At 62.3% G+C, this 46,273-nt stretch carries 40 protein-coding genes; 14 read left to right on the top strand and 26 right to left on the bottom strand.

Features of this window, described 5'->3' with window-relative positions; translation table 11 throughout:
• Positions 1-270 precede the first annotated feature (270 nt).
• From lapB to gyrA, 10 genes are all read right to left on the bottom strand, one after another.
• Positions 271-1,440, bottom strand: coding sequence for a lipopolysaccharide assembly protein LapB (lapB, locus tag A11A3_RS13610; RefSeq protein WP_008929894.1), 1,170 nt, complete (start codon positions 1,438-1,440; stop codon positions 271-273).
• Positions 1,437-1,667, bottom strand: coding sequence for a lipopolysaccharide assembly protein LapA domain-containing protein (locus A11A3_RS13605; protein WP_008929893.1), 231 nt, complete (start codon positions 1,665-1,667; stop codon positions 1,437-1,439). Before A11A3_RS13605 ends, lapB begins: the two co-directional genes overlap by 4 nt.
• A 44-nt stretch (positions 1,668-1,711) precedes the next feature.
• Positions 1,712-2,047, bottom strand: a complete 336-nt coding sequence (gene ihfB, locus A11A3_RS13600; RefSeq protein WP_051011831.1) for an integration host factor subunit beta — start codon at positions 2,045-2,047, stop codon at positions 1,712-1,714.
• Between the two features lie 72 nt (positions 2,048-2,119).
• The gene (gene rpsA / locus A11A3_RS13595) at positions 2,120-3,802 is read right to left on the bottom strand and encodes a 30S ribosomal protein S1 (RefSeq protein WP_008929891.1); all 1,683 of its coding nucleotides are present in this window, start codon (positions 3,800-3,802) and stop codon (positions 2,120-2,122) included.
• A 144-nt stretch (positions 3,803-3,946) separates the two neighbouring features.
• Complete coding sequence (gene cmk, locus A11A3_RS13590) at positions 3,947-4,624, bottom strand: (d)CMP kinase (protein ID WP_008929890.1); 678 nt, start codon at positions 4,622-4,624, stop codon at positions 3,947-3,949.
• Positions 4,621-6,876, bottom strand: coding sequence for a bifunctional prephenate dehydrogenase/3-phosphoshikimate 1-carboxyvinyltransferase (locus A11A3_RS13585; RefSeq protein WP_008929889.1), 2,256 nt, complete (start codon positions 6,874-6,876; stop codon positions 4,621-4,623). Before A11A3_RS13585 ends, cmk begins: the two co-directional genes overlap by 4 nt.
• A gap of 134 nt (positions 6,877-7,010) precedes the next feature.
• A complete protein-coding gene (gene hisC, locus A11A3_RS13580) occupies positions 7,011-8,117 on the bottom strand; it encodes a histidinol-phosphate transaminase (RefSeq protein WP_008929888.1) in 1,107 nt (368 codons plus the stop codon).
• A gap of 138 nt (positions 8,118-8,255) precedes the next feature.
• Entirely contained in the window at positions 8,256-9,338 is a 1,083-nt protein-coding gene (pheA, locus tag A11A3_RS13575; protein ID WP_008929887.1) for a prephenate dehydratase, read from the bottom strand.
• 8 nt (positions 9,339-9,346) lie between these two features.
• Positions 9,347-10,429 (bottom strand): 3-phosphoserine/phosphohydroxythreonine transaminase, encoded by a 1,083-nt coding sequence (gene serC, locus A11A3_RS13570; RefSeq protein ID WP_008929886.1) that lies wholly within the window; start codon positions 10,427-10,429, stop codon positions 9,347-9,349.
• Between the two features lie 118 nt (positions 10,430-10,547).
• On the bottom strand, positions 10,548-13,319 hold the full coding sequence (gyrA, locus tag A11A3_RS13565) for a DNA gyrase subunit A (RefSeq protein WP_008929885.1): 2,772 nt from the start codon (positions 13,317-13,319) through the stop codon (positions 10,548-10,550).
• Positions 13,320-13,574: 255 nt separating this feature from the next.
• Between gyrA and A11A3_RS13560 the strand changes: the two genes are divergently transcribed.
• From A11A3_RS13560 to A11A3_RS13530, 7 genes are all read left to right on the top strand, one after another.
• The gene (locus tag A11A3_RS13560; RefSeq protein ID WP_008929884.1) at positions 13,575-14,909 is read left to right on the top strand and encodes a TRZ/ATZ family hydrolase; all 1,335 of its coding nucleotides are present in this window, start codon (positions 13,575-13,577) and stop codon (positions 14,907-14,909) included.
• Positions 14,860-15,627, top strand: a complete 768-nt coding sequence (gene ubiG, locus A11A3_RS13555; protein WP_051011829.1) for a bifunctional 2-polyprenyl-6-hydroxyphenol methylase/3-demethylubiquinol 3-O-methyltransferase UbiG — start codon at positions 14,860-14,862, stop codon at positions 15,625-15,627. The genes A11A3_RS13560 and ubiG overlap by 50 nt, the downstream gene beginning before the upstream one ends.
• Positions 15,628-15,734: 107 nt before the next feature.
• A complete protein-coding gene (locus A11A3_RS13550) occupies positions 15,735-16,403 on the top strand; it encodes an HAD-IA family hydrolase (RefSeq protein WP_008929882.1) in 669 nt (222 codons plus the stop codon).
• 135 nt (positions 16,404-16,538) lie between these two features.
• On the top strand, positions 16,539-17,306 hold the full coding sequence (locus A11A3_RS13545; protein WP_008929881.1) for a YciK family oxidoreductase: 768 nt from the start codon (positions 16,539-16,541) through the stop codon (positions 17,304-17,306).
• A gap of 169 nt (positions 17,307-17,475) precedes the next feature.
• The gene (locus tag A11A3_RS13540) at positions 17,476-18,645 is read left to right on the top strand and encodes a putative solute-binding protein (protein WP_008929880.1); all 1,170 of its coding nucleotides are present in this window, start codon (positions 17,476-17,478) and stop codon (positions 18,643-18,645) included.
• A 119-nt stretch (positions 18,646-18,764) separates the two neighbouring features.
• On the top strand, positions 18,765-19,841 hold the full coding sequence (locus tag A11A3_RS13535; protein WP_008929879.1) for a putative solute-binding protein: 1,077 nt from the start codon (positions 18,765-18,767) through the stop codon (positions 19,839-19,841).
• A gap of 118 nt (positions 19,842-19,959) precedes the next feature.
• Positions 19,960-21,135, top strand: a complete 1,176-nt coding sequence (locus A11A3_RS13530; RefSeq protein ID WP_008929878.1) for a putative solute-binding protein — start codon at positions 19,960-19,962, stop codon at positions 21,133-21,135.
• Positions 21,136-21,354: 219 nt separating this feature from the next.
• Here the strand turns inward: A11A3_RS13530 and A11A3_RS13525 are convergent, their stop codons facing one another.
• Entirely contained in the window at positions 21,355-22,716 is a 1,362-nt protein-coding gene (locus A11A3_RS13525) for an ABC1 kinase family protein (protein WP_008929877.1), read from the bottom strand.
• A gap of 171 nt (positions 22,717-22,887) precedes the next feature.
• Between A11A3_RS13525 and A11A3_RS13520 the strand changes: the two genes are divergently transcribed.
• The 4 genes from A11A3_RS13520 (at position 22,888) to A11A3_RS13505 (ending at position 28,185) form a co-directional block, all read left to right on the top strand.
• Entirely contained in the window at positions 22,888-23,916 is a 1,029-nt protein-coding gene (locus A11A3_RS13520) for a hypothetical protein (protein WP_008929876.1), read from the top strand.
• Between the two features lie 69 nt (positions 23,917-23,985).
• The gene (locus A11A3_RS13515; RefSeq protein WP_008929875.1) at positions 23,986-24,999 is read left to right on the top strand and encodes a putative solute-binding protein; all 1,014 of its coding nucleotides are present in this window, start codon (positions 23,986-23,988) and stop codon (positions 24,997-24,999) included.
• 207 nt (positions 25,000-25,206) lie between these two features.
• The gene (locus A11A3_RS13510) at positions 25,207-27,534 is read left to right on the top strand and encodes a TRAP transporter large permease subunit (protein ID WP_040297217.1); all 2,328 of its coding nucleotides are present in this window, start codon (positions 25,207-25,209) and stop codon (positions 27,532-27,534) included.
• Positions 27,535-27,822: 288 nt separating this feature from the next.
• Complete coding sequence (locus A11A3_RS13505; RefSeq protein WP_008929873.1) at positions 27,823-28,185, top strand: PilZ domain-containing protein; 363 nt, start codon at positions 27,823-27,825, stop codon at positions 28,183-28,185.
• A 249-nt stretch (positions 28,186-28,434) separates the two neighbouring features.
• Here the strand turns inward: A11A3_RS13505 and A11A3_RS13500 are convergent, their stop codons facing one another.
• Genes A11A3_RS13500 through rnd form a run of 5 tightly spaced genes read right to left on the bottom strand, consistent with a single transcriptional unit; the run spans position 28,435 to position 31,074 of the window.
• The gene (locus A11A3_RS13500; RefSeq protein WP_008929872.1) at positions 28,435-28,884 is read right to left on the bottom strand and encodes an HIT family protein; all 450 of its coding nucleotides are present in this window, start codon (positions 28,882-28,884) and stop codon (positions 28,435-28,437) included.
• Complete coding sequence (locus A11A3_RS13495) at positions 28,877-29,221, bottom strand: hypothetical protein (protein WP_237738868.1); 345 nt, start codon at positions 29,219-29,221, stop codon at positions 28,877-28,879. The genes A11A3_RS13500 and A11A3_RS13495 overlap by 8 nt, the downstream gene beginning before the upstream one ends.
• Positions 29,222-29,252: 31 nt before the next feature.
• Positions 29,253-29,690 (bottom strand): YcgN family cysteine cluster protein, encoded by a 438-nt coding sequence (locus tag A11A3_RS13490; protein WP_008929870.1) that lies wholly within the window; start codon positions 29,688-29,690, stop codon positions 29,253-29,255.
• Positions 29,691-29,694: 4 nt separating this feature from the next.
• Positions 29,695-30,000 carry a YcgL domain-containing protein gene (locus A11A3_RS13485; RefSeq protein WP_008929869.1) on the bottom strand — a complete coding sequence of 102 codons (306 nt, stop codon included), beginning with the start codon at positions 29,998-30,000 and terminating at the stop codon, positions 29,695-29,697.
• Entirely contained in the window at positions 30,001-31,074 is a 1,074-nt protein-coding gene (rnd, locus tag A11A3_RS13480; RefSeq protein ID WP_008929868.1) for a ribonuclease D, read from the bottom strand.
• Between the two features lie 177 nt (positions 31,075-31,251).
• Here rnd and gpmA point away from each other — a divergent pair, with 177 nt between their 5' ends.
• Positions 31,252-31,998 carry a 2,3-diphosphoglycerate-dependent phosphoglycerate mutase gene (gene gpmA / locus A11A3_RS13475; RefSeq protein WP_008929867.1) on the top strand — a complete coding sequence of 249 codons (747 nt, stop codon included), beginning with the start codon at positions 31,252-31,254 and terminating at the stop codon, positions 31,996-31,998.
• 94 nt (positions 31,999-32,092) lie between these two features.
• Here the strand turns inward: gpmA and A11A3_RS13470 are convergent, their stop codons facing one another.
• The 6 genes from A11A3_RS13470 to A11A3_RS13445 are packed head-to-tail and all read right to left on the bottom strand — an operon-like array spanning position 32,093 to position 40,996.
• On the bottom strand, positions 32,093-35,368 hold the full coding sequence (locus A11A3_RS13470) for an efflux RND transporter permease subunit (RefSeq protein WP_008929866.1): 3,276 nt from the start codon (positions 35,366-35,368) through the stop codon (positions 32,093-32,095).
• Complete coding sequence (locus tag A11A3_RS13465) at positions 35,365-36,522, bottom strand: efflux RND transporter periplasmic adaptor subunit (RefSeq protein ID WP_157375709.1); 1,158 nt, start codon at positions 36,520-36,522, stop codon at positions 35,365-35,367. The genes A11A3_RS13470 and A11A3_RS13465 overlap by 4 nt, the downstream gene beginning before the upstream one ends.
• Positions 36,519-37,472 carry a hypothetical protein gene (locus A11A3_RS13460; protein WP_008929864.1) on the bottom strand — a complete coding sequence of 318 codons (954 nt, stop codon included), beginning with the start codon at positions 37,470-37,472 and terminating at the stop codon, positions 36,519-36,521. Before A11A3_RS13460 ends, A11A3_RS13465 begins: the two co-directional genes overlap by 4 nt.
• The gene (locus tag A11A3_RS13455) at positions 37,472-38,572 is read right to left on the bottom strand and encodes a GNAT family N-acetyltransferase (RefSeq protein ID WP_008929863.1); all 1,101 of its coding nucleotides are present in this window, start codon (positions 38,570-38,572) and stop codon (positions 37,472-37,474) included. The genes A11A3_RS13460 and A11A3_RS13455 overlap by 1 nt, the downstream gene beginning before the upstream one ends.
• Positions 38,572-40,194, bottom strand: a complete 1,623-nt coding sequence (locus tag A11A3_RS13450; RefSeq protein WP_008929862.1) for a GH3 family acyl-acid amido synthetase — start codon at positions 40,192-40,194, stop codon at positions 38,572-38,574. The genes A11A3_RS13455 and A11A3_RS13450 overlap by 1 nt, the downstream gene beginning before the upstream one ends.
• Before the next feature lie 25 nt (positions 40,195-40,219).
• On the bottom strand, positions 40,220-40,996 hold the full coding sequence (locus A11A3_RS13445) for a hypothetical protein (protein WP_040297215.1): 777 nt from the start codon (positions 40,994-40,996) through the stop codon (positions 40,220-40,222).
• 222 nt (positions 40,997-41,218) lie between these two features.
• On the opposite strand from A11A3_RS13445, the gene A11A3_RS13440 reads away from it, so the two are divergent.
• Both A11A3_RS13440 and A11A3_RS13435 read left to right on the top strand, forming a co-directional pair.
• Positions 41,219-42,223 (top strand): helix-turn-helix domain-containing protein, encoded by a 1,005-nt coding sequence (locus tag A11A3_RS13440; protein ID WP_237738867.1) that lies wholly within the window; start codon positions 41,219-41,221, stop codon positions 42,221-42,223.
• Positions 42,224-42,420: 197 nt separating this feature from the next.
• Entirely contained in the window at positions 42,421-43,416 is a 996-nt protein-coding gene (locus A11A3_RS13435) for a putative solute-binding protein (RefSeq protein ID WP_008929859.1), read from the top strand.
• A gap of 102 nt (positions 43,417-43,518) precedes the next feature.
• On the opposite strand, the gene A11A3_RS13430 is transcribed toward A11A3_RS13435, so the two are convergent.
• The 4 genes from A11A3_RS13430 to A11A3_RS13415 form a co-directional block, all read right to left on the bottom strand.
• Positions 43,519-44,661, bottom strand: coding sequence for an acyl-CoA dehydrogenase family protein (locus A11A3_RS13430; protein ID WP_008929858.1), 1,143 nt, complete (start codon positions 44,659-44,661; stop codon positions 43,519-43,521).
• A 211-nt stretch (positions 44,662-44,872) separates the two neighbouring features.
• Positions 44,873-45,475 (bottom strand): recombination mediator RecR, encoded by a 603-nt coding sequence (gene recR / locus A11A3_RS13425; RefSeq protein WP_008929857.1) that lies wholly within the window; start codon positions 45,473-45,475, stop codon positions 44,873-44,875.
• On the bottom strand, positions 45,472-45,789 hold the full coding sequence (locus A11A3_RS13420) for a YbaB/EbfC family nucleoid-associated protein (RefSeq protein WP_008929856.1): 318 nt from the start codon (positions 45,787-45,789) through the stop codon (positions 45,472-45,474). Before A11A3_RS13420 ends, recR begins: the two co-directional genes overlap by 4 nt.
• Positions 45,779-46,273, bottom strand: a 495-nt coding sequence (locus A11A3_RS13415; RefSeq protein ID WP_008929855.1) for a DNA polymerase III subunit gamma/tau C-terminal domain-containing protein, incomplete at its 5' end; no start/stop codon positions are given. The genes A11A3_RS13420 and A11A3_RS13415, both read right to left, overlap by 11 nt.

Here is a 46,273-nt window from a genome sequence, read left to right as displayed (position 1 = left end):
CCCTCTGGCTCCCCCTCATTGAGGGGGAGGAACTGGGCTCCCTCCCCCGCCAAGGGGAGGGTTGGGGTGGGGTCGGGTGTTTGAGCGGCCGGGGTGGCCACCCCCTCTAACTCCCCCTCATTGAGGGGGAGGACTTGGACTCCGTCCCCTGCCAAGGGGAGGGTTGGGGTGGGGTTGGGTGTTTGAGTGGCCGGGGTGGCCACCCCCTCTGGCTCCCCCTCATTGAGGGAGAGGACTTGGCTCCTTCCCCTGCCAAGGGGAGGGTTAGAGTCAGGCCTCTTTGGGAACCGGCTTGATGGTGCTCCAGCGCTTGCAGCTGGGGCAGCGCCATTGCATCAGCGGGGTTTCAAAGCCGCAGCGGCGGCATTTGTAGAGGGTCTTGTCGTTGAGCAGCTGCTCGGAGAGCTGCTTGAGCATGCCCAGGTGTTCGCGGGTTTCCCCTTCCGCGGTGCCGGCCAGGCTCATGTCGATGATACGGTTGAGACCACGCACGGAGGGGTTGGCCTTCATGTAATCACTGATGAAGTCCGCGGCTTCCTTGTCGCCATAGCGCTGTTTGAGCGCTTCGGAGAGCAGCAGGATGCGGCTGGTGCTGGGCTTTTCGGCACTGACGTCGGCCAGCATCTGGATGAAGTCGCCTTCCCGTTCTTCCGCCTGGTAACACTCGCGCAATTTGTCGAGTACCTCGTCGAAGAAATCGCTGTCCTGGTTCCAGATGCGCTGGTAAGCCTCGATGGCCGCCGGCCAGTGCTGTTCGCGCATTTCCAGCTGACCTTCCAGCACGCTGGCGCGCACGCAGTTTTCATCAAAATTGAGTGCCCGGCGAACCATGCGGCGGGCCGGGTTGATGTCGCCGTCGCGCAGCTGGCTTTCGGCCTGCTCGCAGCAGTACTGGGCAACGATGGGCGCCAGGTTGGGGCGTGGTTTGATCAGGCGCTCACCCATGTTGATGGCACTGGTCCAGTCGCGCTCCTGCTCGTAGAGGCTCATGAGCTGGAAGGTGACTTCTTCCTTCGCCTGGCAATCCTGATCGAGCATTTCCAGCAGGACCTGTTCGGCCAGGTCGAAAATGCCGCTGGCCAGGTAGTCCTGGGCCAGCTCCAGCTGGATTTCCTCCTGCTGGGTACGGGTAAATTCACCATGCTCTAGCAGGTGGGTGTGCAGTTGGGCGGCGCGGTCGAATTCACCGCGCTTGCGGAACAGCTTGCCCAGTGCCAGGTGGGTATCGAGCCCCTCTTCGCTCACATCCAGCCCCTTTAGCAGGGCCTCGATGCCCTTGTCGGGCTCTTCGTTGAGGAAGAAGTTGATGCCGGCCACGTAGTCCCGCGACAGGGACGCCATGCGACGGCGCTGGCGGCGTTTGCTTTCACGACGGCCGAGGAAGAAACCGGCACCAATGGCGACAAAGAAGAAGGGAATCAGCCAAAGGGATTCGTTCATGCAAAGAGGCCCTTGAGACCGCGCCAACCGAGGCCGGCCAGCAGACCGAGAAACAGGCCGATGGCCAGTACGCCAACCACCAGCACGCCCAGTGACACCTGCCACTGCCAGTCATAGAGCAGCATATCCAGCACCACCAGGTCGCGGTTGCTGGTCACGAAGATGAATGCCAGGAAGAAGATGGCCGCCAACACCAGCAGCACCAGTATCCGGTACAGGTTTCGCATGGCTCAGTCCTTTTTGTTTACTGCTTCGGGCTCCCGGTGAGCCATCAACCGGCTTCGACCCGGGTATCCTTGTTGTCAGCGTCACCCTCGCCTTCATAGAGCGCTTCGTTGACGCGCTCGCGCAGCTCTTTGCCGGGCTTGAAGTGGGGAACGTGTTTACCGTGCAGCTCGACGCTGGCACCGGTCTTGGGATTGCGACCCACGCGCGGGGCGCGGAAATGGAGGGAGAAACTACCGAAGCCACGGATTTCGATGCGGCCCCCGTTGGCCAGTGAATCGGCCATCTGCTCGATCAGGGTTTTTACCGCCAGCTCCACGTCCTTGGGCGACAGTTGCGACTGCCGGGTAGCGATACGATCGATCAGTTCAGATTTGGTCAACGCCATTACAGCTTGCTCCCTGGGCTCCCTGCCCAGCGGGGCCGGCTTGCGCCGGCCCCCGGGAGGAGCCGTTTATGACTCGTTACTGTTTTCCATCTGCTGCTTGATCAGGTCACCAATGGTTTTCGGTGCATTGGCGTCTTGCTGATCCTGCAGGCTGTCCAGCGCTTCGCGCTCTTCGGCCTGATCCTTCGCCTTGATGGACAGACTCAGTACGCGGTTCTTGCGGTCAATGTTGGTGATCTTGGCTTCCACCTCGTCACCTTCCTTCAGAACCTCGGACGCATCGTTCACCCGATCACGGCTGATTTCGCTGGCACGCAGGGTGCCTTCCACGTTCTCGGCCAGCTCGATGGTGGCTGCTTTGGCGTCAACCGCCTTCACCACACCCTTGACGATAGTGCCCTTGTCGTTAGCTGCAACATACTGAGCAAACGGATCATCTGTCAACTGCTTGATACCCAAGGAAATTCTCTCGCGCTCTGCATCGATGGAGAGAACCACGGTTTCCAGCTCGTCGCCCTTGTTGAAGTTGCGCACGGCATCTTCGCCCTGCTCTTCCCAGGAGATGTCGGACAGGTGCACCAGACCGTCGATACCGCCTTCCAGGCCAATGAAGATACCGAAGTCAGTGATGGACTTGATCTTGCCGGAAATACGGTCGCCTTTCTGGTATTTCTGCTCGAAGGCATCCCACGGGTTGGCCATGCACTGCTTGATGCCCAGGGAGATACGACGACGGTCTTCGTCGATGTCCAGGATCATCACTTCCACTTCGTCGCCGATCTCTACAACCTTGGACGGGTGGATGTTCTTGTTGGTCCAGTCCATTTCGGAAACGTGAACCAGGCCTTCCACACCTTCTTCGATCTCGGCGAAACAGCCGTAGTCGGTCAGGTTGGTGACCTTGGCTTTCACGCGGGCACCTTCCGGGTATTTGCCCACGATGTCGTGCCACGGATCTTCGCCCAGTTGCTTGAGACCCAGGGAAACACGCATTTTCTCGCGGTCGAACTTGAGAACCTTGACGTCGATTTCCTGGCCCACTTCGACGATTTCGCTCGGATGCTTGATGCGCTTCCAGGCCATGTCGGTGATGTGCAGCAGGCCGTCGATGCCGCCCAGGTCCACGAAGGCACCGTAGTCGGTCAGGTTCTTCACGATACCCTTGACTTCCATGCCTTCCTGCAGGGATTCGAGCAGCTGCTCACGCTCGGCGCTGTGCTCGGCTTCCATCACCGCACGACGGGAAACCACCACGTTGTTGCGCTTGGGATCGAGTTTGATGACCTTGAAGTCCAGGTCCTTGCCTTCCAGGTGAGCGACGTCGCGCACCGGACGGATGTCTACCAGGGAGCCCGGCAGGAACGCACGGATCGGACCGATATCGACAGTGAAGCCACCCTTCACCTTGCCGGAAATCTGACCTTTCACGATCTCGTCTTTGTCGAAAGCTTCTTCCAGCTCACCCCAGACTTCGGCGCGCTTGGCTTTTTCACGGGACAGGCGAGTGAAGCCCATGCCATCGTCGATGGCGTCTACGGCTACATCCACTTCATCGCCTTCGGCGATTTCCAGTTCACCTGCCTCGTTGATGAATTCGTCACGGGCAATGATGCCTTCGGACTTCAGGCCCGCGTTAACGGTTACCCAGTCGCTGTCGATGGCAACGATGGTGCCCTTGATGATGGACCCACGGGCAACGTCCAGGTCCTTGAGGCTTTCTTCAAAAAGATCAGCAAAAGATTCAGTCATAATTCACTCGGGTTTTCACATGCCAACCAGCAGACATGGGTTAGTCAAAAAATGAGACCCGCCCTCCCCCAGCTGGCTTACTTTTTCAGGGTTGAGCAGATCGGCCGCTTTTACACAGAATCAATCAGATGGTGTGTGCCACCGTCAGGCCAGTTGGCGAGCGGCGGCCTCATCAAGAATCCGGTCAACCACGTCATCAACCGTCAGGGTCGTGGAGTCGATCACCACGGCATCGTCTGCCGGGCGCAGCGGCGCCACATCACGGTTCATGTCACGGTCATCCCGGGTGCGGATGTCCTCGACGAGGGTCGCGAGGGTAGCACCAAAGCCCTTTTGCTTCAACTGCTCAAAGCGCCGTCTGGCGCGCTCTTCAGCGCTGGCGGTCAGGTAAATCTTGAGGGGGGCGTCGGTGAATACCACGGTGCCCATGTCACGGCCGTCGGCGACCAGCCCGGGGGCCTCGGCAAAGGCCCGCTGGCGGGCCAGCAGGGCATCGCGCACCGGCTGCAATACCGCCACCTGGCTGGCCAGCTCACCGACGCTTTCCTGACGGATGATGTTGGACACATCCTCGCCGTTGAGAATCACGGCGGTATCGCCCTGCTGCTCCACGAAACGCACCGGCAGGGCCCGGGCCAGGGCCACCAGCTTTGCCTCGTCATCCAGCGCAACCCCTTGATTTCGCGCGTGATAACCCAGCACGCGGTAAAGCGCGCCGGAATCCAGCAGGTGCCAACCCATGCGGGTCGCCACCAAACGCGCCACGGTACCTTTACCGGAGGAAACCGGCCCGTCGATGGTCAGAACGGCGGTTTCGCTCATGCTTCCTCCAGGTTCAGGCCGGCATGGGTCGCCAGGCCGGCAAAGCCGGGGAAGCTGGTGGCCACGTTGGCGCAGTCGTGAATGATGATGGGGCCTTTGGCACGCAGGGCGGCCATGGCAAAGCTCATGGCGATGCGGTGATCGCCGTGGGACTGGATCTCGCCACCGCCGAATTCGCCGCCGGTGATGCGGATACCGTCCTCGAACACTTCGTGGTCCACGCCCAGGGCCGCCAGGCCGTCGGCCATGACCTGGATGCGGTCGGATTCCTTCACACGCAGCTCTTCGGCGCCACGCAGCACGGTGTCACCTTCGGCACAGGCGGCGGCGATGAAAATGGCCGGAAACTCGTCGATGGCCAGCGGCACCAGCGACTCGGGAATCTCGATACCCTTCAGTGGCGCCGCTTTCACGACGATGTCCGCCACCGGCTCGCCACCGGCATCACGCTGATTTTCCAGGCGAATATCGGCGCCCATCAGCTTGAGAATGTCGATCACGCCGGTGCGGGTGGGGTTGATGCCCACGTGCGGCAGGGTCACCTCGCTGCCGGGGGCAATGGACGCCCCCACCAGAAAGAAGGCCGCCGAGGAGATATCCGCCGGCACTTCCAGTTTGCCGGCGGTGAGGGTACCGCCGCCGGTCACGGCACTGGTGGCGCCGTCACGGCGCACCGAATAGCCGAAACCGCCCAGCATGCGTTCGGTATGGTCACGGGTGGGCGCCGGTTCGGTGACCGAGGTCTCGCCATCGGCATAGAGCCCGGCCAGCAGCACCGCGGATTTCACCTGGGCGGAGGCCATCGGCAGATCATAGTGAATGCCCTTGAGCGACTGGCCACCGCGGATACGCACCGGCGGGCGGCCTTCGTTGCCGGTGGTGATCTGGGCGCCCATGTCGCGCAGGGGCTTGGCCACCCGCTCCATGGGACGTTTGGACAGGGAGGCGTCGCCGGTGAGCTCCACATCAAAGGCCTGGCCGGCCAGCAGGCCGGTGAGCAGGCGCATGGAGGTGCCGGAGTTGCCCATGTAGAGCGGTTTGCCCGGCGCCTTGAGGCCATGCAGGCCAACGCCGTGGATGGTCACCTGGCCATTGTGCGGGCCCTCGATGACCACGCCCATGTCGCGGAACGCCTGCAGCGTCGCCAGGGCATCTTCCCCTTCCAGAAAACCTTCCACCCGGGTCACGCCCTCGGCCAGGGAGCCGAGCATGATGGAACGGTGGGACATGGATTTGTCGCCGGGCACCCGCAGCCGACCGGCCAGCTGGCCACCCGGCGCCACGGTGTAGGTGGGGTTGGCATTGCCCTTGTGAATGGCGCTGTCTGTCATGATTGTGTCGTCACCTGAATGTTGGGCGCGGGTATAGGAGGTGCGCCCGTTCATGGCCAAAAAATGCGCCCGTGCCGTGTTGGCGCGGGTCATGATGCCCATCAGGGCATCGGAATCCTCTTGCTCTACCGCCTGGCGGAAGCGTTCGATACCGTCGCTGAACAGCCCCAGAGCCTGCAGCAGCGCGGCCTTGTTTTCGCGGAAGATGTCATGCCACATCACCGGATCGGAGCTGGCGATGCGGGTGAAGTCCCGAAAACCGCCGGCAGCATAGCGGAAGATTTCCGTGGAGTCGCCCTGCCGGGCCAGGGTATCCACCAGCGAGAAGGCCAGCAGATGCGGCAGGTGGCTGGTTTCCGCCAGCACCTGGTCGTGGTAATCCGGCGCCATTTGCAGCACTTCCGCGCCCATGGCCGTCCAGATGGCCCGCACCCGGGCGGTGGCCGCCGGGTCGGTTTCTGTGGTGGGCGTCAGAATGACGCGATGATCGCGATAAAGATCCGCATCGGCGGCGGTGACACCGCTCTTTTCCTTGCCGGCAATGGGGTGGCCCGGCACAAAACGGGAGGCGTGGCTGCCCAGGGCCTCGCGGGCGGCATCGATCACCCGGCCCTTGACGCTGCCACCGTCGGTAATGATGGCGCCCGGCGCCAGACCGGGCCGCAGGGCCGCCAGCACCGCGCCCATGGCGGACACCGGCGTGGAGACGAACACCAGATCAGCGCCCTGCACGGCTTTTGCCAGATCCTGGCTGCCATCATCGACCACGCCCAGGGCAATGCCCTGCTCCAGGGTACGCGCCGAGCGCGAGCCGGCCACCACGGAGGCGGCCAGGTTGTGTTTTTTGGCGGCGGCGGCAAAAGAGCCGCCGATCAGGCCCAGGCCGATGACGGCGATGCGGTTGAAGCGAGGTTCAGGCATAAGGACGCCCCCCCATCCCCCACACTACCGCAGGAGCGACGCTCGAGTCGCGAAGATCTCTGGCAACGTCCATCGCAAGCAAGGTTCGCGACTCTAGCGTCGCTCCTACGGGGAGTGTCATTCGGGGGTTGTGGCTACCCATCCGCCAGCACCTTTTTCAGGGCGATCAGGAAGCGTTCGTTCTCGCGGCTGGTGCCGACGGTGACGCGCAGATGGTTGGGCATGCCGTAGCCACCCAGGGGACGTACGATCACCGCTTCGCGCAGCAGGGCCTCATAGACGCCCTGGGCCGGGCGGCCGCAGTCGAAGGCGATGAAATTGGCCACCGAGGGAATCTGCTCCAGGCCCAGCTGGTCCAGGCCTTCGGCGATCTGCACCAGGCCGGTGGTGTTCTCGCTGCGGGAGTTTTCCAGGTGATCATTGTCGCCCAGGGCCGCCTCGGCGGCGCGCAACGCCAGGGTGTTGACGTTGAACGGCTGGCGAATGCGGTTGAGCACATCGGCAATCTGCGGGCTGGAGATGCCGTAGCCCACGCGCAGGCCGGCCAGGCCGTGGATCTTGGAGAAAGTCCGCGTGACCACCAGATTCGGGTATTTTTGCAGGCGATCAATGCCGTTCGGGTAGTGGCTTTCTTCCACGTACTCGAAGTAGGCCTCGTCCAGCACCACGATCACCCGCTCGGGCACCCGCGACAGGAATTCATCCAGCGCGTGGGCATTGAACCAGGTGCCGGTGGGGTTGTTGGGGTTGGCCACGAAGATCACCCGGGTATTGTCGGTGACCGCATCCGCCATGGCCGCCAGATCATGGCCATAGAGGTTGGAAGGCACCATCACCGGTTTGGCGCTGCAGGCCAGGGTCACCAGCGGATAGATGGCAAAGCCGTACTCGGAAAAAATGGCTTCGTCGCCGGGTTGCAGGTAGGCCCGTGCCACCAGGTCGAGAATATCGTTGGAGCCATTGCCCAGCGTCAGCTGGTCGGTGGCCACATTGAGGCTGTCCGCCAGCGCCGCCTTCAGCCCGAAACCGGCGCCATCCGGGTACAGGTGCAGGTCGCCGAGGCCGTGGCGCAGCACGTCCAGCGCCTTGTGGCTGGGCCCCAGCGGGTTTTCGTTGCTGGCCAGCTTGACGATATCGGTGAGGCCAAGCTCACGCTCCAGCTCGTCGATGGGTTTGCCCGGCTCATAGGGCTTGAGCTGCTGAATGCCGTCGTTGGCCAGTTTGATGTAGTCGCAGGTCATGGTGTGAGCTCCCTTTGCCCCGGGTTGCCAACCCTGGCCACCGGGGTTATCTGATCGAGGTCAGACGTCTGAAGTCGGACGTCTGACGCAGAAACCGCAACGCGTCCGACGTCAGACCTCCGACGTCAGACCTGGATTTTATAGAACAGCCTTGGGGTAGGACCCCAGCAGCTTGATGCTGTTACCGGCGTTTTCCAGGGTTTCCAGCACCGTTTCCAGCTTGCCGTCTTCCTTGTGGCCTTCGCAGTCGACGAAGAACACATAACTCCAGTTGGCGGTGCGTGACGGGCGCGATTCCAGGCGGGTCAGGTTGATACCCTGGTCGCGGAACGGCGCCAGCACCTCGAACAGCAGGCCCGGGCGGTTCTTGCCACTGACCATCAGGCTGGTCTTGTCGTTGCCGGAGGCCGGGGTGTCCTGCTTGCCGATGATCAGAAAGCGCGTGGTGTTGTCCGGGCGGTCTTCGATGTTGCGCTGCACCGCCTGCAGGCCGTAGAGCTCTTCGGCCATTTCCCCGGCGATGGCCAGGGCATTCCATTCGTCTTTCAACCGCCGGGCCGCTTCCGCATTGGAGCTGACGGCGATGCGCTCCACGCCGGGCATGTGGGCATCCAGCCACTGGCGGCACTGGGCCAGGGTCTGCTGGTGGGAGTAGACCCGGGTGACCTTGTCACGCTGGGTGTGCTCGCCGGCCAGCAGGTGGTGGTGAATACGCAACTCCACTTCCCCGCAGATCTTCAGCTCCGAGGTCATGAAGGTATCCAGGGTGTGGTTGACCACCCCTTCGGTGGAGTTCTCCACCGGCACCACGCCATAATTGGCGGCGCCGGATTCCACCTCGCGGAACACCTCGTCAATGGCACCCAGTGGCACGGTTTCCACCGCGTGGCCAAAATGCTTGAGGGCGGCCTGCTGGGTGAAGGTGCCTTCCGGGCCCAGGAACGCCACTTTCATGCGCTGCTCTAGCGCCAGGCAGGCACTCATGATCTCGCGGAAGAAGCGCGCCATGGTCTCGCCGTCCAGCGGCCCCTGGTTGCGCTCCTTGACCCGGCGCAGCACCTGGGCTTCGCGCTCGGGGCGGTAGAACACCGGGTTCGGGTCGGTGGCCAGTTTCACTTCCGCCACCTGGTGCGCCAGGGCGGCCCGTTGATTGAGCAGCTCCTGGAGGGTTTCGTCCAGGGCGTCGATCTTCTGGCGCAGGCTTTCCAGTGATTCGGTCATGGTGCCCCTCAGCCGTTACGTTTTTCGAAGTCCGCCATGAAGGCGATCAGCGCATCCACCGCCGCTTCCGGTACCGCATTGTAGATGCTGGCGCGCATGCCGCCGACGCTGCGGTGGCCCTTCAGGTTGAGCAGGCCAGCCTGCTCCGCCTGGGCCAGGAAGGCCTTGTCCAGGCTGTCATCGGCCAGCACAAAGGGCACGTTCATCCAGCTGCGGCTGATTTTTTCCACCGGGTTGCTGTAGAAATCGCTGTTATCAATAAAACCATACAGCTTTTCGGCCTTGCGCTGGTTGATTTGTGCCATGGACCCCACGCCGCCCTGCTTCTTGAGCCACTGGAACACCAGGCCCGCCAGGTACCAGGCATAGGTGGGCGGGGTGTTGTACATGCTGTCGTTGTCGGCATGGATCTGGTAGTTGAGCATGGCCGGCACACTGTCGGCGGCGCGGCCGAGCAGGTCCTTGCGCACGATCACCAGGGTCAGGCCGGCCGGGCCGATGTTCTTCTGGGCACCGGCGTAGATCAGGCCGAAGCGGTTCACATCCACCGGCCGGGACAGAATGGTGGAGCTCATGTCCGCCACCAGCGGGGTGTCTCCCACCTCCGGGATGAAGCTGTATTCCAGCCCGCCGATGGTCTCGTTGGGGCAGTAATGCAGGTAGGCGGCGTTGTCGGAGCGCTGCCAGGTGTCCTGGGGCGGGACGGTGGTGAAGTGAGTGTCTTCACTGCTGGCAGCCACGTTGATACGCCCGTAGCGGCCGGCTTCCTTGATCGCCTTCTTGGACCATTGCCCGGTGTTGATGTAGTCGGCGCTCTGCCCTTCGCCCAGCAGGTTCATGGGCACCATGGCGAACTGGGTGGACGCCCCGCCCTGCAGAAACAGCACGGCATAGTCGTCGCTGATGCCCATCAGGTCACGCAGGTCCTGCTCGGCGCGGGCGGCAAGCTCCACGAACACCTGGTCCCGGTGGCTCATTTCCATGATCGACAGGCCTTTACCCTGATAGTCGAGCATTTCCTGCTGAGCCTGTTCCAGAACCGCCGTCGGCAGCGCCGCCGGCCCTGCGCAGAAGTTATAGGCGCGGGACATCAATTTTTCTCCGTTCAGACAAAACCGTTTAATCAAAGAAGCCCGGTGGTACCGGGCTCGGGTTATGGTTTTTGCGTCGGACGTCCGACGTCTGACGTCCGACGCTTTAAAACCAGGGTCAATCTTCTGCGTCGTCGCTGGCGTCGGACTCCGGTGCTTGCGGGGAAGCTTCCCCTTCAATCACCTCACCCTCTTCGCCTTCCAGTTCCTCGTCGTCCTCGGCGCCTTCCACTTCCAGTTCCGGAATGGTGGCCAGGCCGCAGAGTTTCTCGTCTTCGCCCAGGCGAATCAGGCGCACGCCCTGGGTGTTACGGCCGGAGGTGCTGATCTGGTCCACCCCGGTGCGCACCAGGGTGCCCTGGTTGGAGATCAGCATGATGTCCTCGTCGCCGAACACCTGGGTGGCACCGACCAGCTCGCCGTTACGGTCGTTGACCACCATGGCGATCACGCCCTGGCCCCCCCGGCCCTTGGTCGGGTATTCGGTGAGCGGGGTGCGCTTGCCGTAGCCGTGTTCGGAGGCGGTCAGGATCTGGCCCTCTTCCTCCGGCACGATCAGGGAAATCACATCCACGCCGTCGGCCAGCTTGATGCCCCGTACACCCCGAGCCAGGCGGCTCATGACACGGACCTTGGACTGGTGGAAACGCACAGCCTTGCCGTTGCGCGCCACCAGCATCACGTCTTCGTGGCCCTGGGTGATGGCCACGTTCACCAGGTGCTCGCCTTCCTGCAGTTTCACGGCGATCAGGCCGGAGCTGCGCGGGCGGGCAAAGTTGGCCAGCTGAGTTCGCTTGACGATACCGCTGGAGGTGGCCATGAAGATGAACGGGCCGGGCACGCTGTCGGTGACCACTTCGGCGTCATCGCCCTCGGCGCTGTCGTCCAGCACCTCTTCGGCCTCGACCACGGTATCGTCTTCGTCTTCCGCCTCGGCGGCGTCCGCTTTCTGCTGGCGTACCATGTCCGCATCAAGACGCAGGATGGCGGTAATGCGCTCGTCATTCCCCAGCGCCGGCAGCAGGTTCACAATGGGTTTGCCGCGGGACGCCCGGCCGCCCTGGGGCAGCTCGAAGGTACGCAGCCAGAACACCTTGCCGGCGTCGGTGAACAACAGCAGGGTGTCGTGGGTACCGGCCACCAGCAGGTGCTCCACGTAATCCTCGTCTTTCAGCTGGCCGGCGGACTTGCCGCGCCCGCCACGCTTTTGCGCCCGGTAGGTATCGATGGGCTGCATCTTGGCGTAACCGCCGTTGGACAGGGTCACCACCACGGTCTCTTCGGCGATCAGGTCTTCCATGCTCAGATCCAGGCGCGAGGCCACGATCTCGGAGCGGCGCTCGTCGCCATATTCTTCGCGGATGGCGGTGAGCTCGTCGCGGATCACCTGCATCAGACGCTGCGGGTCGGCCAGGATCAGCATCAGCTCGCGGATCTGCTCCAGCAGTTCCTGGTAATCGCTGATCAGCTTCTCGCGCTCCAGGCCGGTGAGCTTCTGCAGGCGCAGGTCGAGAATCGCCTGGGCCTGTTCCGGGCTCAGGTGGTAGAGGCCGTCGTGCAGGCCATACTGCTCGCCCAGGCCATCCGGGCGGGCCGCGTTCTCGCCACCAGCGCGCTCCAACATCTGCAGCACGTCACCGGGCGCCCAGCCCTTGGCCAGCAGTTTTTCCTTCGCTTCGGCGCCGCTGGGCGAGCTCTTGATCAGCTCGATCACCGGATCGATGTTGCTCAGGGCCACCGCCAGGCCTTCCAGCAGGTGGGCCTTTTCGCGCGCCTTGCGCAGTTCATAGATGGTACGGCGGGTCACCACTTCACGGCGGTGACGGATGAAGGCATCCAGCAGCTCGCGCAGGTTGAGGGTCTTGGGCTGACCGTCCACCAGGGCCACGGTATTGATACCGAATACGCTCTCCATCTGCGTCTGCTGATAGAGGTTGTTGAGCACCACTTCCGCATTCTCGCCCTTGCGCAGCTCGATGACGATGCGCATGCCGTCTTTGTCGGACTCGTCGCGCAGCTCGGTGATGCCTTCGATCTTCTTGTCTTTCACCAGCTCGGCGATCTTCTCGATCAGCCGCGCCTTGTTCACCTGATAGGGAATCTCGGTGACGATGATGGCTTCTTTGCCGCTCTTGTCGGTCTGCTCGATCTCGGCGCGGGCGCGCATGTAGACGCGGCCACGGCCGGTACGGTAGGCCTGCACGATGCCGGCACGGCCATTGATGATGCCGGCGGTGGGGAAATCCGGGCCCTTGATGTATTCCATCAGGTCGTCCGGGGTCAGGCTGTCATCGTCAATCAGCGCCAGGCAGCCATCCACCACCTCGCCCAGGTTATGGGGCGGAATATTGGTGGCCATGCCCACGGCAATCCCGGAGGAGCCGTTGACCAGCAGGTTGGGCACCCGGGTGGGCATAACATCGGGAATCTTTTCCGTGCCGTCGTAGTTGTCGACGAAATCCACGGTTTCCTTGTCCAGATCGGCCAGCAGCTCGTGGGCGATCTTGGCCATGCGCACCTCGGTGTAACGCATGGCTGCCGCGGAGTCACCGTCGATGGAACCGAAGTTCCCCTGCCCGTCCACCAGCATGTAACGCAGGGAGAAAGGCTGCGCCATCCGCACGATGGTGTCATATACCGCCGAGTCACCGTGGGGGTGGTATTTACCGATCACGTCACCGACCACACGGGCCGACTTCTTGTAGGGCTTGTTCCAGTCGTTGTTCAACTCGTGCATGGCGAACAGCACGCGCCGGTGCACCGGCTTGAGGCCGTCACGGACATCTGGCAATGCACGGCCAACGATTACGCTCATGGCGTAATCCAGGTACGACTGTTTGAGCTCGTCCTCAATATTGACCGGGGTAACTTCTCTGGCGAGATCCGTCATAGCGATCCTTATTATCCCCTCTGCCGCCCGTCAGGGGCGCACAGGCTGACTCCGTTGGTTCCGTAAGCTTTTGCGGAAAAGCCCCGGATGATAGCACAGCTGGCGCCCCTGGGCGCCATAGTCACGCAACAGGATGGCCAGCGGGGCCGCCAGACACAAAACCCGCCCGGCAACGGCGGCAAGCGGGGGCCTGACGCGCTATACTGCGGCGCGAAATTGTGCCAACTGCCGCCCCGCGGCCATAAGGAGCTGTGCATGAGCGACAATCAGGCTGACCTGATCGTCCACGCCCGCTGGATCGCCCCGGTCACCCCGGATAGCGGCGTTCTGGAGAATCATTCCCTGGTCGTCATCGACGGCCGGATTGCCGATATCCTGCCCACGCCGCTGGCGCGGGAAAAGTGGCAGGCGGATGACCCGCAGACCCTGGACAGCCATCTGCTGATCCCCGGTCTGGTCAATGCCCACACCCATGCGGCCATGAACCTGCTGCGCGGCATTGCCGATGACCTGCCGCTGATGACCTGGCTGGAAAAGCACATCTGGCCGGCGGAAGGTCAGTTTGTCAGCGACAGCTTTGTCTACGACGGCACCTTGCTGGCAGCAGCGGAGATGATCCGCTCCGGCACCACCACCTTCGCCGACATGTATTTCTTCCCGGCCAGCGCCGCCAGGGCCACGGTGGAGGCGGGCCTGCGCGCCAGCCTGTTCTGCCCGGTGCTGGATTTCCCCACGCCCATGGGCGGCGGGCCGGAGGATTATCTGCGCCTGGCCACCGATGCCATGGACCAGTGGCGCCACGAGCCACGCATCCAGATCGGCTTTGGCCCCCATGCGCCCTACACGGTGTCCGACGAGCCGCTGGAAAAGGTGCTGACGCTGGCCGAAGAACTGGACGTGCCGGTGATGATGCACGTGCATGAAACCGCCGGCGAAATCCAGATGGCGGTGGGCAACACCGGCGAGCGACCGCTCACCCGGCTGAAAGAGCTGGGCCTGCTGAGCCCGCGACTGCTGGCGGTACACATGACCCAGCTCACCGACGACGAAATCGCCCTGGTGGCCGAGACCGGCACCCAGGTAGTGCACTGCCCGGAGTCCAACCTGAAACTGGCCAGCGGCTTTGCGCCCATCGAGAAACTGCGTCAGGCCGGCGTCAATGTGGCACTGGGCACGGACGGCGCCGCCAGCAACAACGACCTGGACATGATCGGCGAGGCGCGCACCGCCGCTTTCTTGGCCAAGGGCGTGAGCCTGCAGGCAGATGCCCTGCCCGCCGCCGAGGTGCTGAAAATGGCCACCCTCAATGGTGCCGTGGCCCTGGGCCGCGACAGCGAGATCGGTTCACTGGAAATTGGCAAACAGGCAGATATGGTGGCAGTGGATCTGAACCGCATCGAAACCCAGCCGGTCTATGATCCGGTGGCCCAGCTGGTCTATGCCGCCAGCCGCGACCAGGTCACCCACAGCTGGGTGGCCGGCCGCTGCCTGCTGGCCAACCGCCAGCTCACTACCCTTAACGAAGCCCTGCTGCTCAAGAATGCCCAGCAGTGGCAACAACAGATTGCCGGAGCCGAGCAACGTGACTGACACCAACGCGCAACCGGCCGTGCCCAATGTGGACGCGGCGGAAATCGCCAAATTCAATGCCCTGGCCGAGCAGTGGTGGGACCCGAACTCCCAGTTCCGCCCGCTGCACGACATCAACCCGCTGCGCCTCAACTATATTGACGAGCGCGTCAGCCTGCCGGGCAAGAAAGTCATCGATATCGGCTGCGGCGGCGGCCTGCTTTCCGAAGGCATGGCCCGGCGTGGCGCCGAAGTCACCGGCATCGACATGGGCGAGGCGCCGCTGGCGGTGGCCCGTATCCACGCCGAACAGGCCGGGGTGGCGGTGGAATACCTGCAGACCCCGGCGGAACAGATCGCCGAACAGCGCGCCGGTCAGTACGACGTGGTGACCTGCCTGGAAATGCTGGAGCACGTGCCGGACCCGTCTTCGGTGATCCGCGCCTGCGCGGCGCTGGTGAAGCCCGGCGGCCATGTGTTCTTCAGCACCATCAATCGCAATCCCAAGGCGTTCATGTTCGCCATCGTCGGCGCCGAATACATCCTGCGGCTGCTGCCACGGGGCACCCACGAATACGCCAAGTTGATTCGCCCCTCGGAGCTGGCCGGCTGGGCCCGTGATGCGGCCCTGGACGTGCAGGACACCACCGGCATGGTCTACAACCCGTTGACCCAGGTGTACAAGCTCAACCGGGATGTGTCGGTCAATTACCTGATGTATGCCCGCAAGGGGGACTAACACTTCCCCCCCCTTTTTTGCAGGAGCTTGCCTGCAAGCGATTTCATTATTGCCAACGGGTTTTCGCTTGCAGGCAAGCTCCTACAGCGGCGTTTAAGAGAGGCATTATGGAAAAGCTTGAAGCGGTGTATTTCGATCTGGACGGTACCCTGATCGACACCGCCCCGGATTTCTACACGGTGCTCAACGCCCTGCTCGTCAAGCACGGTCGCCCGGCGGTGAGTTATTCCGCCGTGCGGGCCAATGTGTCCAACGGCGCCCGCGCCCTCACCGAGCTGGGCTTTGGCGTAGGCCCGGACGATGCCGCCTTCCCGGCCCTGCTGGAGGAACTGCTGGCGGCCTACCAGGCGCACCTGGCGGTGGACACCTGCCTGTTTCCCGGCATGGCCGAGGCACTGGACTGGCTGGACCATCAGGGATTGCCCTGGGGCATTGTCACCAACAAACCCGAGCGCTTTACCCTGCCGATTCTGGCAGGGCTGAACCTGCACGAACGGGTCGGGGCGGTGCTTTGCCCGGACCATGTGAAACAGCGCAAGCCGGACCCGGAGGGCCTGCTGATCGCCGCCAACCGGGATCGGGTCGCCCCCGGGCATTGTCTCTACGTGGGCGATCATCTGCGCGACATCCAGGCTGGCCAGAATGCCGGCATGGCCACGGCGGTGGCCGCCTTCGGTTATATCGATGCGGATGACGACCCCCACGGCTGGCAGGCCAATTATTATCTGCAGGCAGGCCACGACCTGTTGCCATTGCTGCAAACACTCCGCGGCTAAAGGGCGGAGGCCACAAGCCAAGCCAGAACAGCCGGCGTGGCGCATAGCGAACAATCTCCGCCATCAACGTGACAACGGCGGAGATGGGCATTCGCCCATTTCCGCCCTACGAAAGCGATACACCCAGGATGCACCATGACTGACTTTCAAAACGACGCGCTGCACTACCAGTGCCCCGAAGACACCTTCACGGACCGCATTATTCTGGTCACCGGTGCCGGCGCCGGTATCGGCCGGGCCGCCGCGCTGGCCCTGGCCGCCCACGGCGCCACGGTGATTCTGCTGGGGCGCACCCAGTCCAAGCTGGAAGCGGTGTATGACGAGATCAAGGCCGCCGGCGGGCCGGAGCCGGCGCTGGCACCGGTCAACATGGCGGTGGCCCGCCCCGAGGATTACCGGGAACTGGCTGCCCTGTTCGAGCGGGAATTCGGCCGACTGGACGGCATTTTGCACAACGCCTCGGTGCTCGGTGACATCACGCCGCTGGCGCGTTACGACGCCGGCACCTGGGATACGGTCATGCAGGTCAACGTCAACAGCGCCTTTTACCTGACCCAGGCCATGCTGCCGCTGCTGCAGGCCAGCGAGGATGCCGCAGTGCTGTTCACCTCGTCCAGCGTGGGCCGCAAGGGCCGGGCTTTCTGGGGCGCCTATGCGGTGTCCAAGGCGGCCACGGAAAACCTGGCCCAGACGCTGGCCGAGGAGCTGGAAAACACCAGCGCCATCCGCGTCAACACCATCAACCCGGGGGCCACCCGCACGGACATGCGCGCCAGCGCCTACCCGGGGGAAGACCCGATGACGCTGAAAACGCCGCAGCAGATCCTGCCGCCCTACCTGTATCTGCTGGGCCCTGCCAGCCGGGGCGTTACCGGCCAGTCCCTGGACGCCCAGCCCAAATAACCCTGTGCCGGAGCGTCTGCCAGGCGGCGGGCGCTTACAGGCTCTTGCAATGATTGACCCTTTTGCCGGGGGTTGCCGAAATACGGTCATGCCCGGCGCCAGGGTTCTGCTACATTCTTTCCCGGCATGCTACTTGTAGTATCGATAACAACAATGCCTGGAGCCTGACATGCGATTCCCTCCCCTTCTGGTTCTGCTGCTGTCGCTGTGCTGCACCCTGGCCGGTGCCGGCGAGCTGACCGACCAGCAGAAACAAAAGCTGCAACAAGCCCTGCCCGGTGTGACCCTCACCGACAGTCTGGTCAGCCAGCTGGAAGATGTCTTCTATTCCCACGACATGCCGGTACGTACCCGTCTGGGCGCCATCAGCAAGATGGTAGGGCTGGACCAGATGCCCATCGAGAGCGCGCTCAAACGCACCATCTGCATCTGGGATATCGCCGGGCGCAACGGGCCGGTGTATGGCGCCGCCATGGAGCAACGGGCGCTGGCCACCGAATACGGTATCGATCTGGAAATGGTGCCCTACACCAACGAAACGGTGATGGTGGAAGCCTTCAAGGCCGGTCGTTGTGACGCCGCCCTGATGAGCGGCCTGCGCGCCCGCCAGTTCAACCTTTACACCGGCACCGTGGATGCCATCGGCGCCATGCCCGACGACAAACACATGCATACCCTGTTGCAGGTGCTGGCCAACCCCAAACAGGCCGGCCATATGGTGCAGGGCGAATATGTGGTGATGGGTGTCTTCCCCGCCGGCGCCGCGCACATCTTCGTCAACGACCGCTCCATCAGCTCCCTGGCCAAGGCCGCCGGCCACCGGGTGGCGGTACTCGACTACGACAAGACCCAGGCGGAAATGGTCGCCGCCATGGGCGCCACGCCGGTGACCACCGATATCGTCTCGGCACCCAACAAGTTCAACAACGGCCAGATCGATATTCTGCCGGCACCGCTGGTGGGCTATGAACTGCTGGAACTCTACAAGGGCATGACCCCCGATGGCGGCATCGTCGATTACCCGCTGACCCAGCTGTCCATGCAGCTGGTGGGTCGGCTGGACAAGTTTCCCAATGCGGTGGCACAAATGATTCGCGAAGCCTCCCTGGAGGCCTATCCCAAAGTGATGGCACGGCTGCACCAGGAAACCAAGCGCATTCCCGATCACTGGTGGATTCACATCCCCGACAAGGACAAGCAGCAGTACGAAGTGATGATGCAGGATGCCCGTGACGCCCTGTCCGAGCGCGGTTACTACAGCAGTGACATGCTCAGCCTGCAACGCAAGATCCGCTGTAAATATAACGCCAGCCGCTCGGAATGCAGTCGCGTGCAGTAAGCGTTTTTTCACACCCGGGAGCCCCGGCCGGGGCTCTCGTACAATTGTCATACAGGCGGTAAAACTTCGCGCCGCATCAGCGTGTTATAAGCAAACTGAATTTCTTTTAGGGAACTCTCATGTTGCTTGCACGTTACCTGCGAATTGGTCTGCTGGCGGCCCTGGTGGTACTGCCCACCCTCGCCAGCGCACTGACGCTCTCACCAGAACAACAAAAGCAATTACAGGCGGCCCGCAAGGAAATGGGCCTGGGTGCCAATGACATGCTCAAACGCCATGTCTGCCTGTGGGATCTGTCCGGCCGGTCCGGGCCGATATACCAGGGTGCCTCCAACCTGCGCGTGGACCTGTTGCAATACAAGATCGACATTTCACTGGAAGCCTTCACCAACGAAAGCGTGCTGGTGGATGCGCTGAAAAGCGGCCAGTGTGATGCGGCGCTGATGAGTGGTTTCCGCGCGCGGCAGTTCAACCGCTTCACCGGCACCATTGATGCCATCGGTGCCCTGCCCACGCTGGAGCACATGCGCCTGCTGCTGCAGACCATGGCACTGCCGCAGATGCACAAGTACATGGTCAACGGCAAGTACGAAACCCTGGCGGTGACCCCGGCCGGCGCGGCCTACCTGTTCGTTAACGACCGCAGTATCAACTCGCTGCCCAACGCCACCGGCAAAAAAGTCGCGGTGCTGGATTTCGACCCGGGCCAGTCCAGACTGGTAACCCGTGTGGGCGCCACCCCGGTGTCCACCAACCTGGCCAGCGCCCCCAACCAGTTCAACAACGGCACGGTGGATGTGCTACCCGCACCGCTGATTGCCTACCAGGTACTGGAGCTCTATAAAGGCATGACCCCCAATGGCGGCATTGTCGATTACCCCATCGTGCAGCTGACCGCCCAGTTGATCGGCATTACCGATCGTTTCCCGCCGGCGCTGGCCACGGTGATTCGCGAAGTGGCATCGGACAGCTTTACCAGCATCAACAACGGCCTGCAGCGTGAAGCCAAGCGCATTCCCGAACACTGGTGGATTCAGATCCCCGCCAGGGAAAAGCGCCAGTACGAGGCGCTCATGCATGACGCCCGCCATCGGCTGGGCAAAAGCGGCTACTACGACCCGGACATGCTGCGCATCATGCAGCGCATCCGCTGCAAACTGGACCCGGCACGGCCGGAGTGCAGCAGTGCCGAGTAAGGCGTTGACGCCACATTGACAGCATCGCCGGCGGGGGTGGCTTTCTGGCCAGCCCCAAAGGCCCCCAATACCTGTAAGAATGGCCGGCACCATAACAAAGGTTCCGGAGGTCATTCCCGTGACAGTTCGCCAACTGTTTTCCCTTGCCCTGCTTGTGCTCACCCCCCTTGTCAGCATGGCAGACAACGCCCTCAACCTGACTCCGGCCCAGCAGAAAGAGCTGGCCAGCTTTGCCCCCGGCGTGGAACTGACCCCGGAACTGGCAGACAAGCTGCGCGCCATTGCCTATGACCAGAACCGCAGCCTGGACGAGCGGATTGCCGCCATGCAGAAAGTGGCCGGCTTCACCCCCGGCAAACCGCTGCGCCGCAAAATCTGCATCTGGGATATTGCCGGCCGGGCCGGGCCGGTGTTCAAGGCCGCCGAAGACCAGAAAGCCCGTCTGCTGACCTATGGCGTGGACCTTGATGTGGTGCCCTACACCAGCGAAAGCGTGGTGGCGGAAGATCTCAAGGCCGGCATCTGTGATGCGGCCCTGATCAGCGGCCTGCGCGCACGCCTGTTCAACCGTTATACCGGCACCATCGACGCCATCGGCGGCCTGCCCAGCAGGCAGCACATGCATATCCTGCTGAAAGTCCTGGCCAACCCGAAATCCGCTTACCGCATGGTCAGCGGTGAATATGTCATCCTCGGCATCGCCCCGGCCGGCGGCGCCTATGTATTCGTCAATGACCGCACCATCGACACCCTGGCCAATGCCGCCGGCAAGAAGGTCGCGGTGCTGGATTACGACCCCACCCAAGCGGAAATGGTCTCCCAGATCGGTGCCACCCCGGTGGCCTCGGATATCGTCTCCGCGCCCAACAAGTTCAACAACGGTGTGGTGGATGTGCTGGCCGCGCCGCTGGTGGCCTATGAGGTACTGGAACTGTACAAGGGCATGAGCCCTGACGGCGGCATCATCAACTATCCGCTGGCCCAGATTTCCATGCAGTTGATCGGCCGCAAGGACAAGTTCCCCAACGAGGTGGCCCAGCTGGTGCGCGAGGAGTTCTACAACAGCTACGACCGCATCATGCAACGCCTGGACGAGGAGGCCGCCAAGGTGCCGGATCACTGGTGGATCGAAATCCCGCCCCAGGACAAGAAGGAATACGAGACCATGATGCAGCAGGCGCGCCTGACCCTGCGCGGCAAGGGCTACTACGACGCCGACATGCTGACCCTGGAGCGCAAGATCCGCTGCAAGCTGGACCCCAAACGCGCCGAGTGTGCCAACCCGGTGGAATAACACCGCCCTCGGCGCAAAACAAAAACGCCCGCATCAGCGCAATGCTGTTCACTTTAGATGTTAAGCCCCTCTCCCCTTGCGGGAGAGGGGTTGGGGGGAGGGGGGACGTGACAGCCAGATCAATGGTAAGTCATTGAAATTTGCCCCCACCCTCTCCCTGTCCCTCTCCCACAAGGGGAGAGGGAACCTGCCTGAAAGGGTTTAGCCAGATTTGCACCTTCAGTGCAGCAGGCCACCGGGCGTGTCGTCAGCGATACCGAACATGTCCACGCGGCTGTCGCTGAACATGTCCATCTCCGGCGCCAGTACCTGCACATAGCGATCGAAATAAAGGAATTGCTTGAGCAGCAGGGCAAACTCGCGGGGGAAACGAATGCCGTGGTTCTCGCCGATCTTGACCAGATCCATCAGCAGGCGGTTCACTTCCTTGTCATTGCGATCCGCCTGCACCAGCGAGGACGGGTCCACATTGACCAGCGACCCCTGCAGCTGCTCGATATCCCGGGCCAGTGCATTGACGTCCACTTCCTCACGGGTCATGCCGATCACGGCCATGGCTTCCGCCATCTGGCGGATATCGCCGCGACCGATGGCATCAAAAAACTGCGCCATACCATCCCAGGCTTCCCGGCGAATCCGGCCGACGATGCCGAAGTCGATAAAACCGATACGGCCGTCTTCCAATAACATCAAATTGCCAGCATGCACATCGGCGTGGAAGAAATCGCACAGCATCAGGCTGGAGAACCAGGTATTGAGCGCCGTGATCAGGGTCTCCGCCGGATCATCGGTATACTTTCTCAGTACATTCATATCCGTGAGCGGCACCCCGAAGAAACGCTCCATGGTCAACACCCGGGTGGTGGTGTGGGACATGACCGGAGTGGGCGCCACCGCCCGGCTATTGCCGGTATTTTCCAGGAAGGCATTGAATTCGGTCAGATTGTTGGCTTCCTTGATGAAGTCGCACTCTTCCAGCATGCCCGCCTGGAGCTCTTCGATGACCCCGGAAATGGCGGACTTGGATAGACCCGGCGCCAACCGCTCGGTAATGCGGGCGGCAAAATAGAGAAAGTTGAAGTCGGTGAGCAGCACATTGCGCACGCCCGGGCGCTGCACCTTGATCACCACATCCTGGCCATTTTTCAGTTTCGCCGCGTGTACCTGCGCAATGGACGCACTGGCCAATGGTTTGGGATCCACGCTTTGATACAAGCTTTCAAGGGGCTGGCCCAGCTCCGCTTCGATGGTCTCGCGGATATAGTGGAACGGCAGCGCCGGGGTGCGGTCCAGACAGCGCTGAAATTCCTGCACGTACTCCTCCGGAAAAATGGAGGGCGAGCTGGCGATAAACTGCCCCAGCTTGATGTAGGTGGTGCCCAGGGACTCGAAGGTCGTGCGCAACAGGGCCGGCATCGGCGGACGGTCACCCAACAGCCAGGACAGCCCCTGGCGACCCAGCACGCCCACGGTCTCCATGATGCGGGCGCCGCCACGAAGTGTATTGAGCGCCAGCGCCGTACCACTGCGTTCGCTGGCCAACCATGCACGCATATCCTTGATGTCGCTTTGATTGCTCATAATAAAGTCGTATCAATTGTGAAAAGTCGGCGGGATTGTGGAATAGAGTCATGATATAGCAAATTTAGCATTTGTAATTGCTTACCGGCTTTTTTGTAATTGGCGCTTGTGCCAATACACGGACTTACGTAACTTTGACCGCGCTGTGAGAACAATAACAAGGAGCTACCGATGCGTTCTCTTTCGATCAAGAAATGGCTACAACAAACCCGCTGGGCTGCCCTGGCAGGTGCTTTGATTGCTCTTCAGGGTTGTGGTGTTATCTACAAAACCACAGGTGATGTACTGATCAGCTACGGTCGCTCCGAGATGCTGCCGTACATGATGGCCTATGACGACGTGCGTATGGCCTGTATCACCGGTGAAGCCCAGACTCCCCTGCTGATGTCCTTCGAGCGGGTGGGTTCCAACCCGAACAAACTCGGCACCATGGTATTCACCACCGCTGCCGCCTGTGCCGATCAGCTGGCACTGGAATCCGAACTGCGTTACATGCGTGCCGTCAAGGGCGGTAACGTGAATGAAGCCCAGGATGCCCGTATCGAGCAGAAGCGCTGGGCCGCCCTGGCCGCCGAGCGTCAGCTGGAAGCCTACAACCGTATGGTGTCCGAATACGGCGAAATGAAGGAAGGCGAGTGCCCGAAACTGAAGACCGACTTTGACGAGATGGTCTGGCTGGTGGGCAACATTTCCGGTGTGCAGTCACTGATGAATGATGGCGCCGCCGATGGCCAGGTGGGCGTGCCCCGCGACATCGCCGCCAAGGTCGAGCGCAACATGAAGTGCCTGGACAACGAAAAGTGGTGGGGCGTGCCGCGCGGAACCCGTGCCGCCGTCTGGAACCTGCTGCCGATGCTGGCCCCGCCGAATGCGGATGCCTGGGCCGAGCTGGAGAAATCCACCAAGATCGGCTTTGACAAGGGTGTTCGCCTGAGCAGCGCCCTGTACGCCATGAGCGCCTACAGCAAGGGCGATGACCAGCGTCTGCGCAAATCCATCCGTGACTTCGCCGCCAACGACAAGGACCTGGACCCGAACTATCAGCTGCTCGACACCATCGCCGGCAGCATCATCCAGGGCATTTCCGACCGCGAGTGGACCGAAAACACCGGCAAACGTACCCCGATTGGTGGCCTCGGCACCTTCTGGGATGACAAAGCCAAGTCCGCCCCGACCGTCGACATCAACGACCTGCTTTAACCTTTTGGGGGCGGTGGCAACACCGCCCCCTTATTTTGTATTAGTTCAAGAAGTAACCAGGAGACCAGCATGCGCTATTTCAAGGCGTTGACCGCAGCCGCAGCCACCGTGCTCGCACTCACCGTGAGCCCCGCCCAGGCCGCAGAAAAACGAACCATGTGTGTGTTTGACATCATCGGTGCCAACGGTGATATCTACAACATCATGAAGGATTACAAGACCGCCGCCCTCGGCTGGGGCGTGGACCTGACCCTGAAGCCCTATACCGACGAGAAGATCGCCGCGGAAGACTTCAAGGCCGGTCAGTGTGACGCCGCCGTACTCACCGGTATCCGTGCTCGCCAGTTCAACAACTACACCGGCAGCCTGGATTCCATTGGCGCCATCCCCACCTACGACGCCATGCGCACCGTCGTGACCGTGCTGTCCAGCGGTAACCCGGCCATCAACAAGCATCTGATCTCCGGCCCCTACGAAGTGGGTGGCGTGGCCCCCATGGGTGCGGCCTACCTGTTCGTGAAAGACCGCACCATCGACACCGTCGGTGAGCTGTCCGGTCACTCCATCGCGGTACTGGAATATGACAGCGCCCAGGCCAGCATGGCCTCCCGCGTGGGTATGTCTCCGGTGATGTCCGACATCACCAACTTCTCCAGCCGTTTCAACAACGGCTCCGTGGATATCTGCTTCGCGCCCATCGCCGCCTACTCCGCCCTGGAACTGTACAAGGGCATGAAGCCGGACGGCGGCATCGTCAACTATGTGCTCGGCCAGCTCACCGCCCAGGTGATCCTGCGCAAGGACAAGTTCCCGGATGGCTTCGGCCAGAGCTCACGCAAGTACATGCTCGGCCAGTTCGACCGTGCCATGACCGTGATCAACAACGCCGATGCCGAAGTGAACAAGAAGTGGTGGATCCAGATTCCGGAAGCGGACAAGCTGCGCTACGACGAAATGATGCGCGAATCCCGTATCGACCTGACCAACAAGGGCGTCTACAGCAAGGACATGATGACCCTGCTGCGCAAGGTGCGTTGCAAGCTCAACGCGTCCCGGGCGGAATGTGTCAACCCGACCGAGTGACAATATCTTCCTGAATAGCGGGGCCTTATGGCCCCGTTTTTGTCTCTAACTTGTTATTTACTGTTGTCTGACGTCGTCAGGCGGTAGGCAAGGTATTTACACTGCCATAGAATGCGAGGGTCAGGTGCGCAGGGATACTGTCACGCACCCGCGTCATGCACGACGCCCCCACAGACTATAAGCGGTATAACAATAACCGGGTGAACAATGGAAAACACATCAACGACCTCGGCAAAACGATCACCCATTGAGTGGTTTTCGTCTCTGCCTACCCTGATCATCCTTCTTCTTACCATTTTCCTTTCTTCCGGCGAGGTCATTCACTCCCAGTTGTTGAAGATCGGTGAGAACACCTGGGATGAGTACTTCCTGCTCCGCGGTGCCGGTGTGGTGCAAGAGCCCACCTGTAACCCGGATCCCAATATCGACGTGGAGCTGCAGAAGGCCGTCGAGAAGAAGAAGGCCCAGATGGAAGCGGATCCGCTGGCCAGCATCTTCGGCACCGACGTGGATGAGGATGCCCTGCGCCATTCGCTGGTGTCGTCCCGTGATATCTGTCGTGGCAAGTGGGAACGTTTCAACACTATCCAGGAGAAGGTCACCCCCGGTGTGATTGCCTTCCGTACCCTGGAAGGCGGCGTGGCCCAGGTGGTAACGACACTGGGTAACTACAAGCGCCTGTTGCTATGTCTGCTGGTGATCATCTGTGCGGCCACCGCCACCCTCAGCCGTCACCATATTTCCCTGCGACCGCCCTCGACTCGCAAGGACCACTACGTATCCACCTTCGGCCAGCTGATGGCCAACTCCATGCTGCTGGTGTCGTCCTTCATGTACCGCCAGGAAGAGATGAACGCCATGGCGGACGGGGTGCAGGTCAATCACTTCTACCTGCACCAGTTCTGGATCGCCGGCTTCACCCTGTTGACCCTGATCAGCCTCTACCAGCTGATTCGCCCGCCCAAGGACATGGAGGAAGGCGGCAGCTGGGGCAAGGCTCTGCTGACCATACCGCTGTACAGCTTCATGTGTCTGAGTGCCGGCAGCCAGTTCATCGAGCAGGGTTACTACCACGGTATCAGCGTCTATCTGGGCATGATGATGGAGCTGTCCACCCTGTTCCTGAGCCTGGCCCTGTATATCTGGATCGGTATGCTGCTGCGCCAGACCAAACTGGCCCACCTGGTGTTCGACGTTCTGCGCCCGTGGCGCATGTCCCCGGAACTGATGTGTTTCGTGGTGCTGGCCGTGGCGGCCCTGCCCACAGCCTATACCGGTGCGTCCGGTATCTTCGTGATTGCCGCCGGTGCCACCATCTACAACGAGCTGGTCCGCGCCGGTGCCCGCAAGCAACTGGCCCTGGCGGCCACCGCCATGTCCGGTTCCATGGGTGTGGTGCTGCGCCCCTGTCTGCTGGTGGTGATCATCGCCGCCCTGAACAACAGCGTGACCACCGATGAACTGTTCACCTCCGGTCTCAAGCTGTTCGGTCTGTCGCTGTTCCTGTTCTTCGTCTACAGCCAGTTTGCCCGCACCAGCCCGGCCCGCATCGCCCCCTTCTCCGAGGCGTTTCCGGCCAGCGTCAAGCGGCTGCTGCCGCTGCTGCCCTATGTGATCATGATGGGGACCGTGACGGTGGTGTTCCGCGACCTGCTGGACACCGAGCTGAACGAGAACTATGCACCGATCATTCTGCCGGTGATGCTGCTGGCCGTGCTGGCTTATGAAAAGACCAGCGAGCTGTTCCTGCACATCTTCAGCGTGGCGCTGGTATTGCTGCTGGGCTACTCCTTCTACCACATGTGGGAAATGAAAGGCCTGCTGGATGCCGGCACCATTCCCCACGGCACCTCCGCTGCGGACATGAAGGACATGCTCTGGGAGCTGTTCTGGCGTAACGGTATCCTGGCGGCGTGCCTGGTGTTCCGTTACCTGGTCAAGACCCCGGACATGGACCCGCACTACAAGCCCGAGCCCGGTGTTGGCGAGAAGCTGGAGTCCTCCCTGCGTTTCGCCACCAACGAAACCACCGGCCACATCGGTGCGCTGTTGATGCTGATGGCCCTGTCGGTGAGCACCGGCGGTATCATCGAGCGCTCCGGCCTGCTGGAAATGCTGCCTGAACACTTCCCGTCGGTCTGGGTGGCCATGACCTTGCTGGTCGTGACCATGGTGATCATCGGTATGATCATGGATCCCTACGGGGCGGTGATTCTGGTGAATGCCACGATTGCCCAGGTGGCCTTCGACAACGGCATTGCACCACTACACTTCTGGATGATTACCCTGGTGGCCTTCGAGCTGGGTTATCTGACACCACCGGTGGCATTGAATCACTTGTTAACACGCCATGTGGTCGGCGATGCGGAAGTGGAAAGCGCCAGGCTGGAACATGGCTCCTTCTTCCGCCGCTACGAGAAGTACCTGCTGCCCATCGCGGTAATGCTGACCTCCCTGTTGATGGTCTCTTACCTGCCGCTGATGTCCGACAGCCTGCACCACTGGCTGTTCCAGAAAATCGCTACCGGCGGCTGATACAGCGCCACATGAAAGGGCCCTTCGGGGCCCTTTTTTTATGTCTCATCGCCGGGCAACCAGGGAGGTTTCGCGGGAGCCTGCCTGCAAGCCGGGTTGTTAGCGGCAAGCACCCACCATCGTCTGGCCCAGGGCTGAATGTCCACGTCCGCCATGCTGCATTTTCATTGCCTGCATCACACCCTGACACACCGAACTACAAAGACCGCGCGTCGTGGTTTTCCATCTTTCTGTAATATCGGATACTGTTAGCGAAGACGCGCTTACAGACAGGATGGCAGACGGAACATGGAAACCGCCAAGGAGCACCGCCGCTACCCGCGCAGCCCCCGGGAAGAGAGCCTCTCTCTCACGCTGTTACCGGCCGGGGCCACATCGGTGGACACCGAGGAACGTCTGTTTCTGACTACCCACGATATTTCCCTGGCCGGCATCTGCGTGGAGTTGCCGGCACCCATCCGCCCGGATACCGATGTGGAGCTGTGGATCGCCATGCTGCACCAGCGCGGCACCTATCATCTGTACGGCACTGTGGCCTGGTGTGCCGCCCCGGAAGGCCAGCTGCTGGCCGGTATCGCGCTGGACCTGGAGCGTGGCGACGGGCGTCTTTGGGCCAGCCAGTTCAACGACCACGGCTATTACCCGGACTGACATGCCCGCCCTGTTCGAACGTGGCAACGCGTATCAGTAAGGCCGTCCCGACTACCCCCCTGCCCTTTTCCAGTGGCTTGCCGAGCACAGCCCCTGTCACCAGCGGGCGCTGGATATGGGCTGCGGCATTGGCCAGGCCAGCCGGGCCGGCCAGCGGCCGCTGGCGGCGTTCAGTAGCACATTGAGAAAGGCATGGGGCCCAGGCCGTCGGCAGGTCCGCTGGCCCCTGCGGGTACGGGCCTGGCGCCGCTAGCTGTGCGGGAAGTGCTCGGCCAACAGGCCGGCAAGCCGGTCCAGGCGGCGGCGACGTCGGGGCAGCCCGAATACGTTGAGCATGCGGGTGGCCCAGGTCCAGGCCGCTGCCAGGGTATCGCCACCACGGCGGGGGATGATGTGCAGATGCACATGGGGCACGTGCTGATTGGCCTCTCGGCCATCATTGACCACCAGATTATGGGCGCGGACATCCAGCCCGGCACGCTTGTGGGCACGAATGGTGCGCCGGGCAAGGTCCATCAGGTGATGGCTCAACGCCGGTTCCAGTTCTTCAAGCAGGGGGGCATGCTGACGGGGAATCACCAGGCAGTGGGCCTCGCGCACCGGAAACAGGTCCAGCAGCACCATGGCCTTGTCATCCTGATAGACCACACTGGCAGGCTGTTTGCCCGCCAGTATCTGACAGAAGATGCAGTTACTCATCGGCCAGCCGTTGCTGCTTGCGGCCCTGGCGATAGAGCTCCAGGGCGGCAACAATCAATGCCACCACCAGCATGGCGAGCAGCGGCCCACCGGCCCGCCACAGGCTGATTCCCTCCTGGGCCAGGCCATCAAACAGGGCCGATACCCAGGCCGGTGCCCATTCGCTATGCTGCGGCGAGACCGACCAGGGCGTGAGCAGGAAGGCGGTCAGTACGGTGCGAAGCGGCACCTTGGCCCAGCGCGCCAACGGGCGGGTCAGCCACCACCACACGAACAGCACACCCATGGATCCCAACAGGTAAGCAAACCATCCCCACAAATAGGCATTCGTCGTCACGATTACTCCAGAAATATCAGTGGCAAGCCCATCAGCTTACCCAGTGAATTATATGCTCTTCCCAGTCGTCCTCGTCCACCGTCAACTCGGACACTACCTTGCCGGTGACACTGATGCCGGCCCGGCGCACGGAATCCGCCCGGCCACTGATCAGTGGATGCCAGCTGGCCAGCGGCTGGCCCGCGGCCCGCAGACGATAGGCGCAGGTACGCGGCAGCCAGTGACTGTCCCGGGCCAGAGCCGGCGTCACCTGGATACAGTCAGGCATTTCCCGGTGGCGGTCCGAATAGACAGTACACTGGCAGCGACGGCTGTCCAGAAAACGGCAGGCGGCATCGGTGAAGGCCAGCTCGCCACTCTCCTCGTCTTCCAGCTTGACCAGGCAGCAGCGGCCACAGCCATCACAGAGGGCTTCCCACTCCTGTTGGTCCAGCTGCTCCAGCGGCAGTTCCCAGAAACGCTCACGCATGGGATCAGCGTTCCCGGGGCGCCGGGTTGTCCGGGTGACCATCGGCCAGAAACAGGTCCTTGTCCGGCGGCGGCGGCATCTGCAGGTAGAAACCCTGCTCACGAATCTTGTCCATCACCCGCTGCACATCCACCCGAGCCAGGGGGCGCTCCGGGCTGAGGATCATGTCACTGACATGCTGGGGCGGGCCAAACTGGCTCAACAGGCCTTCCGGCAGATCCTTGAGGCCCTTCTGGCGCTCCACGTACAGGTACATCTCCGCCTTGCGGCGACTTTTGTAGATGGAACAGAACAGCTTGCCTTCCAGCATTTACAACATCTCCAGCAGAGCATCGGTGACCAGCGACTGGCGCCAGCCGGTGAGCGGTTCGGGAATCCGGTCCGGGTGGCGGATTAGCGCCTCCAGCCAGCGCCGGCGCATCAGTACATCCGGTTTCAGGTTCAGGTCGGCGGCAATGTGGGCGACCCGGCCACGCAGGGCTTTCGCCAGCTTTTTCTGCCGGGCATCCGGCGGGCCCGGCAGTGGCGCCGGCGGCGTCTGTTCACGGCCCCGGGCCATCAGTGACAGCAAGGTGTCACCATCGCGGCGGATCACCTTGGGATGCAGCCCGGCATCGGCCAGGGCGCCGCGATCCTGACGACGGCTGTTGGCCAACTCCAGCAGCTGGGCATCCTTGACCACAAAGCTCTTGGGCAGATCCCGCTGGCGGGCCATGGCATCACGCCAGGCGGCCAGCTCCGCCAGCACCGCCAGGCTCTGGCCCTGCAAATAGGCGGCGCCTTTCACCTGCCGCCAGGCCTTTTCCGGCAGTGACGGACGGCGGGCCTGGTCCAGCAACCGCTGGCACTCTTCCTGCCACCAGTGACGGCGGCCCAGCGTATCCAGGCGTTCGCGCAGGATGGCGGTGACCTCGGGCAGGTACTTCACGTCATCCTCGGCGTAGTGCAGCTGCTCATCGCTGAGCGGGCGTTTGAGCCAGTTGGTGCGGGTCGCACCCTTGGGCAACTCCACCCCCAGCAACATCTGCACAATCTTCTGGTAACCCAGCTGCATATCCTCACCACTGAGAGCTGCGGCAATCTGGGTATCCTCGATGGCCGCCGGGTATGCACCGCTGAAAGCGGCAATGGCTTCCAGGTCTTCCGAGCAGGCGTGCATCACCAGGGTATGATCCGCAAACAGCGGTGACATGGCGGCGGCATCCACCTGCGGGGTGTCAATCAGTCGGATTGACTGGCCGTCGTGCACCTGTACCAGGGCCAGCTTCGGCCAGAAGGTGCGTTCGCGCATGAATTCGGTGTCCAGATACAGGGGGCACCCGGGGGGCAGCTGTTGCTGCCACTGGCGGACAGCCTCGGTGCTTTCGCACCAGATATGAGACATAAAAAACGGCCTTCAACACGGTTGACCCGGCCCCTCGCCGTGAGGGACGGGCAGACATGGCGGGCGCAACAAGCCCCCGATTGGCATCAGCGCCCGATTATACGTGCTGTAGCGCTCAATTTCCCGGCGGTTTTCTGCTACCCTTTGCGCCGCCTTAACATCGCACAGGAATGACCCATGAGCACCAAACTGGTACTGGTCCGCCACGGCCAGAGCGTCTGGAACAAGGAAAACCGTTTCACCGGCTGGAAAGATGTGGATCTGACCGAGCAGGGCCGCACCGAAGCCCGTACCGCCGGTGAGCTGCTGAAGGAAGCCGGCTTCGAATTCGACATCGCCTACACCTCCGTGCTCAAGCGTGCCATCCGCACCCTCTGGAGCATCCTCGATACCATGGACCAGATGTGGATTCCGGTAATCCGCGACTACCGCCTCAACGAGCGTCACTACGGCGCCCTGCAGGGCCTGAACAAGGCGGAAACCGCCGCCAAGTACGGTGACGAGCAGGTTCACATCTGGCGCCGCAGCTATGACACGCCGCCGCCCAAGATGGAACGCGACGATGAACGTTACGCCGGCAACTTCCGCGTTTACAAGGACCTGAGCGAACAGGAAATCCCGCTGTCAGAAAGCCTGAAAGACACCGTGGACCGTTTCGTGCCCTACTTCGAGAGCGAGATCAAACCGCAGATCGAAGCCGGCAAGCAGGTACTGATCTGTGCCCACGGCAACAGCCTGCGCGCGCTGGTCAAATACCTGGGCGATATTTCCGACGAGGAAATCGTCAAGCTCAACATCCCCACCGGCGTGCCGATGGTCTATGAGCTGGATGACAATCTGAAGCCGATCAAGAACTACTACCTGGGCGATGCGGAAGAAGTGGCCAAGGCCGCCGAAGCCGTGGCCAACCAGGGCAAGGCGTAAGCTGCCGGCGTTTGTCTGACGACAAACGTAAAGCCCGGCACGGGGTCCCCCGTGCCGGGCTTTTTTGTGCGCAAATGCTCTACCACCAGCTTGCTCAGCCGGCGGTTTCCGGCTCGCCACCGGCATCATCCTGGCGCCCGGCCTCCCAGGCCGAATGCAGCACCTCATCCCGGTAGGGGTTGATGGCGCCGCGGGCGCTGTTACGGCCTCGCTGATACGCCTCATCCACGCTGTCCGCATCGCTGGCCCGGTCCTGGCGCCAGCGCCCCAATCCGCGCTGCCAGGCCAGACGCAGGTCCTGGCCCACCACTACCATACAGGGCACCAGCAACAGGCTGACCAGGGTGGCAAACAACACCCCGAAGGCCAGCGCAATGGCCATGGGAATCAGAAAGCGGGCCTGCACACTGGTTTCCAGCATCAATGGCGCCACCCCGGCAAAGGTGGTCAGCGACGTCAGCAGCACCGGACGCAGGCGGGTGCTGGTGCCCTCCACCACCGCCTGGTGCAGCGCCACGCCCCGGGCGCGCAGATCATTGATGCCATCCAGCAGCACCAGGTTGTCGTTGACCACCACACCACTCACCGCAATCACACCGACAATGGACCAGAGGGTGACGCTGTAGCCAAGCAGGAAATGCCCCAGGAAAGCGCCCACCAACCCGAAGGGAATGGCCATCATCACCAGTAGCGGCTGGCCATAGCCGCCAAACAGTACCGTCAGCATGAAAAAGATCACACCCAGGGCAATCAGGTAACCGATCGACAACCGGCCGAGAAACTCCTTGATGGCGGCCGGCTTGCCGGCGATGGTCCAACCGGCGTCCGGGTCACTGGCCATCATCGGTCCCAGCACGTTCTTCTCCAGCTGGGCCATGACCTGGCCCGGCGAGGTCAGATGCTCATCCACAAAGGCACTGACCGTGGCACTGCGGCGCCCGTCGTAGTGACTGATCATGGCCGGGGCCTGATGGCGGTGGACCTCGGCCACCGCCGACAACAGGGTCATGTCACCATCGGGCAGTTGCACGGGCAATCGCTCCAGGTCGGCCATGCGCCGGCTGTCCGCGTCCGCCAGGCGCAGCATCACCGGCACTTCCTGGTCGCGTTCGAACCAGCGATCCAGTTCGATACCGTGGAAGGCATGACGCACCTGCCGGCCCAGCTGATCGGCACTGAGACCGGCCATGCGCCCGGCGTCACGCAGCTGTATCTCGACAATACTGCGCTGGGCATGCAGGTTGTTGGCCACCTCGTGCACACCGCTTTCGCGCTGCAAGGCCAGCGCCAGGGTCTCACTCATCTGCTGCAGCCTGGCCAGGTCCGGTTCGAACAGGTTGATATGAATATCCGGCTTTACCTGCATAAGGCTGGCGTGGAACTTCAGGGACAGGGCATCGGGCACATCCCCATGCAGGTGTCGCCAGCGGCTGGCCACATCCCGTGGCGTCATGCTGGCGGTATCGCCCTGCAACGCCAGCGTCACGCGCACCCGGTAACGCGCCCCCGGGTCGCGGGCATTGGAGGTCTTCTGGCGAACCCCCTGCTCGGCAAACACCGAGCCGATGGTGACCGGGCTGGCAGATTGCTCCAGATCCGAGCGCAGTTTGCGGGCGGAATTTTCCAGCAGCCGCACCTCGCGGCCCAGCCGCTCGTCACTGGTGCCCTGGGGAAACACCACATCGGCCATCACTTTGTCGCCCTCCACCCGGGAGAACAGCACCATGGTCAGCCAGCCGCTGTTGACCAGCGCGCAGCAGAACACGAACAGGCCAACAAAGGCGATCACCACCACATAGCGCCATTGCAGGCAGCGGTGCAGCAGCGGGCGGGCCCGGTGTTCCAGCCAGCGTTCCAGCTTCTCGTTGAGCCGGTTGGAAAACGCTTCCGAACGCCCCAGCAGGCCGGTGGCCGGGCGGCTGTGACTGAGATGGGCCGGCAGGATCCACAGCGACTCCACCAGCGAAAACACCAGGATGGCAATGGACACAATGGGGATCACGCGCATCAGTGAGCCTTCTGGCCCCGGCAGGAACAACAGCGGTGCGAAGGCCACCACGGTGGTCAGCACCGCGTAGAGCAGTGGCTTGGCCACCCGTTGTGCGCCGATCACCGCGGCCCGTGGCGAGGCCATGCCTTCCCGGCGCATCAGGTCCACGCTCTCGCCAACGATCACTGCATCATCCACCACGATGCCCAGCACCAGGATAAAGGCGAACAGGGAAATGGTGTTGAAGGACTCGCCCAGCAATGGCAACAGGGCACAGGCCCCCAGCATCGATACCGGAATACCCAGGGCCACCCAGCCGGCCAGCCGCAGGGTCAGGAAGACACCCAGCATCAGGGTAAGCAGCACCAACCCCTGCAGGGCATTGCGCCAAAGCAGGTTGGAACGATCACGGAACTGGCGGGCATCATCATTCCACACCGACAGGCCGACCCCGGCGGGCAGATCAGCGCCCTGCACATAATCGGCCACCTCGTCGGCCACGGTCAGCACGTTCTGCTGACCCACCCGGTAGACATCCAGCGCCACCGCCGGCTTGCCATCCAGCCAGGCCGCCTGGGTGTCGCGGGAAAAGCCGTCGCGCACCTGGGCCACATCGCCCAGACGCAATAGATCGCCCTGGTCGGACTGGCGGATCACCAACCCGCGGTAGGCCTGGCTGTCACGGGGCTGCTCACCGGTCTGCAACAGCCAGTCACCGCGCTCGCTGCGCAACAACCCGCCGGCCACGCGCTGCACACTCTGGCTGGCAGCACGGGCCATACTGTCCAGGGTCAGCTGGTAACGGTAGAGGTCATCGCGGGAGACCAGCAGGGACATTTCCCGCTCGGGCAGGTTCTCGATATCAACACTGGAGATGGCATCACGGTTGAGCAACTGGCGACGTACCTGGTGGGCCAGCCGGTAGAGGTCCTTGCGCGGCAGGGAACCGCTGAGCAGCAACCGCACCACCCGGTTACGCACGATCAGCTCCTGCACCCGCGGGCGATCGGCGCCGCTGGGCAGGGTATCCAGCGAATCCAGCCGGGTGCGGATCTGCTCCATCACATCATCGGTGTCGTGGCCTTCCTGCACGTCCATACGCACGGTGCAGAGCCCTTCACGGGATTCGCTGATCAGCTCGGTGCCGCCCTCCACGTCATCGATGGCATTTTCCACCGGCGTGCAGACCAGCGACTCCACGGTTTCCGGCGTCGCCTGGGGATAAGCCACATAGATGCCGATGCGGTCCAGTGGCACGTTGGGCAGGGTTTCCTGGCGGGTATTGGGAATGGCCAGCACCCCGGCCAGCAACAGGGTCATCATCAACAGGTTGGCCACCGCCGGGTTGGCGGCGAACCAGGCGATGGAACGTTTCATCATTGCTCGTTACCCGCCTTCGCCAGCCCTTCGGTGACCGGCCGCGGGTCGATGCGCATGCCCTCCAGCAATTGCAGGTCACCGGCCAGCACCACCGGCTGGTTACCCGCCAGACGGTCATCCAGATAGACCCGGTCCTGGTCGCGATACAGCACATTGACCGGGTGACGGCGCAGACGCTGCTGATCGTCCAGCACCCACACGGCGCTGTCACCGGCCAGGGCCGAGGCAGGCAGTACCGTGATGCCGGCCATGGGTTTGCCACTCAGCGTGGCTTCCACCAGCACCCCGGGCTCCAGCGGCAACCCCGAGTCGGTATTTTCCACCAGCACGATCAGGGTCATCATCTGGTTACGGTTGAGCCCGCCCTCACGGCGCACCACCCGCCCCTGCCACTGGCCCTGGCGACCGGCAAAACGGCCCTCAAGATGCACCGCCACATTGGCCAGGGAGCTGTCATCACCGGGGGTGATACCCAGCAGAGCCAGCCACTCGTCACGCACCGGCAGGCGTACTTGTACCTGCTGCTCCTGATACAGCTCGGCCAGCGTCATGCCGGCCTGCACATGCTGCCCGACACTCACCTGAACGGCCTTGAGCCGACCGCTCACCGGCGCCACCAACTGTGTCATTTCCTGGTTACGTTGGGCCTGGCGCAGGCCGGCCAGCGCCGCCGCCAGTCGGCTGCGGGCCTCGTCCATTTGCGGCTCGAAACGACCGAGGGCGGATTGGCGACTGGAGGCGCCGGCGACCCGGGCCTTGGCCCGGGTTTCCGCGAGATGAAGGCGTGCGGCGTTGACGCTGTTCTGGCGCGAGGTCACTTCCAGTTCGAAGGGTTCCGGATCCAGGCTCAGCAACACATCACCGGCCTGTACCAGGCCGCCATCCGCCAGGGCCGGCGACACACTCTCCACCCGGCCATTGACCTCCATGCTCAGGGGCAACTGATGGCGGGCGCGAGCAATGCCCTGACTGTGCACCGGAATCACCTGACGGCCCTGCTCGGGGCGCTCGGTGGGCAGGCTCAGCGCCGCGGCGCGAGGCCGCGGCGCCGGCATTTCCGGCGGCACCAGATAGAGGCTGGCCACCGCCGTCACCGCCACGGCAGCAATCACCAGCGTCACCAGCCAGCGTCCCCAACGACCTGCTTTCATCATGCGTCCTCCAGGTGGAACTGCCAGCGCCGCAAACAGGATTTTGCGGTGACCGCCCCGGCGCCCAGGCTTTCATGCAGTTTCATGGACAGGGTCATGCGGCCATTGACGATCAGCACGCCGTTGGCCACCGGATAGCGCGGGCTGCCCGGCGCGCATATAGCCATCACCGCGTCCTCGGGAAAGCCCCCGGAGGCCATATCCACTTGCCAATGGCCCAGGTTGCTGAATGAGCCCAGATGCTGTTGGCCATTGGCCATGCGGTCACTGAGCCAGTTGACGCCGCGGCGGCCGACAAAGCGGCCGATACGCGCCAGATGCCACATGCGCCAGTGAAGATTGGCGCGCAGTTGCCGGCGCAGGCGATCGGCGATTTCCGCCAGCGAGTCCAGACCGCTTACCGAGGTGTAAAAGGCGCTGGACAGGTTCATCTCGTCACAGTCCATGGGCACGGCGCCACGCATGTTTACCGGGTAGAGCCAGCTGCCGCGCACCGGATAGGCCAGCAGGGTGTCATCCACCGCTCGCTGCAGGGCCCGCAGCAGGGCCGCGTTCAGGGAGACCCCGTTCTGTTTTAGGCGCTGTAACAGGGCATCGGTCTGCTCCTGACTCAGACACAGGGTCTGCATGGAAGACGGCTCGTCATGGCCGTCGAACGACCGCCAGGGAATGTCACTGTCCACCGGCGGCAACTCGCCGGCACTGCCCAGCAGCCAGCGCCACCAGGCTGGCGAGCCGCTCTCGCGGCTGACCGGCATGACCGGCAGCGCCATGCCCTGCTGGCGGAAAAAGTGAAACAGCACGCCAATACCATCGTGGTCACGGTGGCGAAAGCGAAAGGACTGCTGGAAATCCCCCTCCGGCTCGAACACCCGCAGGGGAATGCTGTCGTCCACACCCTGGCGGGCACGGGCCTGGTACCACATGCCGATATAGTCGATTTGTGTGCCCATCACAGTCTCGCCACATCCACATAGGGCAGACGTGTGCTGTCCAGCTGTTCACGGGGGTCGCCCTCATAGCTGACCAGAAAATGGTCACTGAGCAGCCGCTGGCGGCGATAGCCCGCTGCCACCCGGGCCAGCGGATCCTGGCTGAAAAAGCCGCACACCAGGGCATCATAACGCCCGTGGAAACACTCCACGGCATGGTCCAGCAAGGCCTGCAAGCGGCGCGGCTCATTGTCGGCCACCACGATACTGTGCAAGGTCAGGTAGGACAGCACGCCGCCGGGCGGCGGCAGGCGCAACCCGCCGCGCAATCGGCTGTGGGTGTTATAGACATGACGCAGTACCCGCAACCCCTTGCGATAGGCCAGCACCCGGGTCTGCTTGATATCCCGCTGGTCCCAGAAGCCCAGTAGACCGCGCAGTTCCTCCCCTTCCCAGAGGCCGAGAAACTGATCACTGCCCATGCCGAAACAGAACGGGTCGCCCTGCTGACGGTCCAGATGCCAATAGGGAAAGAACTGTTTCTTGCTGCCCTCTTCACGCAGCAGTCTGGCGACCGCCGGCCGGTCATAGGGCCCGGTACGACGGATCGACCAGCCCTCCGGCAACCGGGCGCGACGGGCACGGGTGTAGATCAGGCTGGTTTCAATGGTGCCAAACGGATAATAGGTGGGCAGGCCGGCACGGCCACTGGCCACCGTGGACATGGAGGCCTGGTTGTCACGCAGCACCGTGGTCTGCATCCACTCGCCGGGGGCCAGCTGGTTGCGCAACTTGCGGAACATGCGATGTAACAGCGTGCCGTTACGGCAACTCACGGCAATACGCAGATCATGGGCATAGCGGATATTGCGTACTTCGCCATTCACCCACAGTCGCCGCCAGCCCACATTGTAAACCGCCCCGATGGGCCCCTTGCTGGCCGTATCACGGGGTTCGGCCACCCACACATCCGGCTCTTCACAGGTCACACGAGCGCCGCGGAAATAATCCGGGCGCCGCTCGAAATTGAGGGTCACGGCCCCCTGTTGCGGCGTCCCCTCCAGCAGCGACAGGATGGCTTCATTGTCATCCGGCTGGGCCGGTCGAATCACAAAACTCATCACATCCCTCCGGCACGCCGAGTCGCCACATCAGGGTCGCGCAGGGCCATGGGCAAGGCGCCAGGCCAGTATTGCAGCGCCTCGATCTTGATATTGCCCTCGATCATGCCGCGCTGGCGGCACTGGCTCAGGTAGTGCTCATGCATGGACGGGCTGACCACCGCGCGCACCGGGGCCAGCTGGCCGAGATTGCGGGCCAGTTGATAGTGGAAATGGGCCTGCAGGCCCTGGTCCAGGGCCTCGGCCACCGGGCGGGTATCCTGTTCGCGCTGACCCTGCAGCAACAGCAGATAACCGGGCAGTCCCTGGCCGCTGTCGTCCACCGCCACCAGGGACACCGGCGCCAGACCGGGCGACAGGCGCAGGCCATCCAGAGCCTGCTGAACCACCGGCGTGGAGAGTTTCTCGCCCACCAGATCGGTGGTGCCGGCCCGGCCGAGAAACCGCAGACAGGGCACCTGGCCCATGAAATCATCCACCACCACCATGTCCTTGAGGCGATAACGCAGCAGGCCACTGCCGGTGGTCAGCAACGGCATCACCTGCTGGCCCTTTTCCAGCTGCCAGGGGGCGTAGACCCGTTCATCCGTCGGGTCGAGAAACTCGTAGACATGGCTGTGGTAGGCCAGCGGATAACGCCCTTCGAACGGCAGGGTGACCACCCCCTCGGTGGCCCACAATCCCTTGCCCTGGAACTCGGCGCCGGGCAGCAGGCGGTGCAACTGCGCCGCCCAGGGCGCCGAGGCTGCGGTATCCCAGGCACTGACCAGCGCCAGCGATGGCCACAGCCGGGCAAAGAATGCCGGCTCCAGCTGACCATCCCATTGGCGCAGAAGCGCAGCGGCACGCGGGGAGCGAGGACAGTCGTGCATCTGCGCCCCCAGAGCGCCGGCGCCCCACTCGCCACGCGACAGCACCTCGGCCAGCGGCTCGCGCCAGCGCGACAGGGCGCGCAGCAGGCCCAGGCCGAAGGTCGGCGACCACACCGACAACATGCTCAGGCCCTGGTCCGCCGCCAGCCAAGCCAGGGTGGCGAACAAGGAGTCATCGGAGGTCGGCGCCAGCGATACATCCTGGGGCACGCTCTGGCTGGCACCGGCGAGCAGACGTTTGCCCAGCGACATCAACTGCAGGTCGTCATTGATGTCATTGCGCATGGACTCACGCATGTCCGTGGGCACCCAGGACATGGACCAGTAATGGCGGCCAGCGCCAATGCGTGGGCAATGCCGATAGAGATCGGCAATCCAGGGGGTAATGGCAGCGTCCAGCTCGGAGAGAAAATCCCGGGTGTAGGGAATCCACTTGACCGCGGAGGTGGAGCCACTGGTTGGCTGGTAACGGACCACCGAAGAGGCACTCAAACGCCCCTGGCCCTGCTCGCGAGCAAGCACGATGTCCTCGGCCCAGTCTTCATAGTCAGTCACCGGCAGGCGGCTGGCGAAATCCTCCCAGCGCCAGTCACGGCTGACGCCCATGGCCTGCCCCCGTGGCGAGGCCGCCACCTGGGTCAGCAAACGCGACAACTTGTCGCGCTGAACCGCTTCCAGACGATTGGCATCACGACGGAAACGGCGTGCCCCCGGTGAAGCGGCCAGCTTCAGCAATTGATGAACCAGCATTGGCAGTGCCCCCGTGTTTTTATGATTATTCGCAGGCGACGGATGTCCGTGGCAGACGGCTCTTGCGGTCGCGAATCTTGCGCCACAGGGCAAACGGATAACTGAACAGCAGCGAGAAGGTTACCTGACCGATGCAGGGCAGCTCGGTGCCCCGCTGCCAGGACGGGTTGCACTGTTCGAAGAAACGGATTTTATCGTTGTCGGCGCGCATGGTTTCCGTGATGGCCGCCACGTCGGATTTGAGGAAGGTATAGCCGTCACCAAAATCCAGCAATTTCCGGTTTGAACAAAAATAGCCGGGGAACAGTTTGTCGCAATAATCATCCACCAGCGGCGCCAGATGCTCGTTTTTACCCTGATGGTCGGGGTAGTAACGATGGAAGTTGTTGGCCATCAGCAAATAGGTTTTATAGCCCTTGGAAATCAGCAGCCAGAAGAGAGGCTGGTACGGACGTTTCATTTTCTCCCGCACCATTTTCAGGAAAAATTTCACGTGCAGGACGCGACTGCCCCAATACTCTTTTTCGAGAATGGTGTCGCCACTGAAAACACCGATACCCTTTCGCCCTTTTATCTCAAGGTCCACGGTTTTCAGGGTGGAAAAGCCCACGGCGCGACCGCTGTGGCGCTCGAAAACCACAAAGACGCCGCTCTTTTCCTCCATGTCGCGGGAAAATAAATCCAGACTAATGTTTTCGTAGTACTTGGAATATATTCCATACATATTTCTCATCAGAGAAATGGACACTTTGGAGATAGGAATATATTTAGCCCTGAGCTTTGCTTTATTTTCCCGTTGCATTTTTCCGCTCCCTAATTATTTTTATGAGGTCCATCAGGGGAGGGACATATTGTCGATACGCCCCCTTTTTCTTAATGGCGAAAGCGGACAGTTTTTTGTCAAAAGGGGCAAACAAGAACTGGGACATAGTGACAGCACGGACTTGTTGAGACGCTTGTCACAATCAATCAAAACAAAAAAACGTTTCCAGGAAGAAACCGCATGTACACGGAAAACCAGGGAATGGCATATCAGGTTCCGATAATATCGATCCGGTATGCCCGCCGATTTTTACGCTTTCTGCAAAGCCGCGGCATCCACCGTAATGTGGTGCTTGAAGGCAGCGGTATCAGCGAGAAAATGCTCAACGATCCGGATATCTTTCTGTCCATGCGACAGGTGCTGGCATTGCTGAACCAGGGGCGCATTCTGCTTGATGATGATCAGGCCGGCTTTGACTTCGGCCGTGAGCTGGATCTGATGGGCCATGGCCTGCTGGGTTTTGCCCTGCTCGGCCAGCGCGATTACCGCGCCCTGGTCAACATGATCGTGCAATACCTGCGTGTCAGCCTGCCCATCATGGACATGCAGATTGAATGTAATGGCGAGGATATCCGCATCCGGCTGGTGGATGCCTGGGAGCTGGGCGACCTGCGCCCCTTCATGACCCGTGTCTATATGGGTAGCATCCATGCCCTGGCGTCACTGGTATGTCGCAAATTCCTGTTCGAATTCGACTTCCCCGCACCACGAGCTCGGCTTAACGATTCCATGCACCGTGACGGGCTGCAAATCCATTACGGCGCCGACCACAACCAGGTAATGATGCCGCTGTCCGGTCGCGAACCCCGGGATGATGACGCCAACATGGCACGCTACCTGGCCACCGCCCGATCCCGCGAACAGCTGGAAGCGGACAGCAGTATCAAGGTGGTCATGCAGGTGCGTCATCAGGTGCTCAATCAACCCGGCCGTGACAGCACCCTGGAACGGGTAGCCCAGCGGCTGAGCATGAGCTCCCGCTCCATTCGCCGCCACCTGAAAATCGCCGGCTTCTCGTTCAGTGACATCCGCAATGAGATCCGCCAGACCTATGCCACCCGCTACCTGTGCGATACCAGCCTGCCGCTGGACAAGATCGCCGAAAAGCTGGGCTACAGTGACCAGGCCAGCTTCAACAAGGCCTACCGCACCTGGACCGGCAAAACCCCGGGCGAGGTGCGGCGAGCCAATCGACGGGTTACCTGAAAGCGAGTTGACGGGCACTCCCATGCCTGGCCTGTGAAAATCCGTGCAGCCTGCGACTGACTGCACGGATTGACTAAAACGCCCTGACAATCGGTTTTTTCGGGATTTCAATTTGCCGGACCGCCGCCTACCATCGGGGGCATCCTTGTCCGGCCCCCGGGCAACCGACGCTGAAAACAACAATCCGGATTATGCTGATGAAAAAGATACTGAGTGCCGTCGTCACTGTTCTCGCCCTGGTGGTTGCGCTACCCACCCAGGCCGACACCCTGAAACGCAAGATCTGTGTGTTCGATATTGCCGGCAACGTGGGCCCGGTGATGGGCGCCATGAAAGACTGGCAGGCCGCCGCCGTGGGTTGGGGGCTCAATGCCGAACTGATGCCCTACACCAACGAGAAGATTGCCGCCGAGGACCTGAAGGCGGGTATCTGTGATGCGGCACTGATCACCGGCATCCGTAGCCGGGGCTTCAACAAATACGCGGGCACCATCGACTCCATTGGTGCCATTCCCAGCATGGCGCACATGCGCATCGTGCTGCAGGTGCTGGCGAACCCGCGCAGCGCCGCCAAACTGAGCCAGGGCTCCTACCAGATCATGGGCATTGCCCCCGCCGGCGCCGCTTACATCTTTGTTAACGACCGCACTGTCAACACGCTGTCCAAGGCGGCGGGTAAAAAGGTAGCGGTGCTGGAATACGACGAAACCCAGGCCAAACTGGTTTCCCAGGTGGGCGCCACGCCGGTGGCTTCGGATATCACCAATTTCTCCACCAAGTTCAACAATGGCGTGGTTGATGTCATCGCCGCCCCGCTGGTGGCCTACGATGCTCTGGAACTCTACAAGGGCCTGACCCCGGACGGCGGCATCATCAACTATCCGCTGGCTCAGTTGACCATCCAGCTGGTTGCCCAGAAAGACAAGTTCCCCGCTGATATGGCGCAGAAATCCCGCGAATACTTCTACGCCAACCTGGGCCGCATCGAAGAGCAGCTCAACAAGGAAGCCCAGAAAGTGCCGAAGAAGTGGTGGGTGGAAATCCCCCAGGCGGACAAGCAGGAATACGAGGTGATGATGCAGGAAGCCCGTACCCAGCTGACCAAGGAAGGCTACTATGACCCGGATATGCTGACCCTGCTGCGCAAGGTCCGTTGCAAGGTCAACCCGGGCCGGGCGGAGTGTACCCAGTAGCGCCCAGCGACAACGCGATTGAAGCTTGCGCTTCACTGAAAACAAAGAGGCCGCGCCCGGGCAAGGGCGCGGCCTCTTTCATTTCAGCCCGGTAAAGACGATTTACAGGCCCATCTGCTTGGCAATCACTTCGTTCATGATTTCGTGGGTACCGCCACCGATAGAAAGAATGCGGTTGTCCCGGAACAGACGCTCCACCACGGTGCCGCGCATGTAACCGCTGCCACCGAACAACTGCACCGCGTCGTAGGTCACCCGGTCGGCACAGCGGGTCGCCACGTTCTTGGCCATGGACACATCCAGTACGCAGTTTTCGCCGGCGGCAATCTTCGCGGCCACCCGGTAGGTGAATTCGGTGCTGGCTTTCACATCGGTGGCCATTTCCGCCAGCTTGTGGCGGGTGACCTGGAAACCGGCCAGGGGCCGGCCAAAGGCCTCCCGCTCCTTGACGTATTTGAGGGCCTCATCCAGGGCCAGCTGGGCGGTGCTGTTGGCGGTTACCGCCAGGATCAGCCGCTCCATCTGGAAGTTGCTCATGATGCAGTAGAAACCGCCGTTTTCCGGGCCGATCAGGTTTTCCGCCGGCACCCGACAGTCCTCGAAAAACAGCTCGGCGGTGTCCGAAGCCCACCAGCCCATCTTCTTGAGTTTGCGCCCCACGGTGAAGCCCGGCGTGCCCTTCTCGATCAGCAGCAGGCTGATGCCGCCATAGCCCTTGTCACCGGTGCGCACCGCCACGGTGTAGTAATCGGCCCGCACCCCACTGGTGATAAAGGTCTTGGCACCGTTGACCACATAGTGGTCATCATCACGCACGGCCCGGGTGCGCAGATTGGCCACATCGGACCCCCCGTTGGGCTCGGTGATGGCCAGGGCGGAGATCTTCTCCCCGGACAGCACCTCGGGCACCACCTTCTGTTTCATGGCCTCACTGCCCCACTTCCACACCGGCGGCAGGCCGATATCCAGCGACCCGAGGCTGGCACACAGCCCCCCGGAGGAGCAACGCACCAGCTCCTCACAGGCGGCGACCTTCATGAAGACGTCTTCACCGGTGCCACCCAGGGCCTCCGGCGCATTGATTCCGAGGATGCCGGCCTCGGCGGCGCGGGTATAAAGGTCGCGGGGAAACTCGCCGGCTTCTTCCCAGTCATCCACGTGGGGCAGAATTTCGCGTTCCACAAACTTGCGGACGGTCTCGCGGACCATCTGGTGGGTCTCGTTGAAGTATTCCTGTGCGCTCACTGCATTCTCCTTTGATCAACCTAGCGCTTGCTTGGTCCGACCTTAGCAGAAGGCAGGGGAAAAAGGCTATACAGCCGTGTCATGCGGTTCATCCAGGCCGTGATTTTGTTTTTTGTGGGAGCGTGCTTGCACGCGAATGGAGCACCGGGGGAGACGGCCTGGCGCCGGACGTGAAGACCGCCGCCGGCCTGCAGCGCTTGTGGCAGGCCCGTTAGCTCTGGAAAGGCCGCCGACCGCGCAGGGCCTGGGCCAGGGTGGCACCATCAACGAATTCCAGGTCACCGCCCATGGGCACGCCCTGGGCGATGCGGCTGACGCTGACGCCGGCATCCTGGGCCAGGTCCAGCACATAGTGGGCGGTGGCTTCGCCCTCCACGGTGGTGCCCGTGGCCAGGATCAGTTCCTGGATCTGGCCTTCGCGCAGGCGCTGTTCCAGCACATCCAGCCCCAGTTCCCGGGGGCCAATGCCGTCCAGGGGTGACAGCTCGCCCATCAGCACGAAATACTGGCCGCGGAATTCCCCGGACTGCTCAAAGGCCAGCACATCCGTGGGCGACGAGACGATACACACCAGCCCGGGCTCCCGGCGCGGGTCACTGCAGATCGGGCACAGTTCGGCCTCGGCATAATTGCGGCAGCGCTGGCAGTGCTCTACCCCGTCCATGGCACCGTGCAGGGCGTCCGCCAACCGGCGCCCCTCATCACGTCCCCGATCCAGCAGGGCATAGGCCATGCGCTGGGCGGAGCGCGGCCCGACACCCGGCAGGCAGGTGAAGGCCTGGATCAGCTGTTCGACCAGCGGTGCGTGTTTCACAATTTGAAGCCCGGCGGAAACGGGAAGTCCCCGGCCATGTTCTGCATGTTGTCCTGCTGCTGTTTTTCCACCCGGCGCACGGCATCGTTGACCGCCGCCGCCAGCAGGTCTTCCAGCAGTTCCTTGTCTTCGCTCATCAGGCTGTCGTCAATGTTCACCGCCTTGACGTCATGGCGACCGTTCATGGTCACTTTCACCAGGCCAGCACCGGCTTCGCCGGTCACTTCGGCGTTGGCGGCTTCGTCCTGCATTTTCTTCATCTTCTCCTGCATGGCCTGGGCCTGTTGCAGCAGATTGTTCATGTCAAAGTCCATGGTCATCTCCCACACGCGGTTTGACGCTTTCCTCGTCCAGGCGGGCGTCAAAGGTGCTGATCAATTGTTGAATCACCGCATCGTTACGCAGGGTCTCGCGGGCCTCGGCCAGCTGCTGCTGACGACGAGCCTCGGCCAGGGCTTCCGGGGTATCCCCGGCCTCGGCTTCATAGTGAACCTGCAGCTGAATACGGCGCTGGAAATAGTTGCTCAGGGCCCCGGCCAGTTCATCCAGACGCTGGCGGTTCACCAGCACGTCATGGCCATTGCTCAGGCGCAGGGTCCAGACATTGTCCTCACGGCTCACCAGTACCGCGTTGCGGGCCAGGTTGCGCACCGTGCCATCCACGGCCAGCCGCTCCAGCAGGGCCGCCCACCAGGCGCTGACCTCGCCGTCGTGACGGGGCTCGGGCAATGGGGCGATCGGTTCGCGGGGCGCCGACGGCGAGCTATCGGGCTCGCCGGCAGGGGCCGGCTCCGGCTC

Source organism: Alcanivorax hongdengensis A-11-3 (assembly GCF_000300995.1).
In the GTDB taxonomy this organism is placed as follows: Bacteria; Pseudomonadota; Gammaproteobacteria; order Pseudomonadales; family Alcanivoracaceae; genus Alcanivorax; species Alcanivorax hongdengensis.
This window is presented reverse-complemented; position numbering and strand designations above follow the sequence as displayed.

Excerpts from the sequence above, each read along its gene's own strand:
- lapB (WP_008929894.1), bottom strand. The coding sequence starts at position 1,440 with ATGAACGAATCCCTTTGGCTGATTCCCTTCTTCTTTGTCGCCATTGGT.
- A11A3_RS13605 (WP_008929893.1), bottom strand. The coding sequence starts at position 1,667 with ATGCGAAACCTGTACCGGATACTGGTGCTGCTGGTGTTGGCGGCCATC.
- rpsA (WP_008929891.1), bottom strand. The coding sequence starts at position 3,802 with ATGACTGAATCTTTTGCTGATCTTTTTGAAGAAAGCCTCAAGGACCTG.
- cmk (WP_008929890.1), bottom strand. The coding sequence starts at position 4,624 with ATGAGCGAAACCGCCGTTCTGACCATCGACGGGCCGGTTTCCTCCGGT.
- A11A3_RS13585 (WP_008929889.1), bottom strand. The coding sequence starts at position 6,876 with ATGCCTGAACCTCGCTTCAACCGCATCGCCGTCATCGGCCTGGGCCTG.
- hisC (WP_008929888.1), bottom strand. The coding sequence starts at position 8,117 with ATGACCTGCGACTACATCAAACTGGCCAACGACGGCATTCAGCAGCTC.
- pheA (WP_008929887.1), bottom strand. The coding sequence starts at position 9,338 with ATGACCGAATCACTGGAAAGCCTGCGCCAGAAGATCGACGCCCTGGAC.
- serC (WP_008929886.1), bottom strand. The coding sequence starts at position 10,429 with ATGTCCCGCGCCTATAACTTCTGCGCAGGGCCGGCGGCGCTGCCGACG.
- gyrA (WP_008929885.1), bottom strand. The coding sequence starts at position 13,319 with ATGACGGATCTCGCCAGAGAAGTTACCCCGGTCAATATTGAGGACGAG.
- A11A3_RS13560 (WP_008929884.1), top strand. The coding sequence starts at position 13,575 with ATGAGCGACAATCAGGCTGACCTGATCGTCCACGCCCGCTGGATCGCC.
- ubiG (WP_051011829.1), top strand. The coding sequence starts at position 14,860 with ATGCCCAGCAGTGGCAACAACAGATTGCCGGAGCCGAGCAACGTGACT.
- A11A3_RS13550 (WP_008929882.1), top strand. The coding sequence starts at position 15,735 with ATGGAAAAGCTTGAAGCGGTGTATTTCGATCTGGACGGTACCCTGATC.
- A11A3_RS13545 (WP_008929881.1), top strand. The coding sequence starts at position 16,539 with ATGACTGACTTTCAAAACGACGCGCTGCACTACCAGTGCCCCGAAGAC.
- A11A3_RS13540 (WP_008929880.1), top strand. The coding sequence starts at position 17,476 with ATGCGATTCCCTCCCCTTCTGGTTCTGCTGCTGTCGCTGTGCTGCACC.
- A11A3_RS13535 (WP_008929879.1), top strand. The coding sequence starts at position 18,765 with ATGTTGCTTGCACGTTACCTGCGAATTGGTCTGCTGGCGGCCCTGGTG.
- A11A3_RS13525 (WP_008929877.1), bottom strand. The coding sequence starts at position 22,716 with ATGAGCAATCAAAGCGACATCAAGGATATGCGTGCATGGTTGGCCAGC.
- A11A3_RS13520 (WP_008929876.1), top strand. The coding sequence starts at position 22,888 with ATGCGTTCTCTTTCGATCAAGAAATGGCTACAACAAACCCGCTGGGCT.
- A11A3_RS13515 (WP_008929875.1), top strand. The coding sequence starts at position 23,986 with ATGCGCTATTTCAAGGCGTTGACCGCAGCCGCAGCCACCGTGCTCGCA.
- A11A3_RS13510 (WP_040297217.1), top strand. The coding sequence starts at position 25,207 with ATGGAAAACACATCAACGACCTCGGCAAAACGATCACCCATTGAGTGG.
- A11A3_RS13505 (WP_008929873.1), top strand. The coding sequence starts at position 27,823 with ATGGAAACCGCCAAGGAGCACCGCCGCTACCCGCGCAGCCCCCGGGAA.
- A11A3_RS13500 (WP_008929872.1), bottom strand. The coding sequence starts at position 28,884 with ATGAGTAACTGCATCTTCTGTCAGATACTGGCGGGCAAACAGCCTGCC.
- A11A3_RS13490 (WP_008929870.1), bottom strand. The coding sequence starts at position 29,690 with ATGCGTGAGCGTTTCTGGGAACTGCCGCTGGAGCAGCTGGACCAACAG.
- A11A3_RS13485 (WP_008929869.1), bottom strand. The coding sequence starts at position 30,000 with ATGCTGGAAGGCAAGCTGTTCTGTTCCATCTACAAAAGTCGCCGCAAG.
- rnd (WP_008929868.1), bottom strand. The coding sequence starts at position 31,074 with ATGTCTCATATCTGGTGCGAAAGCACCGAGGCTGTCCGCCAGTGGCAG.
- gpmA (WP_008929867.1), top strand. The coding sequence starts at position 31,252 with ATGAGCACCAAACTGGTACTGGTCCGCCACGGCCAGAGCGTCTGGAAC.
- A11A3_RS13470 (WP_008929866.1), bottom strand. The coding sequence starts at position 35,368 with ATGATGAAACGTTCCATCGCCTGGTTCGCCGCCAACCCGGCGGTGGCC.
- A11A3_RS13465 (WP_157375709.1), bottom strand. The coding sequence starts at position 36,522 with ATGATGAAAGCAGGTCGTTGGGGACGCTGGCTGGTGACGCTGGTGATT.
- A11A3_RS13460 (WP_008929864.1), bottom strand. The coding sequence starts at position 37,472 with ATGGGCACACAAATCGACTATATCGGCATGTGGTACCAGGCCCGTGCC.
- A11A3_RS13455 (WP_008929863.1), bottom strand. The coding sequence starts at position 38,572 with ATGAGTTTTGTGATTCGACCGGCCCAGCCGGATGACAATGAAGCCATC.
- A11A3_RS13450 (WP_008929862.1), bottom strand. The coding sequence starts at position 40,194 with ATGCTGGTTCATCAATTGCTGAAGCTGGCCGCTTCACCGGGGGCACGC.
- A11A3_RS13445 (WP_040297215.1), bottom strand. The coding sequence starts at position 40,996 with ATGCAACGGGAAAATAAAGCAAAGCTCAGGGCTAAATATATTCCTATC.
- A11A3_RS13440 (WP_237738867.1), top strand. The coding sequence starts at position 41,219 with ATGGCATATCAGGTTCCGATAATATCGATCCGGTATGCCCGCCGATTT.
- A11A3_RS13435 (WP_008929859.1), top strand. The coding sequence starts at position 42,421 with ATGAAAAAGATACTGAGTGCCGTCGTCACTGTTCTCGCCCTGGTGGTT.
- A11A3_RS13420 (WP_008929856.1), bottom strand. The coding sequence starts at position 45,789 with ATGGACTTTGACATGAACAATCTGCTGCAACAGGCCCAGGCCATGCAG.